This is a genomic window from Citrobacter sp. Cpo089 (assembly GCF_030332695.1).
Taxonomy (GTDB): Bacteria; Pseudomonadota; Gammaproteobacteria; order Enterobacterales; family Enterobacteriaceae; genus Citrobacter; species Citrobacter portucalensis.
Window position 1 is genome coordinate 1 of sequence record NZ_JAOWHJ010000047.1, and the last position, 57,671, is coordinate 57,671.

Genomic DNA, 57,671 nt, shown 5'->3' on the forward strand with positions numbered 1-57,671 from the left:
TGTAGATTCAATTGGTCAACGCAACAGTCATGTGAAAACATGTAGTTGCGGAGGATTGTTGAATGAGACGAACATTTACAGCAAAGGAAAAAACATCTGTTTTTGAACTGTGGAAGAACGGAAAAGGCTTCAGTGAGATAGCTAATATCCTGGGTTCGAAACCAGGGACCATCTTCACGATGTTAAGAGATACTGGCGGCATAAAACCCAATGAGCGCAAGCGAGCTGTTGCTCACCTGACGCTGTCTGAGCGCGAGGAAATACGAGCCGGTCTGTCAGCTAAAATGAGCATTCGAGCCATCGCTACAATGCTGAATCGTAGCCCTTCAACAATCTCACGTGAAGTTCAGCGTAATCGTGGTAGGCGCTATTACAAAGCCGTTGATGCGAATAACCGGGCCAACAGGATGGCTAAAAGACCAAAACCGTGCTTACTGGATCAGAATATGCCGTTGCGAGAGCTTGTTCTGGAAAAGCTTGAGATGAAGTGGTCCCCAGAGCAAATATCAGGATGGTTAAGGCGAACGAAGCCGCGTCAAAAAACACTACGAATATCACCTGAGACAATTTATAAGACGCTTTACTTTCGTAGTCGTGAAGCGCTACACCACCTGAACGTACAGCACCTGCGCCGATCGCACAGCCTCCGTCATGGCAGGCGCCATACTCGCAAAGGTGAAAGAGGCACTATCAACATAGTGAACGGAACGCCAATCCACGAACGTTCCCGGCATATCGATAACAGACGCTCTCTGGGACACTGGGAAGGCGATTTAGTCTCGGGTACAAAAAACTCCCATATAGCCACACTTGTAGACCGAAAATCACGTTATACGATCATCCTGAGACTCAGGGGCAAAGACGCTTTATCAGTGAATCAGGCTCTTACAGATAAATTCCTGAGCTTACCACCTGAACTCCGGCGATCACTGACATGGGACAGAGGAATGGAGCTGGCCAGACATCTGGAATTTACTGGCAGCACAGGAGTTAAAGTTTACTTCTGCGATCCTCAGAGCCCCTGGCAGCGGGGAACAAACGAAAACACTAATGGGCTAATCCGACAGTACTTTCCCAAAAAGACATGCCTTGCCCAATATACTCAATATGAGCTGGATCAGGTTGCAGCTCAGCTAAACAACAGACCGAGAAAGACACTGAAGTTCAAAACACCTAAAGAGATAATTGAAAGGGGTGTTGCGTTGACAGATTGAATCTACAACCGCGCTCTTGATGTCAGACTCCCTGAACAGTTCTCGATAATCGGGAAACTCAGAGCGCATTATCCTGTGGTCACACTCTGCCATGTGTTCGGGGTTCATCGCAGCAGCTACAGATACTGGAAAAACCGTCCTGAAAAACCAGACGGCAGACGGGCTGTATTACGCAGTCAGGTACTTGAGCTACATGGCATCAGCCACGGTTCGGCCGGAGCAAGAAGCATCGCCACAATGGCAACCCGGAGAGGCTACCAGATGGGACGCTGGCTTGCTGGCAGGCTCATGAAAGAGCTGGGGCTGGTCAGCTGTCAGCAGCCGACTCACCGGTATAAACGTGGTGGTCATGAACATGTTGCTATCCCTAACTACCTTGAACGGCAGTTCGCCGTGACCGAGCCAAATCAGGTGTGGTGCGGTGATGTGACCTATATCTGGACGGGTAAGCGCTGGGCGTACCTCGCCGTTGTTCTCGACCTGTTCGCAAGAAAACCAGTGGGCTGGGCCATGTCGTTCTCGCCGGACAGCAGGCTCACCATGAAAGCGCTGGAAATGGCATGGGAAACCCGTGGTAAGCCCGGCGGGGTGATGTTCCACAGCGATCAGGGCAGTCATTATACGAGCAGGCAGTTCCGGCAGTTATTGTGGCGATACCAGATCAGGCAGAGTATGAGCCGGCGCGGAAATTGCTGGGATAACAGCCCAATGGAACGCTTCTTCAGAAGTCTGAAGAACGAATGGATACCGGTGGTGGGTTACGTAAGCTTCAGCGAGGCAGCTCACGCCATAACGGATTATATCGTTGGATATTACAGCGCACTAAGACCGCACGAATATAACGGTGGGTTACCCCCAAACGAATCGGAAAATCGATACTGGAAAAACTCTAACTCGGTGGCCAGTTTTTGTTGACCACTTCACGTCGCGATGGGGGTTTCGGTGGCAGACTTTGTGGATGTCAGTTCGAAACCAACGGTGCATCTCATCGCTGAAGAGGAAATCCCCGAATTATGGCAAGGCGAAAAAGGCGGACGAGCCAGACTGCTTGCAGGATCAGGTGGCCCTGATATGACCGAGATGTGGATGTGGGAAATGCAACCGGGGGAAAAGTTTGCTTCCCCCGGCCACACAGATGGAACGCTTGAATTGTTTTACGTCCAGGAAGGCACACTCACACTGGGTGTACAAGATCACCTGTATCAAGTGAACACCAACTGTTCGGCAACCGCGAGAACAGACGTTGCGCATTGCTATGAAAACCGAGGAGCGAGCCCATTGGTGTTCATCATGACGGTACATGAGAAATCATCCTGAGAGTTACCCAACATACCGTTCGGTCCTGTCTCGTCACATATTCGTTTACAAGGAGTTAATCAGTGGATAACCCGCATCTCAGTTTTACTAAAGACCTGTTTACGGTCACAACCGATCCCGCCTTTTTTGAGCTGGAAGCCATTCATGATTACCTTTCGCAATCGTCCTGGGCTCCTGGTATTGATATAGAAACGGTCAGTGTATCTATCCAGAACAGCCTTTGTTTTGGCCTACTGGATGGCACAAGACAGATCGGTTTCGCCCGTCTGGTGACAGACTTTGCCACTTTTGGTTATTTGTGCGACGTCTACGTGCTGAACGACTATCAGAAAAGTGGCCTCGGTCGTTGGTTGATTGAATGCTGTCACGCCCATCCATTGATGTCACGCCTGCGACGGATAATGCTGGTCACTGACAGCGCCCCTTGGCTATACCAGAAAATGGGGTATCTCCCGTTGAACCGACCAGACTTTGTCTGGCAGATCAACCGACCAGACATGTATCGTAAAACCGAAGGTAAATGAAGACTGTTTGGAGAGTAATATAGACTGTCAATCCGTAGGGCTGAGCATCTGCTGCGGAATAATTTGGCATATTCGCGAGACAACGTTGAGACGTCTGCTTGAGGCCCGGAACTTAATGTCAACTTAGCCATAGCCCATCTTCCACTTCTTTGCGCTATCTCGTTTATGAACCTAGTCATTCCGGGTATCATTTTGCGATTAGCATTCCAAAACCAAATTTAAGATAGGCATGTTTGCACTATCGCTGCGATCGCCCCTGAGGATTTTCATGAACAACGCCGAACAACAGTTCCTGAACGAGCTGGATAACAAATTCTGGAAAGCCGCCGACAAGCTACGCGCCAACATGGATGCCGCCAACTACAAGCACGTGGTGCTGGGGCTTATCTTCCTGAAGTATGTGTCCGATGCCTTCGAGGCGCGTCAGCAGGAGCTAATCACCTTGTTCCGCGATGTCGGCAACCCGGACAACATCTATGCCATGTCGCGCGACGGTTACGACTCTGATGAAGAGTACGCACAGGCGATTGTGGATGAACTGGAGGTGGAAGATTACTACACCGAAAAGAACATCTTCTGGGTGCCGAAAGCCGCGCGCTGGGACACGCTGAAAAACAAAGCCATGTTGCCGACCGGCACCGTGCTGTGGGTGGATGAAACCACCGGCAAGGATGTGACGCTGCGCTCTGTGTCCTGGCTGGTGGATAACGCGCTCGATGAAATCGAAAAAACCAACCCGAAGCTGAAAGGTATTCTGAACCGTATCAGCCAGTATCAATTGGGCAACGAAGTGTTGACCGGGCTGATTAATACTTTCTCTGACGCCAACTTCAGCAACCCGGAATATAACGGCGAGAAGCTCAACTTAAAGAGCAAAGATATTCTCGGTCACGTGTACGAATATTTCCTCGGTCAGTTCGCGCTGGCGGAAGGTAAGCAGGGCGGCCAGTATTACACGCCAAAAAGTATCGTCACCCTGATTGTTGAAATGCTGCAACCGTATAACGGGCGCGTGTATGACCCGGCGATGGGTTCCGGCGGGTTCTTTGTTTCCAGCGACCGTTTTATCGAAGAGCACGCGGGCGAGAAGCAGTACAACGCCGCCGAGCAGAAGCGCAATATCTCTGTTTACGGCCAGGAGTCGAACCCGACCACCTGGAAGCTGGCGGCAATGAATATGGCGATCCGGGGTATCGACTTTAACTTCGGCAGCAAAAACGCCGACACCCTGCTGGACGACCAGCACCCGGATCTGCGAGCTGACTTCGTGATGGCGAACCCGCCGTTCAACATGAAGGAGTGGTGGAACGCCAAGCTGGAAAACGACGTGCGCTGGAAATACGGCACACCGCCGCAGGGCAACGCCAACTTTGCGTGGATGCAGCACATGATCCATCACCTTGCGCCAAAAGGTTCGATGGCGCTGCTGCTGGCGAACGGTTCGATGAGCTCCAACACCAACAACGAAGGCGAAATCCGCCGTAACCTGATCAAAGCCGATTTGGTCGAGTGCATGGTGGCGCTACCGGGCCAGCTCTTTACCAACACCCAAATCCCGGCCTGTATCTGGTTCCTGACCAAAGACAAATCCAGCGGCAACGGCAAAGCGCACCGCAAAGGCGAAGTGCTGTTTATCGACGCCCGCAAGATTGGCTTTATGAAAGACCGCGTGCTGCGTGACTTTACTCGTGAAGATATCGCCAGAATTGCCGACACCTTCCACAAATGGCAGGCAGATAAAGAGTACGAAGACGAAGCCGGATTCTGCTTCTCTGCAACGCTGGAAGATATTCAGAAAAACGACTTTGTGTTGACCCCTGGGCGCTATGTTGGTGCTACCGAGCAAGACGAAGATGATGAACCCTTTGCCGAGAAAATGGCACGATTGACGACGCAACTGAAAGATCAGTTGGAAGAGAGCGCGAACCTAGAAGCACAGATTAAGGCGAATCTGGGGGGGCTGGGTTATGAGTTTTGAGATTCCATTCTCTCATATTGCAGAGATTATTATGGGGCAATCCCCTAAAGGCGAAGAGGTTAATAATGAGGGGATAGGACTCCCCTTATTGAATGGACCTACAGAGTTTACTGACCGTTACCCTGCACCTGTGCAGCATACTGCATATGCAAAAAAAATATCGCTACCAGGAGATATTTTATTTTGTGTTCGTGGTTCAACAACCGGCAGGATGAACTATTCTGATCAAAAATATTGTATAGGTCGAGGTCTTGCTGCAATAAGAGGTCGAAACGGATATCCGACACCTTACGTTAAAGCTGTATTAGAGACTTATCTTCCTAAATTGCTGGCAGCTGCGACAGGATCAACTTTTCCTAATGTTAGCAAAGACCTTATTAATAATATTCCAGTAAGTGTTTTACCTGTTGAGAATGCTTGTAATATTAGTAAGCTCATCGAATTGCAGGAAGAGAAAGTATTCACGAATAATCAGATAAACCAAACCCTCGAACAAATGGCACAAGCCCTGTTCAAAAGCTGGTTTGTTAATTTTGAACCCGTAAAGGCCAAAATGGCAGTGCTGGAAGCGGGCGGTTCGCAGGAAGACGCAACGCTTGCCGCAATGACCGCCATTTCCGGGAAAAATGCGGATGCGCTAGCGGTTTTTGAGCGTGAACATCCTGAGCAGTATGCCGAATTAAAAGCCACGGCAGAGCTGTTTCCGTTGGCGATGCAGGACAGTGAGTTGGGGGAAATTCCGGAAGGGTGGACTCTATCTGAAATTGGAGCGCAAATCGATATTGCTGGTGGGGCAACGCCATCAACTAAAACACCTGATTTTTGGGATAATGGAGATATTCACTGGACTACACCTAAAGATTTATCCAACGTTAAAGACAAAATTTTACTGCATACAGAAAGAAAAATAACAAAAGCAGGATTGGGCAAAATTTCCTCTGGTTTACTACCTGTTAATACCGTGTTGATGTCATCACGTGCACCTGTGGGATACCTGGCAATTGCAAAAGTCCCTGTGGCGATTAATCAGGGATATATTGCCATGAAGTGTAATAAAGAGTTAAGCCCTGAATTCGTGTTACAGTGGTGTTCTGCAAACATGCCAGAAATTATATCTCGCGCAAGTGGTACCACCTTTGCTGAAATTAGTAAGAAAAATTTCAATCCAATTCCTCTTGTGAAGCCGCCACTTGAGCTTGTTAAAAATTATACCAAGCAAGTAAGTGCAATCTACTCGTTGATTGAAAATACTATGCGGGAAAATAATAGCCTAACCGAACTCCGCGACACCCTTCTCCCCAAACTTCTCTCGGGTGAAATTACCCTGCCGGAAGCAGAACAAATAATCAGCGAGGAAGCCTGATGCTAAGCGAAGACGATTTAGAACAGCAATGCCTGCAATGGTTTGCTGAACAGGGCTGGGACGTGCTGCACGGGCCGGATATCGCACCGGATGGCGATAACCCGCTGCGTGCCTCATTTCATGATGTGTTTCTGCGCCCGGTAATGCTGGAGCAGCTGCAAACCATCAATCCCCATCTCCCTGTTTCCGTGCTGGAGGAGGTGATACTGCGTATCGCCCATGCGCACAGCCCGGATCTGGTCGTCAGCAATAAAGTCTTTCATCACCTGCTGCTCAATGGCGTACCCGTTGAATATAAGCATGAAGACAAGGTAATTCACGATAACGCGCTGTTAATGGATTTCAACCATCCAGACAACAACCGCTTTATGGTGGTGAACCAGGTCGCCATTCAGGGAATAAAGCAGGTTCGTCGTCCGGATATCACTGGCTATATCAACGGTCTGCCGGTGGCGGTGATTGAGCTGAAAAGCCCCATTGATGCTAACGCCGATATCTGGGCGGCGTTTAACCAGTTACAGACCTATAAAAACGAATTGAGCGATCTGTTTATCTGTAACGAAGCGCTGGTGGTGAGCGATGGGCAGAATGCGCGCATTGGCTCTCTCACGGCGGATGAAGAGCGCTTCCTGCCGTGGAAAACGGTGGCGAACGAAAATGACAAACCGCAGTTTGACTGGCAGCTTAAAACCGTCGTGCAGGGCTTTTTTAACCGTGAATTATTGCTCGATTATATCCGCTATTTTGTCCTGTTTGAGAATGACGGCAAACGGCTGATTAAGAAGATTGCCGCCTATCACCAGTTCCATGCAGTGCGTGAAGCGGTGACGGCGACGATTGTGGCCTCGACCGGTAAACACCTGCCGTTGCACAGTAATATTCAGCCCGGTAGTAAAAAAGCGGGGGTCGTCTGGCATACCCAGGGTTCCGGCAAAAGTATCTCTATGTGCTGCTATGCCGGGAAACTGCTGCAACAGGCGGAGATGAACAACCCGACCATTGTGGTGGTGACGGATCGCAACGATCTCGACGGCCAGTTATACGCCACCTTCTGCCAGGCACAGGATTTGCTGAAGCAGACGCCACTACAGGCCAACGATCGAGATGAATTGCGCGAGTTGCTTAATGCCCGTGAATCCGGCGGCATCATCTTTACCACCGTGCAGAAGTTTGCGCCGCTGGACGGTGAGCAGAGCCATCCGGCACTCAATCAGCGCAGCAACATCGTGGTGATTTCGGATGAAGCGCACCGTAGCCAGTATGGCCTGAGCGCCACGCTGGACAGACAAACGGGTGTCTATAAATACGGCTACGCAAAACATATGCGCGACGCGCTGCCGAATGCGTCGTTTATGGGCTTTACCGGCACGCCGATTGCCTCGGAAGATAAAGATACCCGTGCCGTGTTCGGTGATTATGTCTCTGTCTACGACATTCAGGATGCGGTCGATGACGGCGCAACGGTGCCGATCTACTACGAATCCCGGCTGGCAAAACTCGACCTGAACCATGAAGAGCTGGAAACGCTATCCGATCAGGTCGATGAACTGGTAGAAGACGAAGAGACGGGTCAGCAGGAGAAAACCAAAGGCGACTGGAGCCGTCTGGAAAAGCTGGTCGGTTCAGAGCCGCGTATCAAACAGGTAGCGGCCGATCTGGTTCAACATTTTGAAACGCGCAATGCTGCTATGAACGGCAAAGCGATGATTGTCGCCATGAGCCGCGAGATCTGCGTGAAACTGTACGATGCCATCGTGGCGATCCGCCCGGAATGGCACAGTGAAGACGTTGAACAAGGGGCGATCAAAGTCATCATGACCGGATCGGCGTCAGATAAAGACCATCTGCAATCGCATATCTACAACAAACAGACCAAAAAACGCCTGGAAGCCCGCTTTAAAGATCTGAACGACCCGCTGAAACTGGTGATTGTGCGGGATATGTGGCTGACCGGGTTTGATGCCCCGTGCTGCCACACCATGTATATCGACAAACCGATGCGCGGCCATAACCTGATGCAGGCGATTGCCCGCGTTAACCGTGTGTTCCGGGATAAACCCGGCGGACTGGTGGTGGATTATATCGGCATTGCCAACGAGCTGAAGCAGGCACTGAAAACCTATACCGATTCAAAAGGCAAAGGACAAACGACGGTTGATGCCCGGGAAGCCTTTGCGATTCTGCTGGAAAAAATGGATGTCATTCATGGGATGTTTGCCCGTTCGGCGGGTAAGCCGGGATTTGATTACACGGGCTTCTCCCGCGATCCGCTGGCCTTCTTGCGTGATGCCGTGAACTACATTCTGGGACTGGATGACGGTAAAAAACGTTACCTCGATGTCTCGCTGGCGATGAGCAAAGCCTGGTCACTATGTAACACGCTGGATGAGGCCGAACCTTTGCAGGAAGAGTTCGCGTTTCTTTCGGCGATCCGGGTGGGGCTTATCAAACTCGATCCGAAGGCCAAATTTAGCCAGTCAGAAAAAAATTCGCTGCTGAGTAAAATTCTTGATAATGCGGTCGTCGCGACCGGCGTTGAAGATGTGTTTGCTTTGGCTGGATTGGATAAGCCGAACATAGGTTTGCTGTCGGATGAGTTCCTGGAGGAAGTGCGGGAAATGCCGCAGCGTAATCTGGCTGTAGAATTGCTGGAAAAACTGCTCAATGACGGGATTCATGCACGTTCCGGTAATAACGTAGTGCAGCAGAAGAAATATTCTGACCGCCTGAAAGCCGTACTGCTCAAATACAATAACCGGGCGATTGAAACCGCGCAGGTGATTGAAGAGCTGATCCAGATGGCGAAAGCGTTCCAGGAGGCGATGGCGCGTGATGATGCGTTAGGGCTGACCCCGGATGAAATCGCCTTCTATGATGCGCTGGCTGAAAATGAAAGTGCAGTGCGTGAACTGGGCGATGATACGCTGAGAAAGCTGGCCATCGAAGTGACATTGAAATTGCGGCAGTCCACCACCGTGGACTGGCAGGTGCGTGAAAGCGTGCGTGCCCGATTGCGTATTCTGGTGCGCCAGACGCTGCGTAAGTATAAGTATCCGCCGGACAAAACGCCGGGCGCCGTGGAACTGATTTTGAAGCAGGCAGAAGTGGTGTCGAACAGCTGGACAGTCTAAAACGTTCATCGATTATCTTGACGGAGGTGGTTCAATGTCGGTTACTGTAACAGTTGAAAAAGTAGGGGCGGCATTTGCATTGATCAAATGCCACCATAGGCCTGAAGCAGAATATGAATTTACTGGTGAGTTTCTCGGGCTTTCACACGAGCTGAAGTTTGCAGGGAAGAATTTACGAGAACTGAGAGAAACTGGCTGTTCTATTTATGGAATTTATCAGGATGAATACGGCATGACCTTACTTCCTGATCATCCCGGCATTAAACTGGCCGAAATACTAGCGGTATCAAATATAGGACTGAATAAATTTTCGGTTTACATGGGATGTCGCGAGCAAGAGATAGTTGAATTGTTGAACGGTTCAGTTTCACTGACGAAAGCTATGGCACTCCGGTTATCGCATGTAGTCGGTGGAAGTTGGTCGAAGTGGATGTTAATTCAAGAGCAGTTTGAATTACAGTTGGCACAACGAGAGATTAAAGAATTAATGATTTTGACTAATATCGGGGATGAGGTCGTTGGATTATAGTAAAACAACCATCTTTAACTGATGGGTTTGGCCTTTCCATCCATAAGAAAGGCCATCGTTGTAAAAAATAAATTACCCGCGACTGCAGCCGAAATTACGGTCCCCATCACCGACTATTTTAGTTCTTACTTTGGTCATGTAATCCACCCTGTTCATCAAATCGCTATAAGTCTGCTCAAAGTTGTCCCTTTTACGATTGAGAAGGTATTTGCCATTTGGCGGGTAATTAACTAACTTCCCCGAGCTATCTATAGGGATGCCAAGTGCACTGTACCAAGCTGTCGTTATCATTGTACGTAACGTGTTACGGTTTAAGTCGTAATCACCTAAATGATAATAAGCATCCTGATTGAAACACAGTATCAAATGGTAATGCCGCTTTCCATTTTTGGTATATTCTCTGACCCATGCGTAACGTAAAGTGGAATGTCGACTATCAGGCCAGTCTTTCCGTTGAGTTTTAATATGCTTATCGTGTTTAAGCTTTGCTTTTAACGCACTGGTAAAGCGAGATATAGCACCAGAGTCAACCCTGGGTTGAAAGAATGGGTTATCCATATTTTCTGTATCAATTGGGTCATGCAGATCAACACGTAGAATCATTGAGTTAAGATGTTCGTTTAGGGAGTCATCAATAACCTGTTTGATTCTATCCCGATATAGGGATACATGTGAACCAAACTCACTGTCGTATGTCATATAGTATCCTACCAAGTAATATTGAGGTATTGATTGGACTACAAATATATTACCTATCAAGATAACAAACCCTTACTGGTAATAGTCTCAGTTTGTATTTTTACTCTTGAATTAAATATCTGTTCAACCGTAGAATGTCAGAATATTGAGCCTGCTATGGCTATAAATACTGTCTTACCTTTCTTTTCTGTGAGTATTCTATTTTGAGAATATAGCGTATTAAGCACCTCATTTGCTTTGCTACGATTCCTGAATTTATTAGGGCCGTATTGGAGCACTGTATTTTTAGTAATCCAAGATGCCTTGAGTCGAATACAATAATTATTTATCCACCAATAAAGTTCATCCGCCTCCGAGATTGCCAGCGTGAATTCCTGGGGTTTAGAAAACAAGCGTACGTACTCGCCAACATACCAGGTACTTATCTCTACTGCGGCCTCAACTGTTAAAAGGGAGATATCACCCTCATCACCATTAAAATGGTGCAATAGTGCGGCTATTCTTGCCATATTTTCTGCCATTTTTGATGCGTAATCTTTAAAGTTTGACAGTCTTCCAAGAATCCCCATTTCATACTCGACATTATTAGAAAATGCGATCCAGCGTTTTTCTGCTTCTACAGTGAATCGGAGGCAAAGACGATCATTTTCATTATTTCTAGCAATACTTTCGTTAACGATCTTCATAAGTCTTTGATGAAATATTGGTAGATATTCGGTTGAAACAACCGGGCTAGTAATTTGTCTATTGCCTTGTGTTGAACCAGGCTGGCAGATTAGGCATCGTGCGAAGAAACCTATTCCCTTTGCCATATCACCTTTCCGTTTAATATAACCCTTAAAAATATTAGGCTGGACCATCAGTGACAGTGTCATTCTGGCATCTCTGATTAATTTTTCAGGCTCACTTTTCCTTTCTACAGGAAACATTGCCCCATCCCACATCTTATTGATGAAAGGCAGTTCGTTCAGCGTGTAACCATTAAAAATAGTGCCAGCCTCATCAGACATAATGCCTACAGATCGCCAGTAGCCACAGAGGTAATCTTTAATGGCCGCGGGTGTGGCATCGTTAAATATCTGCTTGAATCTCACCGGTGATTTAGGATGCGATGCCAGCAGCACTTTAAGTTTTTCATTTGTTGCCAAATGATCTTTGTTACGTCTAATTTCTGACTTGAGTTTTGACATCAGAGATTTTTTTTCAATATTAAAAATCGCTTCATCATTTCGCCAGACGGTAAGATCATGGGTGTACTTTTCAAATAAATTTTCCTCCAGTTGATATAATGGCTCCATCAGCAATTTATCAACCGTACTTTTCCGTTCACCGGATTCTGCCAGTGTCAGTAAGAAAAGTGATACTGGGCCTCGCAGATTGTTCAGCCGGCAAACATCAATCCGGTTTTGACAGGCAAGAGAAATAACTCCCAGAGCAGAAGCTGCGATCAAAGCTTGCGGGGCTTGCGTATGCTGTTCCACTTCATAAATGGCATTTCTGATAATCTGAGGAAATGCATCTACAGGGAAAGGACTACCGTTAAACATATAACACCTCTAATACAATTCACGTTAAAAAGTTCCGCGCAAGTTGCTATTCCGCTATTAATTGCAGAAATAGCAGGATGAACACGGATACTCAGAAAAAAAACAAAAATAAATGCACAAAATCTCTGGATGCTAACGTTCGTTAATCCAGCAAAGTAGATCGCTTAACAGCCAGCCACAGGACTTCAACCCAATAGACTTACGCAACGGAAACTGACCGACTTGCTCCAGTTTCCAGGCCGTTGAACGAGATACCGATGTGATGTACTGACGCTCCTTTTCACGTACTAGGCGGTCATGGGGTTCGCCATAGTTACGCAGGACCTGTAAACGTTCTTGTGGTGTTGGATAGTTGAATGTTGTTTTCATGTTGCCTCCTTCGTTTCAGTGAAAGCAGCATGTCTCAGTTTACGAGGATGTGAAAGGAACAGACACCTTATTAAGGCCTTAATAAGGTATCGAGGACAACAGGAAAAGAACACTCTCATCCTTTTAACACAGCATGTAGGATGATGAGTTCGGACAAAGTGGACTGAGCTATATCAATTCAATACATTAAGTTACTTTGGAATGTTTTTTAACCAACGGCGAATAGTCTCAGGTTTGAATTCATATTCTCCACCATATTTATTTTTATTCAGACTGGTTAAAACACCTGCCATTGTTGTGAAGTTAACACTACCATCATTTTCCAAACAATACTCATTTAGCAAAATATATAAAGCCAAATGCTCTACCTTAGAATAACGATTTTCACTTTCTTTCTTTTCAATTTTCGATGAACCAGTCAATGCAAACTCTAAATTTTCAATGTCATCAACATTCATACATAGCTCACGTTTATTAACTTCAATTGCTTCTTTAAATATCAAAAAGTCCCCTTCATCATGTCCTATGACTTTCAATAAAGCTGAAACATCGTCATCCGACAACAAAGGATTTGAATTAGATATTTTATAATCACCCTTTATGAACCGTGTAGTTGGTCCAGGCTTAATCCGCCAATATCCATATGCGTAACCATCGTAATAAAACTGATCATCGCCGATGGGAATATAGAAAATACCCGCCCCTTTTTTCATTCGAAACTGTCTTATCTTAGTTAGAGGGGATTTATCTTTTTGATATAAATCAACTTCGTTAATAATTTCAACCTTGCGGTCTTCAATAAAATATTTATGCTGTTCGATATTATCTAGTGAACTATTAGGCGAGCCAATCTCGGTGGGAATATCGTTTAACACCTCCTTTAAGTGAGACTCATCGTCTTTACGAATAGAACATGATAATTGACACGGATTTCCTTCAAGATGTATATAGAGAGGGATGTTATTATCACACCAAAGCTCTATTATATTTTCTAACTTAATACTATATTTTATACAGATAGTTTCAACAGTAAGAAATTGAGATTTGTTTTCCATTATATTTTTCCTCCTCAGAATAAAATTCTCACCGATTTTACGCTTTTGATTGTGCTTTAAAATACTAACCAATGAGATCTATTGTCCAATTCATCCAGTACAACTATAATCCAATTGAATACATCAAGGAACCGCTCCATGCGCAAACAATCAATATCACCGCAAGTTACAAAAGCCCAGATTTACCGTTCCGTTGCCAGCTCAACAGCTATCGAAACGGGCGTTTCTGTACAAAAGATTGAGCAGCAACTAAAAAAAAATCAGGCACAGGCGAAAGCCGTTGGCCTCGCCCGCTAGTCTGGCAAGATATCGCTTACCAGCTGCATCATAGGGTTATAGTTCCCTGAGCCCCCGCCTGTATTGCCTTGAAGTAAAATGCCTTGTGCTCATCCCACAGGCTGTAATCCAGTAAGCCCTTCCCTGCCAGAACCGACAGCACATCGCAAAGTAGCCGCGACAGACGCCCGTTACCTTCTCTGAATGGATGGATCAAAATAAACTCAACGTGGCATTCAGCCAGATAACTAACCAGCTCCGGGCGAGCCAGGGATTTCAGTTCACCAGTTCGGGAGAGAAACTACCTCTCGAAACCATCAAGAAGCAGAGGAATCCTGTCGGCAGCGGCAAACTGGAAGCCGTCTTTTGTCAGGTTGGCATTACGCAACCTCCCCGCCAGTCGTACACATTCCCCAGCCATTGACGATGCCATCTACTGATATGCTCAAAAACCAGCGCCTCAGGCGGCTGGCTCTCAATAAATAGCTGCTCATACAGCATCAGCAGCAAGCCAGACTCCAGCGTATCCATTTCCTGTTCATCAATGATTCCCAGCTTATTAGCCAGCACTAAATCTCCAGAGTCCGGCTGATACCGCTCTTCTGCTGAATTAAGCTCATATTTTGCCAAGCTCTTACCTCCGTCCAAACAAGTTCACAACGTTGTTTTCCTGTTGTCGCTGATAGTTGTTAACCCGGTCTTCCCAGATCTCAAGCGCCCTACGCTTTTCAGGCAAGTAATCATAACGATCATAGTGTTTCGAGCTGACGTCATTTAAAGCGTGATTCTGGATACGGTCGCGGATCTCTTTGCTGATCCCCGCCTCCCCCATCAGCGTTTTGCAGGTGCGACGTAAATCTCGTGCCGTGAAAACTTTAAACTCAGGATTAAAGGCCCGGAAGTACATGATGGAACGCGCCAAGCTATCAGTGCGTACCGGTCGCTCTCCATTGGTCGAGAGTGGGAAGATATAGGGGCTCCCACTTTCCTTAGCCAGTTCTTTCACCGAGGCTAATTCCTGTAGCGCAGAATCAGTCAGCGGGATCAGGTGTTCGCGCTTGTTTTTCGATACATCAGCTATGACCAGTAGCGTCTTTTGCTGCCAGTCAATCGCGCTCCATTGGCTGGCTATCATTTCAAACGGACGCTGCCCACCAGCATAAACACAGAAGCGAATCAGATGCTGCATCAGCGGCCCAACGTTGGTGGCCTCGGCGAACTGTTCCATGACAACACGCAACTCTTCCAGCGTTAGCCATGTATCACCCACTTTTTCCGCCGAAGACTGTTTCGGTATGGCCGAGACCGGGTTAACTTCAAGACCAAACGTGATACCCACGCTGGTATTCATCGGATCGTTATCAGCTTTCAGGCCGTAGTTAAATGCCGCCATCAGATACGAGCGAATCCGATTAGCATGCACCACCGCATCACGCTGGATAATGCCTGAGAGGATGGTTTTAATCTGGAGAGGTGTTACATCTTTCGCTTTGGTTTCTCGAGGGATAACCGTGTAGCACTCTTTTTCAAGACGCTTCAGAACATCAGCCCAGGTCCGCTTATTGTCGAGCTTCATCTTGTTAACGTAACCATGCACCAGTTCTTCAAACGATCCTTGAGAACGATGGATCTGCATGATGTGCTGTTCGGCCAGGCGCTGTTGCTCAAGCTCTTGCTGGGGCTCTTTTCCTTCAACAAGCCAGGCACCATACTTTTTCGCCAGCTCATTGGCCGTCACCAGTTTCATCTCAGGCCAGATGCCCAACTGGATGAACTTCTCTTTCTTCCCTTTCTCAACGTAGTAACGGAAATAAAAAACTTTGCTGCCTGAAGGCTGAACCTTAACGCCAAGCCTGCCAGTACCACGTTGAGCGCTGTTGCTCCACACGTAGTACGCCGTGCTTTTTGTCTTCAATCCACGTATAGCAGTCTCGGTAAGATTAGCGGCCATGAGTTTACCTTTCTAAGGATAAGCGTTACCTGACCCGATGCCCATTTCGGGTCAGGTAACGGGTCAGGTAAGGATAGTACAATGGGGAAATGAGAGAACCAATCAGAAACAAAAATAAATTCATAACTGATTGATTATAGAAAATTAAAAATACGAATAGAGACAATGACGAACAATTAAAAACATGCCAATTTTATGACTCATAATCGCTTGGTCGCTGGTTCAAGTCCAGCAGGGGCCACCAAATAAAACAAGGAGTTAGATGAGAAATCGTCTGACTCCTTTTTCTTTGGATGTAATTTGGGTCAGACAAGGAATTGCCTTCCCGCCCCCTTCATCTCGCGACCAGCGTCCCCGAATAGTAATTTAAGTCAGTAATACTGCTCTTAATATTCAAGATACAGCGTTATCACAGCTCCGTCGCAACAAGTCAATTACTTGTCGTGCTCGCAGGATATCTACAAGCCCGAAGATAACGTGATTGCTCGAGGCTGTTAAATTCTCCGCTATCGATAGTAAAGGGGGGATTAAACAACCTTTCCAATGAATAACTATCTTATTAGTTTCTTATTACAAAATAAGATTTGAAGTGATTCACTGAATTAAAAAAGCCAGTCCCGCTGCAAAGAGAATGGATAGTAGCACCGATGTCAGGCCGGGTAGCAGAAAAGGGTGATCGATAATATGTCGGCCCAGTTTGGTTGACCCGGTATCATCCAGCTCTACCGCCGCCAGCAGCGTCGGATAGTTTGGCAGAATGAAAAGTGAAGCCGTTGCCGGGAAACAGGCGACCAGAATACCGGGAGCAACACCCATCGTTAGTGCAGCAGGAAACAGAATTTTCGTTGAGGCCGCCTGGGAATACAGGAAGCACGAAGCCGTCATAATGATGAGAGCCAACACAAAGGGTGAATCCAGTAAGTGTGACGTTACTGTGCTTTGCAACCATTGCTGATTGCTGTCCATAAACGTCGAGCCCAGCCAGGCAACGCCGAGAATACAAATACAGGAGGTCATCCCAGTTTTAAAGACTGAGCCGGATGGGATTTTTTGCACGTTCACCCGGCAGCAAACCAAAATCAGCAGCGCAACCCCCATCATCATCCCCACTCGAGCTTGCCCACTGGTCATGATTGGATTAGCAATCAGTCCTAATTTAGGGCTGGTGACAATCGCATATGTAAGAACCGCAATCAATCCAACAATAAAGATTAGCACCGAACGACCACCATAGGGAGGGATCACCCGGCCAGTCTCTGCCTTGAAATGAACTGGATTGTCATATAACCGATCCTGCTGTCGGATTTTGTCCCAAAATAAGTAAAAAAGAGACGTGACGAGCAACGCAAGGAATGTGGAGGGTATTGATACCGCAATCAGTTCAATATAACCCCAACCATGATTATCTTTTTCCAGAATACCTGAGAAGAAAATCACTGCCGCAGAAATGGGCGAAGCAACAATCCCCAGTAGAGAAGCACTAACGGAGAGAGCAAGAGCCCGGGTGGGTTTTATATTGTTCTCTTTTGCAACGCCGACAATAACCGGCATGCAAGCAAAGGATACCTGTCCGGTACTGGCCATCATGGTTAATAGCCAGGTGGAAAAGGGCGCTGTTATGACTAACATTTGCGGATGACGGCGTAGCAGGCGCTCGGTAAGGTCAACAAGATACTCAATACCACCAGCCTCCTGCATGGCTGCAATCGCCACGATCACGACCATAATAAATACGATAACCAGCATAGGCATTTCACCTGGCGTAGCGCCAAGAGCGCTGAGAACAATCACGCCAGCACCGCCGGCAAAACCCACGCCGATACCACCGACCCGCATGCCAATGAAAAGAAACAGCAGCACAACAAGAAATTGAACCAATACCATAAGTGCCTCCATAGCTTCCTGTCCGGCATTAACCCTTTAGAGGATCAAATGGTCTGTAAGTCCTGGCCGCCGGGCAACAGCTCTCTCAATATGCCTCTGGATGTAAATAGCTTGAATGAAAACTTATTGCGTTACCGTGGCATCACTGCACACTACGTTAATCAGGCATCCAATCTGATCAATCTCTACTTCAACACTATCTCCGGCATGCATAAAAAGTGGTGGTGTGCGTTTTTTTCCGATCCCGCCGGGTGTACCGGTCAGGATCACATCTCCAGGAGAGAGCACGCTGAACATACTGATATACGCAATTAACTCTGCGATTGTATAAACCATACTGCTCGTATTATCCTGCTGTACCGTCTGACCATTGAGCCGGGTAGTAATATTCAGATTTTGCGGGTCTCGGATTTCATCCGCAGTCACCAGCCAGGGGCCGAAGCCACCGGTTGCTGGCCAGTTTTTCCCAGCGGTAAACCAAGTGTGCTGCCAGTCACGCACCGAGCCATCCATGTAGCAGCTATAGCCAGCAACATAATGCAGCGCCTCCTGCAAAGGTATATTGCGTCCTTCGCGACCAATTACCAACGCCATTTCACCTTCAAAATCAAACTCATTGCTGCATTCTGGCTTGAGTAACGGAGTCAGATGCCCGGTCTGTGAATCAGCAAAACGAATGAATAACACAGGATTAGAAGGCTTTTCGGCAGACGAATTTTTTTTATCGCGATAATTTGTGCCTGCGCAGATTATTTTTTTCGGTTCAGTAATGACCGGCAGGAAAGTGATCTCGTCAAATGAGTAATCCGCTTTTTTATCTGACAGTGGCAAATTATCAAGAAGATGAAGGTGCGGTATAAAATCACGCAGAGTTTTATATTGTGGAAATAAAACCTGTAGGTCAATAACGCCGCCGGGGATCGCCAGACCATATTTCTTTTTATCATGAAGGCTAAAGCTAAGTAGTTTCATAAATCACCTTGGGTATAGATAGGTGAAAGCCTCAGTGCTATTGAAAATAGATATTGATATAACCCGAGGCGAAGTAACAAAATATCCGCAATACAGTAAAACTAAGTTCTATATTGCGGATTAACAGGAGGGTCAGAGCAAATTAGCTGACACGACCCAGCTCAGCTGCACGCATTGCATCATGAATTTCTTTCTCTGCGCCATTTTCTAGCGGCAGTAGAGGAGAACGAACGGTGGCATGTTCAAGGATCCCGCGTGCAACCAGAGCATGTTTAAGCGCAACTGTACCTTCCATATGAGAACCACGGTGGTAAACACTCTTGGTTACAGGTAGCAGGCGATCGTGTAGCTGACGCGCTTTAACGTAATCGCCCGCCTTACCGGCCTTAATCATTTCAATTAACGGTTCAGGTGCGATATTACCGTAGCCAACCAGGAAGCCATCAACATCAAAGGCAGTATGCAACAGATACTCATCATGACAGCTTAAAATTTGCAGATCCGGACGTTCACGACGAATTACCGGAATCTCAGTATCCCAACGGCGCATATTGCGCACACCATTCTTCATGGCGAATACGCCCGGTTGTGCGGAGATATCCAACAGTGTTTTCAGATTGTAGGTGGCTTTAGTAACATCCGGGTACTGGAAAAGAATCAGCGGCAAACCACTCTCTTCATAAACAACGCGGTAGCGGTCCTGAGGAGCACCGTCCTGATAACCAAAACGCAGCCAACCGTGAGAAGGGTAGAGCAAACCCGCAGATGCGCCGGCGGCAACAGCGCGTTTAGCTTCTAATGCCGCTACTTCGGTCCCTTCACCGGTAATACCGGCAATAATTGGCAGCTTGTTATCAACAGACTTAACAAATGCGCGGATCACATTCGCCTGCTCTTCCTGAGTAAGAAAGGTACCCTCCCCTGCGTGTCCTAAAACCACCAAACCTTTCACGCCGTCGATGCTGCCCAGCCAACTGCCAAGACGCTGAATGGCATCATAGTCTACACGTCCATCACGAGTGAATGGTGTAACCGGAGCTGGAGTCAAACCTCTTAAATCGATGTTGATCATAAATATCCCCTTGATAAATAAGCAAATAAATTGCAATTCAGTGATCGTTGAAACGAGAGTGAAATCGTTTCTGCAATCGTTTTCACTTCATTGACAATGAACCTCAAAAATTAAATCGTCAACGCCATTGTGGTCAAAAATACAACACAGATCACAAACAAACGCATTTTGCACCCGAGATGAGATCCGTTATGGCTGTGCAACCCTGGTTGGCTCCCTGTGAGAAAGCCAGTGAGGATCTCAGTCGAATTATTTACGTGGAGATGAGGTAGACTTACGAGGGATAAGAGAAGGTGTGGTAATCCTGATGTTATTGTTTACCTCTGGATTCAATAACATATCAACCGCGTTACTGGCGATATGCTCAAGCGGAGTTCTGACCGAGGTCAGTGCCACAGGTAATCGGCTCACCAGCGGAATATCATTATATCCCACGAGAGAAAGATCTTCTCCAATCATCAGACCCTGCTGGTGCGCTGCCGCCAGTACGCCAATTGCGAGTTCGTCATTAACGGCAAACAGCGCGCTTGGGCGATGACGTGTGCTGAGAATTTTTATTCCCTGCTCCTCTCCGGATGCGATATTAAAATCAGAATGGCAGCACCATTCCTCTCTTATGCTCAACCCGGCTTCCCGCATTGCCCGTTCAAAGCCTTTACTACGGTTGCGGGCGTTGGAGGCAAAATCGGGGCCACCAATTAAACCAATGTCACGGTGGCCTAAATCGATCAGATGGCGGGTTGCCAGATATCCACCAAGCTCATCGTCCCCTACTGAAGAGGGGCTAAAACCATCTGTACGTAACGCCAGGACATGCGGAATATTCCGTTCGCGCAGTGTTTGCGGTAAAGGATCGTCCAGTCGGCAAGTCGACATGATCAACCCATCCACCCTGCGATCCAGCAGAGACTCAACGGCCTTTTTCTCCTGTTCTTGACTGTCACCGCAGGTCGCAACAATCGCGAAATATCCTCTTCTGGCTGCAGCTCTGGCTATCTCTTCAAAAAGCATCGCCGTGACGGCATCGGTTAGCCTTGGAACCAGGACGCCAAGCGTCCCGGTATCGCCACGCCGCAGGCTGGAAGCTACATAGTCTCGACGGTAGCCCAGCTCTCTCGCGACCTGGCGAATTTTATCTGCTGAAGCGCTGCGCGAGGTGGGCAATCTTTCATCAAGTACCCGCGAAACGGTCGAAACGCTAACGCCCGCAACGCGAGCGACATCCCGCATTGTTGCCAGCTTCTTTTCCTGCAAATCATTCAGTTCACTTTCCTGGTCCATCTGCTGCTCCAACTCATCAATGCGGGTAATAATTCGTGTTGTCCGTTTAACAGATACCATCTTGCGCACCAAGGGTGAGAAGATCTTACGTCAAACTTCGCCAGGACAAAAGAATGGTACTTCACTTTGTCTGGTTACGCCCAACTGGCCGTTCATTCATTTTGCTTTGTCTTCACAACTTACTTTTTTCTGGTGAGTTTTTTCAGATTGTGAACTGCTCGACAATTATACAACTAGCGTAATTGACTTAGCATCTAATCCAGCAAAGGATTAGCTGAGAGTGAAATCGATTGCAATAACGTTACCACAAACGAATTCAGACAGCATCATACGCAACACGTCATGTGAACAAGGGGCGTTCCCTATTGTTATTCAGAAACTTGCGTGTATGCCCCAGACAACCTTTAACAGGGTAATACTATGTCCACTCAGGTTATTGCTTCAAATTACGCTGTTGCCAGCGACACAGTGACATCAGAAGCACTGCTGGCAAGGCTGGAACGTCTTCCCATCACCCGACGGCTCAAGGCGATCCGCGTTATCGTCGGCCTATCTACTTTTTTCGATGCCTATACCATTATTGCAATCGCATTTGCCCTCCCCCAGCTCACTCAGGAGTGGGGACTGACACCAACATTTGTCGGTCTTATTATTGCGGCTAGCTATGTAGGCCAACTGTGCGGCGCACTATTTTTTGGTTCTCTGGCGGAAAAAATAGGCCGTATCGGCGTGTTACGCATCACCATCGTCATGTTCGTCTTGATGGATGCGGCTTGCCTGTTTGCATGGAACGGCTGGTCAATCCTTATTATTCGCTTTTTGCAGGGGGTGGGGATCGGTGCAGAGGTTCCCGTAGCCAGCGCCTATATCAATGAATTTGTAGGAGCGAAAAAGCGTGGGCGTTTCTTTTTGTTGTATGAGGTGATTTTCCCAATCGGAATGATGTTTGCGGGGTTAGTGGGGTATTTTCTTGTCCCCATCTATGGATGGAAGGTAATGTTTTTGATTGGATTAGTTCCTTCTGCGCTAACCGTCCCACTACGCTGGCTGATGCCTGAATCCCCGCGCTGGCTGGCCTCAAGAGGTAGGTTAAAGGAAGCGAACAGCATCGTATCCACGCTGGAATCTGAGGTTATTAAGCGTGGGATGTCATTACCCGAGCCTGAAATTAGCCCCCCTGCGCTTCAAAAAGCGGCGCCTGAAGGGGTAAAAGCTCTCTTCGGCGGTATCTATAAAGCCCGAACCTTTATGCTGTGGGGACTGTGGCTGACGGTTTACAGCGTCAACAACGGAATGATCACCTGGTTCCCGACCCTCTATAAAACCTGGTTTAACCTCTCTCTCGATACCAGCCTGGCCTACGGATGGATCACCTCTTCCTGCGGCGTAGTTGCTTCGGTGATTTGCGCCTTAATGATTGACCGTGTCGGACGTAAGCGTTGGTATACATGGGCATTTCTATTGGCCATTGTTCCATTGGTTACTCTTTCTGTAATGGGCGCGAAATCTGCTGTTGAAATTCTTATTTTGGGAAGTCTGACCTACGCCATTCTTCAGACCATCGCCTTTTCGCTTTATCTCTATGCCGCTGAACTTTACCCCACCCGTTTGCGTGCCATTGGCACCGCCTGGTCCAGTGCATGGCTACGCGCTGGTTCATCCATTGGCCCACTGATGGTTGGTTTTATTGTAAGTGGATTCGGTATCCGCTTTGTGTTTGTCACTTTCGCAGTTATTGCACTGATTGGCGGTTTGATTACCTGGCTTTTTGCCATTGAAACAAAAGGAAAATCATTAGAAGAGCTGTCGCCATAGACGGTCAGTGGCTCCGGAATAACAGGGGCCCCATCCAACAGAAGGTCGGCGTAGTCGGCTGATTCAATTACGCATTATCGGGAATAGCCCATAGCCCTGCATAATCTGTGGGCGGAGAAAAACATGAACAAATGCATAAATAGCGGCATGATGCTGCTGATTTCACTATACCCTTTACTGGCAATGGCTAACGATACACTCTTTTCTCCAACAACGAAAAATATGACCGGAGAGTGGGGAGGAGTGCGTACGGAATTACGTAATCGTGGCTATAATTTTACACTGGAATATGGATCGATGACTGCTACCAATATTTCCGGCGGTTATGATCGCGATAAGACACTGCGTTACAGTGACCAGTATATTATCGGCGTCGATATGGATCTGGAAAAGGTCTTTGGTATTCGCGACGGTGAATTTAAAGCATCGGTGAATAATCGTAATGGTAGAGATCTGACCCAGGATCGGCTGCAGGATCCGCGCGCGTCGGTAATAGGCTCTGGGGTACAAAGTAATTATGGTCGGGGCCAAACCTTACATGCGACACAGTTTTGGTTCAAAAAATCCTGGTGGGATAAAAAGCTTGATATCAAAGTGGGCCTGATGCCGCAAGGCGAGGATTTCGATAACAGTGGCTGTTACTTTCAGAACCTGTCGCTTTGTGGTTCTTTAGCCGGACATGGCAGTGGTGTCTGGTATAACACGCCTATCGGTCAGTGGGGAACGCGCCTCAAATATAGTCCTGAGCCCGCCCTTTACGTTCAAGCTGGTGCGTTTCAATATAACCCTAATTACGCCACCCGACACGGAAGCTTCGAGCTGGATGGAACCGGGCATCTGGGGTACATGTATCTTCTGGAATTGGGATACCTCCCCACTTTCGGCGCGGCAAAACTCCCTGGCGTCTGGAAAATCGGGGGATGGTATAACACGGCAGACGCGAATGATGTACTGGATGACGACAATGGCGATCCCTATGTTCTCACTCACCAGGCTGCGCGGCGTCACGGAGGGCGTTACGGAGGTTATCTGTATGTCGGTCAACAAGTTACTCAAACAAACAGCAGTCGGGAAAATGGCCTGAGCCTGTTCGGGCATTTGGCTATGAATGATAAAAATACGGCGACAATGGACTATCAGGTTCAGATAGGTGCCATTTATAAAGGCCCTTTCCTCAGTAGTCCGCAGGACTTTATCAGTTTCGGCGTAAGCAAAATGCATGCTAATGAAAGAGTAGCCCGTCGGGCGGAACTTTTGAACCAAATGCGGGGGATCGTTGATTATGATAATCCTCTGTATGTACCGGTTCGCAAATCCGAATATGCCGCAGAGCTGCATTATAGTTTTCGCTTTACTCCGTGGCTAACTGTGCGTCCTAACATCCAGTTACTCGCCCATCCGGGAGGAATTGAGGAGATTAAAGATGCCTGGGTTGTCGGGAATCAGGTGACGATCAAATTCTGATAAAACGGGCAGATACCGTCTGGCCGAGCCAGAATAAGTGAAATGGCAAATCCTCTAGGGACCGGCTAATGTTGTAACCCGCCCGATCTCTGGTTCAGATCCAGATGGGGCGACTAAATCACAAGGGCTTGCGAGAAATCGCAGGTCCTTTTTTATTAATCTTTCGTTTAGATATGTCTGCTCAATAAGCAGCATGTAGCAATCCTTCTGGACGCCGCCATCCTTAGATGGAAACGTCCGTTAGAGTTTAATTCGATAGTCAGCTCACACTAGCTCTTTGAGCTGCTCCTGCATATAGGTTGAAAAATACTCTGGGTTCTTGATAAGGATGCGGTTACCGGAGGCGACTTTCTCTGCCCATCCGGCCACTTTTTTCGTGAACTCGGGATTCCATCCCTCTTGCTCCCCCCGTGCCATCACAACTTCCGGACTCGCTGGCACACCTAAGTCATGCAAATACTTTAAGATTCCCTTAGCGGTACTTTCATCCATTGAATGGGGTACTGACGCCGAAGTGTTCATACCACCAATAAAATCCAATGCTTTCTCAATTGCTGTTGGCATGCTCTTATCCTTAAAATTAACCACGTGAGAGACACATTTATACTATGTACCCAACTCCGCCGGGATATCAAAGAGAACATCGCCTTTATTTGACTTACCCCGCAGCTAAACGCTTGCGCGGCTGTTTTCTGCGCTATTTTTTTGCTTCTCCGGCTAAAACCAGTCCTGTTGCCACCGCATTACGCGGCCCTTCGGTACCTCGAATATTGCCCTGCCCGGCGACAACGCCGTAATGCGCCAGCGCATCGGTGATCATCTGCGGGATTTCGAAATCCAGCGAAGAACCGCCTACCAGCACCACGAACGTCATATCGCGAATAGAGCCTCCGGGTGACACCTGGCGTAACGCGCGCAGGCAGTTGGTCACAAAAACCTTCTCTTTAGCCTGTCGGCGCACCAGACGGATTTTTTCCAGCGAAGTCTGGTTATCTACCGGGATCAGCTCGCCCTCTTTCAAGTACACCACTTTGGCGAATACTGACGGACTGAGCGGTTCGCGGAAAAACTCCACCGCACCGTTCTCATGGCGAATGCTGAACAGGCTCTCCACTTTTGCCAGCGGGTATTTTTTAATTTCCTCCGCCAGAAATGCATCGCTTAAGCCCAGCTCAGTTTGAATCAACAGGCTGACCATATTCCCCGCGCCGGCCAGATGTACCGCTTTCACTACGCCGTCGCTATTGATGACGGCGGCATCGGTAGATCCTGCGCCTAAGTCGAGGATCGCCAGCGGTGCGGCGCATCCGGGTGTTGTTAACGCCCCCGCTACAGCCATGTTGGCCTCCACGCCGCCAACCTCAACCAGAGTGTTTAACCGGACGCTCAGCTCACTGGCGATGGCCTGCATCTGTAAACGATCGGCTTTCACCATCGCCGCAATGCCCACGGCGTTCTCCATTGAACACTCTCCGGCGATGCCGCCCTGCACCTTGCGCGGAATAAATGTATCGACCGCCAACAGATCCTGAATATGCACCGTGTTCATGTCATGACCGGTCAGCGAGGCCATCACCTTACGCACCCGCTCCAGCATGCCGCCTGCATGCGTGCCTGCTTCACCACGAATATCACACACGGGCGCGCAGGCGCTCATCGCCTGCATAATAGCCTGCGCGCCTTGCGCTACGTCGGCTTCACCGCCACGCTTTTCACCACGGATAAAGATCTTACCCGCCGGGATCACTCTTGATCGCACATCGCCCTGCGGGGTTTTCAGCACCACGGCGGAACGGTTGCCAATCAGCGCTCTGGCGATGGGGACGATAGTTTGCGTTTCCTCAGGGGTCAGGGCAAAGAAGGTCGCGATACCGTAAGGATTCGACAGTACCCGCACCACCTGTCCCGGGGCCGCCACTTCCACCGCCGCCAGCACGCCTTCCGGTACCTTCTCCAGCAGAGTGACTTCATCAACCACCGGCATTGGCCGACGCAGGCGATTATTCACCAGCACGCCATCATCCTTTTTCAGGATGGCCGCCACCACGTTGACACCGCGATCCAGCGCTTCATTGATAAACCAAACCGCCTCAAGGAAATCCATCTCCTCACCCACCAACGGTATCCAGCCCTGGGCAAATCGATCCTCGCTCAACGCTGCCAACTTCTCCACAGCGATGGTGGTTCCCATACCCACGCCAGCGCCGCCGGGCGTTTGCGGGTTATGGCCAATCATCGTTGATTCGGTAATGATGGTTTCAGTGATGGTTTCCATCGCCACATCGCCAATCACTGGTGCAGCCTCGTTGATGCAGATTTTTGCCACGTCCTGCAGCGACCACGGCGTTTTATCCAGCGCCTGCTGCAGGGACGCGACTACCCCGGCGATATTATCCCGCGTGCCTTTCATCCCGGTCGTGGCGACAATCCCGCTGCCGATAAACCGGCCATCCTGCGCCAACGCCACTTCGGTAGTGGCGTTGCCGATATCGATCCCTGCAATTAACGGCATGCTGCCTCCGTCACTGACTGCCTTTACGCAGCTTATTTCTCTGTTGGTATACCTCTGCCGATTCGCGGACAAACCCGGCGTTCACCCTGGCGTGCCAGGTGTGTTCCAGTTCATCGGCAATGGCCTGCAACTCGGCAAACGAAGAACGAAACGGCCGTAGCGCGTTGTAGATCTCCAGAATGCGGGCATCCGGGATCGCAATCAGTTCTGCCGCACGACGAAAATTGCGCGCCACGGCATGACGCTGCATCTGCTCGGCAATCTGCGCCTGGTACTCCAGTGTTTGCTGAGAAATACGCACATCCTGTGGTCCTACGCGGCCCGCCAGCACATTCTCAAGGGTAATGTCGGTTAGCGGCTTACCGGTAGGCGTCTGGATTTTCTCCGGGCAGCGGGTGGCTAATGGGTAATCCTGCGCGGTCATGATGTTGTCGTTCATGGTCATTCCCTTACCAGTGCAATATGCAACGTGACAGGCGCAGCATCCTGCACCACGTGTTTGGTTTCTTTGATATGAAACAGCGCGGCCTTGGCCATAAATTTAGGGCGCACCATCTGGTCATTGACCACTGGCACCGGAGAAGGCGACTCTTTACGTGCATATCGCGCGGCGTTTTTACCAATCTGACGATAGGTTTCCAGCGTCAGCAGCGGAGCCTGAGAAAACAGTTCCAGGTTACTTAGCGGCAGCAGATCGCGCTGATGAATCACCGTGGTTCCTTTCGACTGGATACCAATCCCAATGCCTGAGCCGCTGAGATTTGCCGCATCCCATGCCATAAAAGAAACATCCGAGGTGCGCAGGATCCTCACTACCCGCGCATGTAACCCCTCTTCTTCAATGCCTGCAACCAGCTCTTTCAAAATCGCGTTGTGCGGCATATCAATCAAGGTTTTATGCTGATACTTAGCAAAGGCCGGGCCGACGCCAATCACCACCTCATCCACGCGTTCATCCGCGTTAGCCGCCTCGCCTTCGCTCACCTGTAAGGTGAAAACCGGCTTACGTTCAGTTGTGCATTCCACTGTGTACCGCCTTATTCGATCGAGCCGGGCTGAACCACGCCCGCAATATTTTTAATTTCCGCCCAGCGTTCGGCACTGATGCGATAGCCGGTACCTGGTCCCTGATAATCATTGATGTCGTTGACGGCGCTGACGACGTCGAACTGGCGATCCAGAATGGCCGACGTTTGCAGGTAATCACCGGTAACACGCTGTCTCAGCATGTTGAGGATATTGCTGGCGATATCTTCGAAGCCGCTGCAACTCAACGCGCCGACGATATCCAGCCCGGTGATATTGCGCTTCATCATCTCTTCCACGGCAGCCAAATCCTCAACCACATTACGCGCAGGCATATCTTTGCTGCCGTGAGCATAAGTAGCGGCTTCGACTTCTTCATCGCTAATCAGCGGCAGGCCCAGTTCGCGGAATACCGCCTGAATGGCGCGTGCGGCCTTATTGCGAATGGCGATGGTTTCCTCTTCCGTGACCGGCCGCAGACCGCCGTCAACCATCAGATCGCGTTGTAGAATGTTGTAATCATCGAAATCTTCAGCGTCGAAGTTCGATCCGGCAAACATGTTGTCGTAGTTGGGTACCGCGCTGTAACCGGAGAAAATAAAGTCGGTACCCGGCAGCATCTGCATCAGGGTACGGGCAGTACGGCGAATATCGGAGTGGGAAAAGGTTTGGTCATTGGCGGAGGCCACTTCAAGGTCGAGCATTGAGGCAATCAGGTTTTCCGCCAGCACCGCGCGGATCCCTGACGGCACAGCGCCGGTCATGCCGATACAGCTGACCGCGCCGTTTTGCAGCCCCTGTACGCCCGCGCCTTTAGTGATAAAAATGCAGCGTGACTCCAGATAAAGCATCGATTTACTTTCGGAATAGCCCATCAGCGCCTCCGAGCCGGTGCCGGAGGTGTAGCGCATCTTCAGGCCACGCGACGCATAAGCCGAGGCGAGAAATGCTTTGGACCACGGCGTGTCATCACCGTCGGTAAACACCGATTCTGTGCCATATACCGACACCGTTTCGGCGTAGCTGGTAAGCCCACGCATGCCCAGCTCCAGCTCCGTGGCCTCTTCAACGGAACATTGCGTCAGCACACCGGGGCGACCACACTGGGAACCCACCAGCAGTGCCAGGGCGTTAAACGGCGCGTAGCGGGCAATCCCGACCGTCGTTTCCTGCTCGGAAAAGCCGCGGATCCCCGCTTCAGCAGCGTCGGCGGCAATCTGTACCGGGTTATCTTTCAGGTTAGTCACGTGGCACTGGTTGGAGGGAGTGCGTCTGGCGCGCATTTTTTGTAGCGCCATCATCATCTCCACCACGTTCATTTGCGCCATCACTTCCACCGCTTTCGCCGGGGTGATGGCGGTGGTAATGGCAATAATTTCTTCCCGACTGACATGGATATCCACCAGCATTCTGGCGATCTCCAGCGCATCGAGCTGCATGGCGCGCTCCGCCTCGGCCACGTTAATCGCATAGTCGGCAATGAAACGGTCGATCATGTCGAACTCGGCGCGGCTCTTACCGTCCAGCTCAATAATACGACCATTTTCCACCTTCACCGACGACGCCGGATCGTAAGGGCTTTCCATGGCGATCAGCCCCTCTTCAGGCCATTCGCCAATCAGCCCATCCTGATTTACAGGCCGCTTCGCAAGCACTTCGAATCGTTTTGATCTTCTCATGATTTATTGACTCAAAAGGTAAAAAATAGGGACGCCGGGCCATATTGCCGGGGACACAACACCCGACATTCGCCTTTCATCAGCAATGGCCGAACTCTAAATGAGCCAAGCAATAAAAAAATAAAATTAATTTCGTTCCAATTTGGCACCTAATAAAAACACATCGTTCCATATTGAAACGCAATTCAGGAATATCCATCGTTAATTGTGACGAGGTTAAATGATCATTATCAATAAACGCAAAACCGGGAAGGTAAATTTGATATTCCTGAAATTTCCGTCCTATTGACTTAATAACGTACGGCGAGAAAATAAGGTAAAGCCAATGATAAAAATAGCTGTTGCGCGATATGTTTCGTGACCTCAGCCCTACAACATTTTCAGGAGAGATTGTGAATAAGAGCCAACAAATTGCCACCATTACGCTGGCGGCTGCAAAAAAAATGGCGCAGGCCGTTGAGGCTAAAGCGCTTGAGATCAACGTTCCGGTGGTCTTTTCCGTGGTGGATCACGGCGGGAATACGCTGCTAATGCAACGCATGGACGATGCGTTTGTCACCAGCTGTGATATCTCTCTTAATAAAGCGTATACCGCCTGCTGCCTGCGCCAGGGCACCCATGAAATTACCGACGCGGTACAACCGGGTGCTTCGCTATATGGTTTGCAGCTTACCAACCAACAGCGCATTGTTATTTTCGGCGGCGGCTTACCTGTCATATTAAACGGTAAATTAATTGGTGCCGTTGGCGTTAGCGGCGGCACCGTCGAACAAGACAGATTATTAGCAGAAACCGCACTGAATTGTTTCTCTGAATTATAATTTAAATCTAAGAAGGTATATTATGAGCTATCGTATGTTTGATTACCTGGTGCCAAATGTGAACTTCTTTGGCCCCAATGCTATTTCCGTTGTCGGCGAACGCTGCAAACTGTTAGGCGGTAAAAAAGCGCTGCTGGTTACTGATAAAGGTCTGCGGGCCATTAAAGACGGTGCTGTAGATAAAACCCTCGCCCATCTACGTGAAGCGGGCATTGACGTGGTGGTTTTTGACGGCGTTGAACCCAACCCAAAAGACACCAACGTGCGTGACGGCCTGGAAGTTTTTCGCAAAGAGCATTGCGATATCATCGTTACCGTTGGCGGCGGTAGCCCGCATGACTGCGGTAAAGGCATCGGTATCGCGGCGACTCACGAAGGTGATCTCTACAGCTATGCCGGGATTGAAACCCTGACCAACCCGCTGCCGCCTATCGTTGCGGTGAATACCACTGCCGGTACCGCCAGCGAAGTCACCCGCCACTGCGTGCTGACCAATACCAAAACTAAAGTGAAGTTTGTGATTGTCAGCTGGCGCAACCTGCCATCGGTCTCCATTAACGATCCGCTGCTGATGCTCGGCAAACCCGCCCCGCTGACCGCCGCAACCGGGATGGATGCCCTGACCCACGCCGTGGAAGCTTATATTTCCAAAGATGCCAACCCAGTCACTGACGCCGCCGCTATTCAGGCTATTCGCCTGATCGCACGCAACTTGCGTCAGGCCGTAGCGCTGGGCAGCAACCTGAAAGCTCGCGAGAACATGGCCTACGCTTCTCTGCTGGCGGGTATGGCTTTCAACAACGCCAACCTCGGCTACGTTCACGCAATGGCGCATCAGCTTGGCGGTCTGTACGACATGCCACACGGCGTGGCGAATGCCGTACTGCTCCCGCACGTGGCGCGCTATAACCTGATCGCTAACCCGGAGAAATTTGCCGATATCGCAGAATTTATGGGCGAAAATACTGACGGACTTTCCACCATGGATGCCGCCGAACTGGCCATTCACGCCATTGCCCGTCTCTCCGCTGACATCGGCATTCCGCAGCATTTGCGCGATCTGGGCGTCAAAGAAGCCGATTTCCCGTACATGGCGGAAATGGCGCTGAAGGACGGCAACGCCTTCTCTAACCCGCGCAAAGGGAACGAGAAAGAAATTGCCGAGATCTTCCGTCAGGCATTCTGATAACGCAGGGGGCGCAATGTCACTTTCATCACCGGGCGTACATCTGTTTTATCACTCACGCTGGCAGGATACTCGCGTGCTTGATGAGCTGTGCTGGGGACTGGAAGAGCAAGGCGTCCCTTGCCGGGCAATCTGTTGCGACGAGCATGACTGCGCGCTGGCATTGAGCAAACTTGCGGCCAAAAGCTCAACGCTACGTGTCGGTCTGGGTGTTAACGCCACGGGTGATATTGCGTTAACCCACGCCCAGTTGCCCGAAGATCGGGCGCTGATCCGTGGGCATATCCGCGCCGGAGCAGCCCAGCTCCGCGTCCTCGGTGCTAATGCCGGTCAACTGGTTAAAGTACTTCCCTTCAGCGAGATAAATTAAATGTACCGCATCTATACCCGAACCGGCGATAAAGGCACGACCGCGCTATTTGGCGGCAGCCGTATCGACAAAGACGACATCCGCGTTGAGGCCTATGGCACGGTGGATGAACTGATTTCCCAGCTTGGCGTCTGCTATGCCAGCACGCACCAGGCTGAACTACGCCAGGATCTGCACGACATGCAAAAGATGCTGTTTGTACTGGGTGCGGAACTCGCCAGCGATGAGAAAGGACTCGCTCGCTTACAACAGCGTATTGGCGATGAGGATATTCAGGCGCTGGAGCAGCTTATTGACCGCAATATGGCGCAAAGCGGCCCGCTCAAAGAGTTTGTTATTCCGGGGAAAAATCTGCCATCGGCACAGCTACACGTCGCGCGAACCCTGGCGCGCCGACTGGAGCGGGTCCTTATCGCGATGAGCAGAACGCTGACGTTACGCGATGAACCCAGACGCTATATCAACCGACTGTCAGACGCGCTGTTCTCGATGGCGAGAATTGAAGAAACTAGTCCAGATGCTTGCGCTTAAACTGGCTGGCATCAATGTCGTACTGCTTCATCTTGCGCCACAAGGTAGTGCGACCAATGTTCAGCAGTTGCGACATCTCCTGTACGCGTCCGCTGGTGACGCGAGCAGCATGGATAATCGCCTCTTTTTCGATAGCGGTAAAGGTCAGACTGGCTGGCAGCAGTGAAGACGCCGTCTCCAGACCAGGACGTTCGGCAAACAGATAATCCGGTAGATTGCTCAGCCGAATATGGCCGTTATCACTGCTGATGGCGATGTTTTCGATAATGCTGTTCAGCTCAAAGTCATTGCCCGGCCACGAATAGGCCACCAGCTGCGCCAGCGCATCGTCGTCGATCTTCAGACTGGATGAAAAACGTTTTTTCAGGCTATTCAGCCGCGTATAAATCAGCGAGGGAATACTGTTACGCCGCGCCCGCAGCGGGGGGATCACTATCTCAAAAGAGTGCAGAGCGTAATACAGCTGACGGCTAAAGCGGTTTTGCTCCACCAGATTGGCGAGATCAACCGTGGTGGTGGCGATCACTTTGACATCCACCGGAATCAACCGACGGGCATCCAGGCGGGTGAGTACCCCCTGCTTGATCACCTGTAACAGCGCGGATTGCAGCTCCGGCGCCAGATATTCAATTTTTTCCAGAAACAGCGTGCCGCCGTTCGCCAGTTCAAGACGGCTCAACCGACCATTTTCATCGTCGGTGGGCGCGCTGCCCATAAAATCCTGCCCCAGCACACTGTTGGCATACAGCTGGCAGTTCACGGCGATATACGGCCCGCTGGCGCGCTCGCTTTCGTTGTGAATAGCCTGACTCAGCAGCTCTTTACCAACGCCCTCTTCCCCGCACAGTAGGATCGGAAAACTCCCCCTCGCGGCCTGGCGACCAAAGTGGATCAAGCGGCGGGTTTCTGGATCGTCAGTCGACATCTGCTCAAAGGTGTGGCTCACCTTGCCGAGCTGGCTGGTCATCAGCTGGCGCATTTGCTCCACCGGATGCAGCAGCAGGATAAAGCTGTTGCCCTGCTCCTCAACAATCGGTTTCAGGGTGATGACGGCATCAACAAACTGATGCTGGCTTTCAAAGGTAACTTCGACGTGATTCAGGCCGCGGGCATGTTTGATCGCCCGGCGCAGCAGCATGGGGAGATTGAGCAAGTCGTGAATATTTTTCCCCTGACTGGCCTGCGCGTCGAGATGCAAAAGCAGCGCCACACGCGCATTGAGGAACTGCAATACGCCCTGTTCGTTCCAGGCCATCACACCATCATCCATACTTTCCAGCAGCCCGTACATCTGGTTCAGATGGCGGTTGGATTCAGCCAGCAGGCTGTCGGTCAGCAAAGAGTTGCCGACTTCTCTGGCAATCGCCAGCGTCAGGGATAAATCAGAAACGCACTCATGCTCTACCAGACAACACAGCGAGATGGAGCCGAACAGTCGACCATGGTTATCGAAGACCGGCGTCGAGCAGAACGACCACGGATGCAGCGCCTGTTTAAAATGCTGATCGCCAGAGGTTTTTGTCGGCTGTCCCGGCATCGTCGCCAGTGACAGGGCACAACTGCCAATGATGCTTTCCGCACAGTAGCTGCCGTCGCGAAACCCAAGCTCCGCCAGCTGTTCCACCGTCTGCGGATCACCGCAACGGCTGAGAATACAGGCTGATTCATCCAGAATCAGCAGCGCGCACGGTCGGCCGTCCATAAACTCCCAGGCATCTTCCAGCGCAGCCTGAGCAATCGTCAGCAGCGCCGTCTTGCGACGACAAATCGACTCAAAGGTCAGCCCCTGTGCCTGATGCGGCGCCTGCCAGGTTTCCCGCTGCATAAACTTGCTGCAACGATGCCATGACTGGGCAATGACTGAAGAGACTTCCTTCCCGATGCTATGCGTGTGCGCCGTCATATCCCTTTCCGCTGTTTAACCATAGACAACCCCTCCGGCAGAGACTGTCAGAGGGGAGAAGATGCCGGATAAAAACCTACCGACGACTGATTAACGCGCCAGCCACTGCTGTCCCAGCAGGTCTGCCGTCAGAATAGCGGCATGTACGCTTTCAGGCGTTACCGGGAACGGCATATTGTGGATGGTTTCACCTTCTGCACAGGTCGCTTTCGCCACCGCCATGATCTTGCCGTCAACGTCTTCTTTCACACCCATTTCCGCTAACGTTACCGGCAGGCCTACTTTCTGACAGAAATTCAGCACGGTTTCGATCTCTTCCATCGGGCTGTTTTGCAGCACCAGTTGCGCCAGCGTACCAAAGGCGACTTTTTCACCGTGGTACAAATGGTGGCACTCTTCCAGAATCGTAAAGCCGTTGTGGATCGCATGCGCCCCTGCCAGACCGCTGCTTTCAAAACCGATGCCGCTGAGGTAAGTGTTAGCTTCGACAATACGCTCCAGCGCATCGGTCACCACGCCGGCCTGCGCGGCAAAACGTGCCTTCTCGCCTTCCGCCAGCAGGGTATCATAGCACAAGCGCGCCAGGCTCAGCGCCGCCACGGTGGACTGTCCGCCCGCCATGCTGGTCGCTCTGGCGTCATAACAGGCTTTCGCTTCAAACCAGGTCGAGAGCGCATCGCCCATCCCGGCCACCAGCAGACGTACCGGCGCTTTGGCAATGATTGCAGTGTCCATCACCACCATATCCGGGTTTTTCGGGTAGATAAGATACTCTTCAAACTCACCGGCTTCGGTATAGATAACAGACAGCGCGCTGGTTGGCGCATCGGTAGACGCGATAGTCGGGATCACCACCACCGGCAACTTCTGGTAGTAGCCAATCGCTTTGGCGGTATCCAGCGTTTTCCCACCGCCAATCCCAACCACACCGCGGCAACCGTGCTGTTTCAGAATGGCAATCAGGCGATTAATTTCAACATGGCTACATTCACCGTTAAAGCGTTCCGCATGGCAGCTAATGTCGTGGCTGTGCAGGCCGTTGAGTACTTTCTCTCCCGCCAACTTCATCACGAAGTCATCCGCAATCACGAAAAAGCTGTCCGCCAGATTTTTAGCGTATTGACCAAACAAGGTGGAAGCGTCAGGACCCTGGAGATATTTGGCTGGAGATTGAATAACTTTTAGCATTCCTTTCATCCTCAAATAAGTACATGTTTTTACATGGTGAGCCCTGGCGTTAACCTGTTTGGCCTGATGCTGACGGCGAAAACGGGAGGTACCGGAGCGATGCAATAACTGTATGGCGAGGCGTGCACAAAAAAATCTTTCGTCTTTTTGTTCTGATATGAAACAGATAAAAACGACACATGTTTCATATTGGAACGCTTAACCATAAAAAATATAAGGTTTGCGATCCCGATCCTTTCATTTGCCATCAAATCTCCGGCACAGACGAATCTCACTTTCTCTTATACCCACTCACTTGCCAAAATACCGGTAAAAAAAAGCTGACAGTACCGTGTGACCTGCATTCATCGCGAGAGGAAAAAGTCGAGCGAGCTCGCATTGTGGTCGTTCCCCGTTCTTTTCGGTTTCATTTCGGAACAAAAAACAATAACAACGTTCCGTAATGAAACTCATTTTAACGTTGTTTTTTTCCACGCTGACTTCGCCAGAATCTCTCTATCGCCTCCGCACCATGACCATACTTCCGGGGGTTTGTCTTACACTCAACCTCAAGGAGCCGTTATGTCTCAATTCTTTTTTAATCAACGCACCCATCTCGTAAGCGACGTCATCGACGGTACGATTATCGCCAGCCCGTGGAATAACCTGGCGCGTCTGGAAAGCGATCCAGCCATTCGCATCGTGGTCCGTCGTGACCTCAACAAAAATAACGTGGCGGTCATTTCCGGCGGCGGTTCAGGGCACGAACCCGCGCACGTTGGGTTTATCGGTAAAGGTATGCTAACCGCCGCAGTCTGTGGCGACGTGTTCGCTTCCCCGAGCGTAGATGCGGTACTGACCGCCATTCAGGCGGTAACCGGTGAGGCGGGCTGTTTGTTGATCGTGAAAAATTACACCGGTGACCGTCTTAATTTCGGTCTTGCCGCCGAGAAAGCCCGTCGCCTTGGTTACAACGTCGAAATGCTGATTGTCGGCGATGACATCTCCCTGCCGGATAACAAACACCCGCGCGGCATTGCGGGAACCATCCTGGTGCATAAAATCGCGGGCTATTTTGCCGAACGCGGCTACAACCTCGCCACCGTCCTGCGTGAAGCGCAATACGCGGCCAATAACACCTTCAGTCTGGGCGTTGCGCTTTCCAGCTGTCATCTGCCGCAAGAAACCGACGCCGCCCCGCGTCATCATCTGGGCCACGCGGAGCTGGGTATGGGCATTCACGGCGAACCAGGCGCCTCGGTTATCGACACCCAGAACAGTGCGCAGGTGGTGAGCCTGATGGTGGATAAACTGCTGGCTGCCCTGCCTGAAACCGGCCGTCTGGCGGTGATGATTAACAATCTTGGCGGCGTTTCTGTTGCCGAAATGGCCATCATTACCCGCGAACTGGCCAGCAGCCCGCTGCATCCGCGTATCGACTGGCTGATTGGCCCGGCCTCGCTGGTTACCGCGCTGGATATGAAAGGCTTTTCACTGACGGCCATCGTGCTGGAAGAGAGCATCGAAAAAGCGCTGCTCACCGAGGTGGAAACCAGTAACTGGCCGACGCCGGTCCCACCGCGTGAAATCAGCTGTGTACCGTCATCTCAGCGTAGCGCACGCGTGGAATTCCAGCCTTCGGCGAACACTCTGGTGGCCGGGATTGTGGAACTTGTCACCACAACCCTTTCCGATCTGGAGACCCATCTTAATGCGCTGGATGCCAAAGTCGGCGATGGCGATACCGGTTCAACCTTTGCCGCAGGCGCGCGGGAAATTGCCAGCCTGCTGCATCGTCAGCAGTTGCCGCTGGATAACCTTGCCACGCTGTTCGCGCTGATTGGCGAACGTCTGACCGTGGTGATGGGCGGTTCCAGCGGTGTGCTGATGTCTATTTTCTTTACTGCCGCAGGGCAGAAACTGGAACAGGGAGCTAACGTTGCCGAAGCCCTGAATACGGGACTGGCGCAGATGAAGTTTTACGGCGGCGCAGACGAAGGCGATCGCACCATGATTGATGCGCTGCAACCGGCCCTGACTTCGCTGCTCGCACAACCGAAAAATTTGCAGGCCGCATTCGACGCCGCGCAAGCGGGAGCCGAACGAACCTGTTTGTCGAGTAAAGCCAATGCGGGTCGCGCATCGTATCTCAGCAGCGAAAGCCTGCTCGGAAATATGGACCCCGGCGCGCACGCCGTCGCGATGGTATTTAAAGCGCTGGCAGAAAGTGAATTGGGCTAAGCCATAAGTGCCTGATGCGCTTCGCTTATCAGGCCTACGAGTGCAAACCTTTGTAGGCCGGATAAGGCAACGCCGCCATCCGGCAGAACGTTAACGATAAACGCGGATCCCGCCCTCTACGCCGCGGCTAAACAGCACCTGCCAAAGCTCAATATCTCTGGCGCGGAAAGCCCCTGCGCAGGCACATAAATAATAATTAAACATTCTTCTGAAGGTGGCGGAATAACGTGATGACAGCTCCGGCCAGGCCTGATTAAAGCGCTCATGCCAGGCCATCAGCGTTTTATCATAATCGCTGCCGAAGTTATGCCAGTCCTCCATCACAAACCGTGATTCGCTGGCCTCGGCAATATGGGAAATTGCCGGTAAGCAGCCGTTCGGGAAAATGTATTTATTGATCCACGGATCGACGCTCATCCCTTTTTTATTGCTACCAATAGTATGCAGCAGGAACAGTCCGTCCGGTTTTAAACAACGGTCGGCGATGCTGAAATAGGTGTCGTAGTTTTTCGGCCCGACGTGTTCAAACATCCCCACGGACACAATGCGATCGTAGTGTTTATCAAGATCGCGATAATCCTGCAGCAGAATGTTAACGTCCAGCCCTTCACAGCGCTGCTGCGCCATTTTCTGCTGCTCTTTGGAAATGGTAACGCCTTCTACCGCCACGTCATAATGACGCGCCGCATATTCCGCCAGCCCGCCCCAGCCACAACCGATATCGAGTAAACGCATACCCGGTTTAAGCTGCAGCTTCTCGCAGATCATTTTTAATTTGGCATTTTGCGCATCGTCTAATGTGGTCGCGTCTTTCCAGTAACCGCAGGAATATTGCATATGCGGATCAAGCATCAGTGCAAAGAGATCGTTACCAATATCATAATGTTCTTTACCGACGATCCATGCACGACTACGTGACTGCAAATTAAACAGGCGCGCGCTGGCAATGCGTAAAATATCTTTCAGATTACCTGGCATCTGCTGGTCGAGTTTTGCTCTCAGGATTTTACAGAACAGAATATCGAGCCGTTCGCAGTCCCACCAGCCTTCCATATAGCTTTCGCCAAGCCCTAACGAGCCTTGTTGCAATACCCGTTTAAAGAAACCGGTATGATGAAGTTGAATGTCCCAGGCGCGCGAGCCATTAATTCTGATATCCGCTTGCGAAAGCAGCTCTTTTCCCATTCGGGTCCAGTTATCATTTGTTTCATTGACGATGACAGCATCTGAACAAAGCGAGTTCATGGTATTTACCAAAAGTGGGCTAAAAATTATTACGCAAGATTATTATGGAAAAAAGAGTGTATGTATTATGATCCGCGGACAAGATCTATCGAGCAGCGGACACACCATCGGGAGCATTGACGATTCATTTATGGAAACTCTCGCGCAAAAACAGTGGAACTCCTTCCCAGATAACTCCATGACCGAACTGCCGCAGGACGTATTCTTTCGCTCATATGTCCTGGAAGCCAACCACCATGTACCGCAGCATTCACACTCTTTTATGCAGTTTCATTTCGCCCGCAAAGGCAGCATGCGCATTGATGTTGCCGGTAAGTGCTGGATAATCCCGGCGCATTATGGCATTTGGATCCCAAATAATACGGAGCATGCGGTTTGGGCATTAGATGATGTGTATTTAGAAAATCTGGATATTAAACCGGGCTTTCTTGAAGAGAGCATCAATGAATGCAAAGTAGTGGCTATCAGTGATTTCGCCAGAGAGTTTATTCATTACGCCACGAATTCAATTTCAGGCCATTATGATAGTCAGTCAAAAGAGGGCAAGCTGGTTAGTGTGCTGGTCGATATTATTCTGCAACTCCCGGAAGTCGCTTTTGTATTACCCTGGCCGCAGGATCGCGAATTAACCAAAGTCTGCCGAACAATACAAGAATCCCCCGCACTGGAGCATTCTGTTGAATACTGGGCGCAGCATCTGGGTATGTCTGCCCGTACCTTTTCACGCCATTTCAAAAAAGAAACCGGATTGCCTTTCAGCGTCTGGAAGCAAAAAATGCGAATACTTGAATCGGTATTAATGCTGAAGAAAAATAAAAGCGTAACCGCCGTGGCACTCGACGTTGGGTATTCAAGCACCGCGGCATTTAGCTACGCATTCCGCCAGGCGTTTGGCGTTCCGCCCTCTAATTACTGATTAACGGCGTTGATGCCAGTAAGCCGCTGCGCGAACCCGTTGCTGATCGAACGCCTCGGTTTCAAAACGAGCACTCAGGTTTTTGACCACCTTGCCTTCGCCGGTGATCCAGATGAAATAATCGTCTGCGGGCACGCTTAGCCGCGATAAGTGTTCATTCACCGCCTGCTCGTCATGGCCGATAAACCACTGAAGAGTAAATCCGTCGAGATGGGCAAAATAGTCCTGGTACGCCGCATCCTGCACGCTAACCAGCGCCGTAACGTGCGGACGTACCGCCAAACGGCAGAGCGACTCCAGGCGTCGGCGCAACGCGGGCATTCCCGACTCATCACACACGTAAACCTGATACGCATAGTCCTCTGGTACCACCAAAGAACCGCGCGGCCCGCCGATCGTAAGCTTGTCACCCTCGCGGGCATTCATCGCCCATGTACTTGCCACGCCGCCGTCATGAATATAGAAATCCAGCGCCAGCTCATGGCGCGCTTCGTCATACAACGGCGTGTAGTCACGGGATAACGGACGTACGCCGTCAGCCCAGACAATGCCTTCATCGGTGACGACAGGTGGTACAAAGTGGCTGCCCGGTTCAGGGAAAAAGACCTTGGTATGATCGTCAAAGCCGCGTGAGCTAAAACCGTCCAGAGCGTCACCGCCCAGTACAATGCGCTGAAAGCCCGCGCTAATACGCTCTACCCGCAGGACAGTAAGTTCTCGAAAACGCAGTTCATTGCGAACGCGCTGCGGGTAGCGTGAGGTGTTTGTTGTCATTTTTTCGCCTTCGTGAAAATAATAAGATATATCTAAACTCATTTTCAAATGATAATGATTGCTAATCAAAAAGATTGCAAGCACTTTTTGATATAGTTGAGTTATGATTATCCCGCTATCACAACCACATAAAAACACTTAATAATCATCATATTAAACAAAAATTATTTTATAGACTTGCAAGCTGATAATTTTTAGATATAAATTAGATATATCTAAATAACATCAGGAGACGATGATGCAAAACCATCATGAAGGTTGCTGCAAGCACACAGAGCACCAACACGAAGGCTGCTGCAAGGGTGAAGGACATCACCACGAAGGCCGCCACAACGAACACCATGCAGGTTGCTGCAAAGGTGAAGAACATCGCCATGAAGGCTGTAACAAAGATCATCACCACGAGCACGGCTGCGGGCATCGTCGTGGCGGCGGCGGTGGTCGTCGTCAGCGGTTCTTCGGCCACGGCGAATTACGCCTGGTGATTCTGGATATCTTGACCCGCGACGCCAGCCACGGCTATGAGCTGATTAAAGCGATTGAAACCCTGACCCAGGGTAATTACACCCCAAGCCCGGGCGTTATCTATCCAACACTGGATTTCTTGCAGGATCAGGCACTGATCACCGTCAGCGACGAGGAAGGTGGGCGTAAACAGATTGCGATCACGACCCAGGGCCAGCAGTGGCTGGATGAAAACCGTGAACATCTGGAACATATCCACGAACGGATTAAAGCCCGCTGCGTGGGTTTTGAATTACGCAAAAATCCACAGATGAAACGCGCGCTGGAAAACTTCAAAGCCGTGCTGGATCTACGCGTCAATCATGGTGATACCAGCGATGCGCAGATCAAAAAAATCATCGGTATTATCGATCGCGCTGCGCTGGATATTACTCAGCTGGATTAATCTGCACAGCAGGCGGAACCCGTATGCCCGACGTTCCGCCTGTATTTTTAGTATTAATGCAGCACCGTAACCGCATCTTCCAGACGGCCCGCGCGATGTTTCACCATCGCGGAAATCTGCGCACTCTCTTCAACCAGTTCGGCGTTTTTCTGCGTAATGTTGCTCAGCTCATTCACCGCGCGGGTCAGGCTGGAAAGACCATCCGATTGTTCCAGCGTGGAGTGGCTGATTTGGGCGATCAGCTGAGTGACGTTTTGCACCTGCGCCACAATATCGTCCATCGTGCGCCCTGCGGCGTGAACCTGGTCAGATCCGGACTGCACCTTGTCAGCGCTGGCATCAATCAGCTTGCGGATATCATTGGCCGCACTGGCGCTGCGGCTAGCAAGATGACGCACTTCTCCCGCCACCACGGCGAACCCTTTCCCCTGCTCGCCCGCCCGCGCGGCTTCAACAGCGGCGTTCAAAGCCAGAATGTTAGTCTGGAAGGCAATATCGTTAATCAGCGTCGTAATAGTGCCGATCCGCTGGGTGCTGTTGGCGATATCGTCCATGGTTTTGATGACGGTATCCATTGCCTCACCGCCGTGCGTTGCCGCGCTGCTGGCGGCAATAGAGAGCTTATCGGCCGCGGCGGCGGTTTCTGAGTTTTGTTTCACCGATGCCGCCATCTGATTCATGGTGGTCACCGTTTCCTGCACGTTCTCGACAGTCTGCTGCGTATGCTTGTTTAAATCGTCGCTGCCTTTCGCCAGCGTTTCGCTGTCGCTGCGCACGCAACTCACCTGGCTGGAGACGTCGTGAATGAGCCAGCGACACATTAATCCAAGTTGGCCCACTGCTCGTAGCATCAGGCCCAGTTCATCACTACGGTTAAGATGCGACACGCTGTTCCGCTCACCGGTCGCCACTTTCAGAGCCTGACGGGTGACATTCTCAATAGGACGCACAATTTGCCATTCGAAAATAGCCGTTCCCAGCACCATCACCAACGCGCTCATCAGCAGTAACGGCCATTCGGCGCCCATCTGCTGCAATGTGGCCGCTAGCAGGACAAACATGAATGCCATCACGCTGCGTACCCGCCAGCGAATCGGCATCGCCGGCAGTTTACCCAGCCAGCCTTTGCGTACCACCAGCCCTTTATGAATACGCCTGTTGCAACGCCCTTCGTTCAGCGCTTTATATAAAGGCTCTACTGCCGCAATTTCCTCGTCAGTTGCCCGGGTACGAATCGACATATACCCGGTCACGCGTCCTTCCCGCACCATCGGCACCGCATTGGCCCTCACCCAGTAGTGATCGCCATTCTTACGCCGGTTTTTCACAATCCCGCTCCATGGCTCGCCCTGCTTCAGGGTGTACCACATATCCGCAAACGCCGCTTTTGGCATGTCCGGATGACGAACCTGATTGTGCGGCTTATCGAGCAATTCATTCAGCTGATAGCCACTGACCTGGACAAATGTATCGTTCGCATGGGTAATATAGCTTTGTAAATCGGTGGTAGACATGAGGGTGATATCATCATCCAGCGGTGTATTTTGCTGACTAACGTAGGGATGAGAAGACATGATTGCGTCCTGTGCAGGTTATCTGGTTGTTAACTCTTTCGGCTTATGTTATTTCGGCGATAATTTTTTTATCTTTAGTTGTTAAATTTGATTTAGATCGCAATTTGCGATTAAACCTCAAAATCTGTACGCATTCTAATCCATTGATTTAAAATACTTTCATCTAGTAACTATTCAACGTCACTTCTACCAGCGCACCGTCACAGTGCAAATCTTGCCCATTTTTAGCGCAAATTTACGTTTATTCGATCTGTTTTCAGGCTCCTTACTTGGGCAAAATGCCAGCAAATGTTAAATCACGGCATTAAATGTTGCGCAAATGAGATGTTTCCTGGTGTTTATCCCGATTTTTGCTAAGCGCGCCGGAATGGCGCAATCCCTGCAATACTTAAATCAGTATCATGTGATACGCGAGCTCCGGGAGCATATTTTGAACAGGTTACCTTCCAGCGCATCGGCCCTGGCCTGCAGCGCACACGCACTGAATCTCATCGAAAAGCGCACGCTTGATCATGAGGAAATGAAATCATTGAACAAAGAGGTGATTGAGTACTTCAAGGAGCATGTCAATCCGGGGTTCTTAGAGTATCGAAAATCTGTAACTGCAGGCGGGGATTACGGAGCCGTAGAGTGGCAAGCGGGAAGCCTGAATACGCTTGTCGACACCCAGGGGCAAGAGTTCGTCGATTGCCTGGGTGGTTTTGGAATTTTCAACGTGGGGCACCGTAATCCAGTCGTGGTTTCCGCCGTACAGAATCAACTCGCGAAACAACCTCTGCACAGCCAGGAGTTACTTGACCCTCTTCGGGCCATGTTGGCAAAAACTCTCGCCGCACTGGCGCCCGGTAAACTGAAATACAGTTTTTTCTGTAACAGCGGGACCGAGTCGGTTGAAGCCGCCCTGAAGCTGGCGAAAGCGTATCAATCGCCGCGCGGTAAATTTACGTTTATTGCCACCAGCGGCGCATTCCACGGTAAATCACTGGGCGCGCTGTCCGCCACAGCTAAATCCACCTTCCGTAAACCCTTTATGCCGCTGCTGCCGGGCTTCCGTCATGTGCCGTTTGGCGATATTAACGCGATGCGCACCATGCTCAGCGAGTGTAAAAAGACCGGTGACGATGTCGCTGCCGTGATCCTCGAACCCATCCAGGGTGAAGGTGGGGTGATCTTGCCTCCACAAGGCTATTTGACTGCCGTTCGTAAACTTTGCGATGAGTTTGGCGCGCTGATGATCCTTGACGAAGTGCAAACCGGCATGGGGCGTACCGGCAAAATGTTCGCCTGCGAACACGAAAACGTGCAGCCCGACATTATGTGTCTGGCCAAAGCGTTGGGCGGCGGTGTGATGCCCATTGGCGCGACCATTGCCACCGAAGAGGTGTTCTCCGTCCTGTTCGACAATCCTTTCCTGCATACCACCACCTTTGGCGGCAACCCGCTCGCTTGTGCAGCTGCGCTGGCCACCATTAACGTCCTGCTGGAGCAAAATTTACCGGCTCAGGCGGAGCAGAAAGGCGATATGTTGCTGGATGGTTTCCGCCAGCTTGCGCGGGAATACCCGGACCTGGTGCATGATGTACGCGGTAAGGGCATGCTGATGGCGATTGAGTTTGTCGATAATGAAATCGGCTACAACTTTGCCAGTGAGATGTTCCGCCAGCGGGTGCTGGTTGCCGGCACGCTTAACAATGCAAAGACGATCCGCATCGAACCGCCGTTGACGTTAACGATCGAGCAATGCGATCTGGTATTGCGATCGACGCGCAAAGCCCTGGCAGCATTACGGGTGAGCGTGGAGCAAATGTAACAACCTTACCCGGCCTATAAAAGACAATCTTTTGTAGGCCGGATAAGGCGTAGCCGCCATCCGGCAATTAGCCTGACTTAAACAATCCGCACACCAGCAGGCATAAGGCGTTCTGGCGTCAACAGTACGCTTTCACTGCCATCGTCGGTTTCCGCGCACAGCAGCATGCACTCTGATGTCTCACCGCGCATTTTGGCCTTTTGCAGATTACACAGCACCACCACCGTTTTGCCCATCAGCTCCTCTTCTCTGTAGTAAGGCACCAGGCTGGTTACGGTTTGCAGCGTACGCTCTCCCACATCTACCTGTACGATATACAGCTTATCGGCATTGTCATGGCGCTTTACCTGTGCGATTTTTCCAACACGTATTTCCATTCGGGCAAAATCAGCAAATGCGACGGTATCCATTATTTTCTCCTTTGGTAAAATTTTACTAAATATTAGCAAAATATTTTCCGAGCATTGTTCTCAAAAGCGGGAAAATGACGTACTCATCACACTCTGAAAGCCCAGTTTTACCCCGAGCATGTCAATTAATCATGCTTTTTTTACTGAAAACAGATGAATAGATAAGCACTTCATTTACAATGCGCAGGTAACTCAGGGAAAAGGCAAACATGGCAACACTTAAAGACATCGCAATCGAAGCTGGCGTGTCCCTGGCGACAGTGTCCCGGGTTTTAAACGATGACCCCACGCTGAATGTAAAAGAAGAGACTAAGCATCGCATTCTGGAGATCGCGGAAAAGCTGGAGTACAAAACCAGCAGCGCCCGAAAGAACCAGACCAGCGCGCTCGGCCCCCAGCATATTCTGGCGCTCTACAGCTATCAGCAAGATTTGGAAATCAACGATCCTTACTACCTCGCGATCCGCCATGGGATTGAAACCCAGTGTGAGAAACTCGGGATCGAACTGACCAACTGCTATGAGCACAGTGGTCTGCCGGAGAGCAAACACATTACCGGCATTCTTATTGTCGGCAAGCCTTCTCCCGCTCTGCGCGAGGCGGCAACAGCACTTACCGACAATATCTGCTTTATCGATTTCCATGAATCCGGCAGCGAATATGACGCCGTCGATATCGATCTGGCCCGCATCAGCAAAGAGAGCATCGACTTCTTCATTGCCCAGGGCGTCACCCGCATTGGCTTCATCGGTGGCGAAGACCAGCCAGGCAAGGCCGATATCCGCGAAGCCGCGTTTGTCGAATACGGTCGTCTGCAGCAGGTCGTTTCTGAACAGGACATCTATCGCGGCGGTTTCTCCAGTTCATCAGGCTATGAACTGGCTAAAGAAATGCTGGCGAAACCCGACTATCCCAGCGCCCTGTTTGTGGCTTCAGACTCGATTGCCATTGGCGTTCTGCGCGCCATCCACGAGCGCGGTCTGAATATTCCGCAGGATATTTCGCTGATTAGCGTTAATGATATCCCAACGGCGCGTTTCACCTTTCCTCCGCTTTCCACCGTTCGCATCCATTCGGAAATGATGGGCAGTCAGGGCGTCAACCTGCTGTTCGAAAAAGCCCGTGACGGGCGTGCGCTCCCCCTGCTGGTTTTTGTTCCCAGCAAGCTGAAACTGCGCGGCACCACCCGCTGAAATCCCCCGTTAACCCGCCCGGTTTCTTCTGATGCCGGGCGCGCATTGTCATGCATTCTTTTCCGCGTCCGAATTATTTTCGTGATCCAGTTAAAGTAAATCACTTCACTTGCTATATTTTAGTAAAAGTTTTACTAAAATCACCATCAATTACACTTACCCACCATTACAATGAATGGTTCCGATTTTTCTCCACCGGGAGGCCTTATGAATCGCTGGGAAAACATTCAGCTCACCCACGAAAATCGACTGGCGCCACGCGCATATTTTTTCTCTTACGACTCCGTTGCGCAGGCTCGCTCGTTTGCCCGCGAAACCAGCAGCCTCTTTCAGCTGCTAAGCGGTCAGTGGAATTTTCAGTTCTTTGAGCATCCACTGCAGGTGCCGGAAGCCTTTACGTCGCAGTTTATGAGTGACTGGGGCAGCATCACCGTCCCCGGCATGTGGCAGATGGAAGGACACGGCAAGCTGCAGTATACCGACGAAGGTTTTCCTTTCCCGATTGATGTCCCCTACGTTCCGACCAATAACCCCACCGGGGCCTATCAGCGTATTTTCACCCTCAGCGAAGGCTGGCAGGGCAAACAGACACTGATTAAGTTTGATGGCGTAGAAACCTACTTCGAAGTTTACGTGAATGGTCAATACGTTGGCTTCAGCAAAGGCAGCCGCCTGACGGCCGAATTTGATATCAGCGCGGTGGTGAAGACCGGTGATAACCTGCTGTGCGTTCGCGTAATGCAATGGGCTGATTCCACCTACGTTGAAGACCAGGATATGTGGTGGTCGGCGGGAATTTTCCGCGACGTCTATCTGGTCGGCAAACAGGCGACCCACATTCAGGATTTTACCGTTCGCACCGAGTTCGATGATGACTATCGCGACGCCACCCTCTCCTGCGACATTGCGCTGGAAAACCTGGCCTCCACGCCAGCGATAGCGTCGCTCGAATACACCTTGTTTGACGGTGAGAAGGCGCTGCATAGCGGTGTGATTAACACTCTGAAGGTGGATAAACAAACGCAGACCGCTTTTCATTTCAAGGTTAGCGCGCCGCAGCAGTGGTCGGCGGAATCGCCGTATCTCTACCACCTGGTGATGACGCTGAAAGATGCCAGCGGCAACATCCTTGAGGTCGTGCCACAGCGCGTTGGATTCCGCGATATTAAAGTTCGCGACGGTCTGTTTTACATCAATAACCGCTACGTGATGCTGCATGGCGTTAACCGCCACGATAACGATCATCTTAAGGGCCGTGCTGTCGGTATGGATCGCGTTGAAAAAGATCTGCTGTTAATGAAGCAGCACAACATCAACTCCGTACGCACCGCCCATTACCCGAACGATCCGCGCTTCTATGAATTGTGCGATATCTACGGCCTGTTCGTGATGGCCGAAACAGACGTTGAATCTCACGGCTTCGCCAATATCGGCGATATCAGTCGGATCACCGACGATCCGCTATGGGAAAATGTCTACGTTGAGCGCATCGTGCGCCACGTCCATGCGCAGAAAAACCACCCTTCGATCATCATCTGGTCGCTCGGTAACGAATCCGGATACGGCTGTAACATCCGCGCCATGTATCACGCTGCGAAAGCGCTGGATGACACGCGTCTGATCCATTACGAAGAAGATCGTGACGCCGAAGTGGTGGATATCATCTCCACCATGTACACCCGCGTGCCGCTGATGAATGAGTTTGGTGAATATCCGCATCCTAAGCCGCGCATCATCTGCGAGTATGCGCACGCCATGGGCAACGGTCCCGGCGGGCTAACGGAATATCAGAACGTCTTCTATCAGCATGATTGCATCCAGGGGCACTATGTATGGGAGTGGTGCGATCACGGGATTCAGGCTAAAGATGACGACGGCAACGTCTGGTACAAATATGGCGGCGACTACGGCGACTATCCGAACAACTACAACTTCTGCCTTGATGGCCTGATTTATTCCGATCAAACCCCAGGACCGGGACTGAAAGAGTACAAGCAGGTAATTGCGCCGGTGAAAGTGCGCGCACAGGATCTGGCCCGCGGCGAGCTACGGGTAGAAAACAAACTCTGGTTCACCACGCTTGACGACTACACCTTGCATATTGAGGTTCGCGCCGAAGGAGATACGCTCTCTGTTCAGCAGATAAAACTGCGCGACGTTCCTCCCAACAGCGACGCGCTGCTGCAATGCGCACTGCCGGAGCTGGATGCGCGCGAAGCGTTCCTTAACGTCACCGTGACGAAAGATTCCCGAACGTCATACAGCGAAGCCGGGCATCACATCGCGACTTATCAGTTCCCGCTGAAGGCCAGAACGGCGGCTGCCGTACCGTTTAGCCTGCAAAACGCCACCCCTCTGACGCTGGAAGACAGCCGCCAGAGCTGCACCGTTCGCGGTTATAACTTCCATCTGACCTTCTCAAAGCTGACCGGTAAACCGATCGTCTGGAACGTCAATGGAGAAGAGCTGATTACCCGCGAGCCGAAGATTAATTTCTTCAAACCGACCATTGATAACCACAAGCAAGAGTTCGAAGGCCTCTGGCAGCCGAATCATTTACAGATTATGCAGGAGCATCTGCGCGAGTTTACCCTTGAGCAAACCGATGATGCGCTGCTGATAACCAGCCAGACCATTATCGCCCCGCCGGTATTCGATTTCGGTATGCGCTGCACCTATCGCTGGCGCATTGCCGCGGATGGTCAGCTGAATGTGGAACTTTCTGGCCAGCCTTACGGCGAGTACCGGGACATTATTCCGTGCATCGGTTTCACGATGGGCATCAACGGTGATTTGGGCCAGGTGGCGTATTACGGACGTGGCCCCGGTGAAAACTATGCCGATAGCCAGCAGGCCAACATCATCGACATCTGGCGCAGCAGCGTGGATGAGATGTTCGAAAATTATCCGTTCCCGCAAAACAACGGCAATCGTCAGGACGTGCGCTGGGCAACGCTAACCAACCGCCACGGCAACGGCCTGCTGGTGGTCCCGCAGCGCCCTGTCAACCTGAGCGCCTGGCGCTATACGCAGGAAAATATCTTTGCCGCACAGCACTGCAACGCGCTGCAACGTAGCGATGACATCACCCTGAATCTGGATCACCAGTTGTTGGGCTTAGGTTCCAACTCGTGGGGAAGTGAAGTACTCGATTCCTGGCGCGTCTGGTTTACGTCATTCAGCTACGGCTTCACGTTGTTGCCGGTTTCCGGCAGCGAATCTGGCGCTCAAACCACCGCCAACCGCGCCTTTGGCACCGGGTTCTTTTCCACGAATATGCACAGCGAGAATACAAAATGAGGATCATCGACAACTTAGAGCAGTTCCAGCAACGCTATGCTTCAGGTCGGAAATGGCAACGCTGCGTCGAGGCTATTGAAAACATTGACAATATTCAGCCAGGCGTCGCCCACTCTATCGGTGATTCCCTGAGCTACCGCGTGGAGACAGACTCCGCGACCGATGCGCTGTTTACCGGTCATCGTCGTTATTTTGAGATCCATTACTACCTGCAAGGGCAGCAAAAAATAGAGTATGCCGCCAAAGAGGATCTCCAGGTGGTTGAATATTATCGCGATGAAACCGATCGCGAATATCTGAAAGGTTGTGGAAAAACCGTCGAAGTGCACGAAGGACAAATGGTTATTTGTGACAACCATGAAGCCTATCGTTTTATTTGTAATAACGCAGTGAAAAAAGTCGTACTCAAAGTCACCATCGAAGATGGTTATTTTCATAATAAATAAAAACACAGGCGGCGCCGACGTTGCGCCGCCAGTACCCTATAATAATCAGGAATCGGAGATGTGCTATGTCTGATACCAAACGTAATACCATCGGCAAGTTCGGCTTACTTTCACTCACCTTTGCCGCGGTTTATAGTTTTAATAACGTAATCAACAATAATATTGAGCTTGGTCTGGCATCCGCACCGATGTTTTTCCTCGCGACGATTTTCTACTTTATTCCGTTTTGCTTAATCATCGCCGAATTTGTTTCGCTGAATAAAAACTCCGAAGCCGGTGTCTACGCATGGGTAAAAAGTTCGCTGGGTGGACGTTGGGCATTTATTACTGCCTACACCTACTGGTTCGTTAACCTGTTCTTTTTTACCTCGCTTTTGCCCCGCGTTATTGCCTACGCCTCATATGCTTTTTTAGGCTACGAATACATTCTGACGCCGTTCGCAACCACCGTGTTAAGTATGGTGCTGTTTGCCTTCTCCACCTGGGTTTCGACCAATGGTGCAAAAATGTTAGGGCCGATTACCTCGGTCACCTCCACGTTGATGCTGCTGCTGACGCTGTCCTATATTTTACTGGCAGGTACGGCGCTGGTTGGTGGCGTACAGCCTGCTGACCCTATCACCGTAGACGCAATGATCCCGAATTTTAACTGGGCCTTCCTCGGTATCACCACCTGGATTTTTATGGCGGCAGGCGGCGCGGAGTCGGTGGCGGTGTACGTCAACGACGTCAAGGGCGGCTCCAAATCGTTCGTGAAGGTCATTATCATTGCCGGAATTTTTATCGGCGTGCTCTATTCCATCTCCTCGGTGTTGATTAACGTATTCGTCAGCAGCAAAGAGCTGAAGTTTACCGGTGGTTCGGTGCAGGTATTCCACGGCCTGGCGGCATATTTCGGCCTGCCGGAGCTGGTCGTTAACCGCTTTGTCGGCCTGGTCTCCTTTACCGCGATGTTCGGCTCCCTGCTGATGTGGACCGCAACGCCGGTGAAGATCTTCTTCTCTGAAATTCCGGCGGGTATTTTCGGTAAAAAAACCGTCGAACTGAATGAAAACGGCGTCCCGGCCCGTGCAGCATGGATCCAGTTCCTGATCGTTATCCCGCTGATGATTATCCCGACGCTCGGCTCCAATACCGTGCAGGATTTAATGAACACCATCATCAACATGACCGCCGCCGCCTCGATGCTGCCGCCGCTGTTTATTATGCTGGCTTACCTGAATCTGCGTGCAAAACTGGACCACTTACCGCGCGACTTCCGTATGGGTTCGCAAAAAACCGGCATTGTTGTGGTGTCGATGCTGATCGTTCTTTTCACCATCGGATTTATTGCCTCTACCTTCCCAACCGGCGGCAATATCATGACCATTATTTTCTATAACGTCGGTGGGATTGTTATTTTCCTCGGTTTTGCCTGGTGGAAATACAGTAAATATATCAAAGGGCTAACCAAAGAAGAAAAAGCTATTGAGGCGGCCCCTGCTTCAGATATCAATTAATGACTAAAACATAATAACAATAAACAATATTCGCCAAGGCTATAACAATAAAAATTAAATTTTATTTGCTTAGGATCGAAGCATGAAAAACATTAGCCATTGTTGCAGGGCAATTATTGCCCTGCCCTTTTTCTGCGTCTCCTCTCTGGGTGCAGAAGAAGTTCGCCCTGCAGAACACGACGACACGAAAACGCCAGAAATATCTTCCCCCTCATTTCGCTTTTATGGCGAATTGGGCATGGGGGGATATATGGATTTAGAAGGACAAGACAAACATAAATACAGTGATGGTACCTATATAGAAGGTGGCCTGGAGATAAAACACGGCTCTTGGTTTGGTCTGATCTACGGCGAGGGCTGGACCGTGTAGGCCGACCATCAGGGCAATGCCTGGGTTCCTGACCATAGCTGGGGCGGATTCGAGGGCGGGCTCAACCGCTTTTACGGCGGTTATCGTACCAATGACGGAACGGAGCTGATGCTCAGCCTGCGCCAGGACTCTTCGCTGGATGACCTGCAATGGTGGGGGGATTTCACTCCAGACCTGGGCTACGTCATTCCCAACACTCGCGACATCATGACTGCCATTAAGGTGCAAAACCTGACCGGTCCTTTGCGCTACAGCGTGACAGCAACGCCCGCCGGACACCACGACGAGAGCAAAGCCTGGCTGCACTTTGGTAAATACGATCGCTACGACGATAAATATACCTATACGGCCATGATGAACGGCTATATCCAGTACGACCTGACTGAAGGCGTAACCTGGATGAACGGCCTGGAGATAACAGATGGTACCGGACAGCTGTTCCTGACCGGCATCCTTTCGCCCAACTTCGCCGCCCGCGCCTGGCACCACACGGGCCGCGCCGACGGGCTGGATGTGTCCGGCACCGAAACCGGCTATATGGTCAGCGCAATGTATGAAGCGCTAAAAGGCGTTTACCTCTCCACTGCTTATAGCTACGCCAAACACCGACCGGATAGCTATGAGGACGAAACCACTTCCTTTATGCAGTTCGGTATCTGGTATGAATACGGCGGCGGCCGTTTCGCTACTGCCTTCGACAGTCGGTTCTATATGCAGAATGCATCCGGCGACCCGAGCGACCAAATCTTCCTGATGCAATATTTCTATTGGTAACAAGGACCGGAATACCATGAACATGAAACCTATTCTTACGCCGCTGGCCTGTATCCTGCTGATGAACTTCTCCGCACATGCCGCCAGTGCTAACGACTTTAAAAACATCATTAATCGCACCGGTGCGCCGGGCTACATGCATGACTACGATCACGACGACCACCAACGCTTTAATCCATTTTTCGATCTTGGCGCCTGGCACGGTCATTTGCTCCCGGACGGCCCTGCAACGATGGGCGGCTTTCCAGGCGTGGCGTTGCTGACCGAAGAATACATCAATTTTATGGCCAATAATTTTGACCGTCTGACGGTGTACCAGCACGGTAAAAAGGTCGATTTCGCGCTTGAGGCCTACGGCATTCCCGGCGCGCTGGTGCAAAAGCTGTCATCTAAGCATGTGCAAATAGAGATGACGCTGCGTTTTGCCAGCCCGCGCACCTCGCTGCTGGAAACCAAAATCACCAGCAACACGCCGCTGGATCTGGTGTGGGACGGCGAGCTGCTGGAGAAACTGGAAGCCAAAGAGGGAAAAGCGCTGTCGGATAAAACCATTGATAGCGAATTCCCTAGCTATCAGCGCAAAATCACCGCCACGCACGACGGTCTGAAAGTCACCTTCGGCAAAGTGCGCTCAACCTGGGATCTGCTCACCTCCGGTGAGTCGGAGTATCAGGTGCATAAATCTGTCGCTATGAAAACCACGGTTAACGGTCATCACTTTACGGGGAAGGCCCATATCAGCGGTTCGACAACCATTTACACCACCTATTCTCATCTGCTTACCGCCGAGGATGTGGCGAAAGAGCAGCCGCAGATCCGCGATATTCTGGCGCGCCCGGCCTGGTATCTTGCTGCATCACAAAAGCGCTGGGCGGATTATCTGCAAAAAGGCTTAACCAATCCGGATGCCACAACGGAACAAACCCGGGTCGCGGTAAAAGCTATTGAAACGCTAAACGGCAACTGGCGCTCGCCAGGCGGTGCGGTAAAACACAATACCGTGACGCCATCGGTCACCGGCCGCTGGTTCTCCGGCAACCAAACCTGGCCGTGGGACACCTGGAAGCAGGCCTTCGCTATGGCGCACTTTAACCCGGAGATTGCCAAAGAGAATATTCGCGCCGTCTTTTCATGGCAGGTTAAACCCGGTGATCCGGTTCGCCCGCAGGATGCCGGATTCATCCCCGACCTGATTGCCTGGAATCTCAGCCCAGAACGCGGCGGCGACGGCGGTAACTGGAACGAGCGCAACACCAAACCCAGCCTGGCGGCCTGGTCGGTGATGGAGGTCTACTACGTCACCAAAGACAAGGCTTGGCTCGAAGAGATGTATCCAAAGCTGGTTGCGTATCACGACTGGTGGCTGCGTAACCGCGATCATAACGGCAACGGCGTGCCGGAATACGGCGCTACCCGCGATAAAGCCCACAATACCGACCGCGGCGAAATGTTGTTTACGGTGAAAAAAGGCGACAAGGAAGAAACGCTCTCCGGGCTTAACAACTACGCCACCGTGATCGATAAGGGCCAGTATGACAGCCTGGAGATCCCAGCGCAGGTTGCCGCCTCGTGGGAGTCCGGTCGTGACGATGCGGCTGTATTCGGTTTTATCGATAAAGATCAACTGGATAAATACGTCGCGGGCGGTGGAAAACGCAGCGACTGGGTGGTGAAATTTGCCGAAAATCGCAGTAAAGATGGTAATTTGCTGGGTTACTCGCTGTTGCAGGAGTCAGTCGATCAGGCCAGCTACATGTACAGCGACAACCATTATCTGGCGCAGATGGCGACCCTGCTCGGCAAACACGAAGAGGCGCAGCGCTATCGCCAACTGGCGCAAAACCTCGCAGATTACATCAACACCTGCATGTTCGACCCGGAAACAAAATTCTTTTACGACGTTCGTATTGAGGAGCAACCGCTGGCAAACGGCTGCGCGGGTAAACCGATCGTCGAACGGGGCAAAGGGCCGGAAGGCTGGTCGCCGCTGTTTAACGGTGCAGTAACGCAGCCCCATGCGGACGCGGTGGTTAAGGTGATGCTCGACCCCAAAGAGTTCAACACCTTTGTCCCGCTTGGCACGGCGGCGCTGACCAACCCGGCTTTCGGCGCGGATATCTACTGGCGCGGGCGCGTCTGGGTGGATCAGTTCTGGTTCGGGCTAAAAGGGATGGAGCGTTACGGCTATCGCGATGACGCGTTAAAACTAGCGGATACCTTCTTCAGCCACGCCAAAGGCCTCACCGCCGACGGTCCGATTCAGGAAAACTATAACCCGCTGACCGGCGCACAGCAGGGCGCACCGAATTTCTCCTGGAGCGCGGCGCATCTCTATATGCTGTATAACGATTTTCTTAAAAAACAGTAATCTGTGACATAACGCCGGATGGCGCTTCGCTTATCCGGCCTACAAAGACACATTTTCACCGGCCGGATTAGGTGCTTGCACTGCCATCCGGCATATTCGTCCTCTGGCTCCACTCCTTTTTTGAATCCCATCACAATCACGGCATTCCTCTTTTCCCTTTTACGCGGCGACGGCTAAATTATTAACTCATCCGACTACATAACAATAATTTTACATACTGGACACCTTTATGAGCTATCCGTCGCTATTCGCTCCGCTCGATTTAGGCTTCACCACGCTTAAAAACCGCGTGCTGATGGGTTCAATGCATACCGGACTGGAGGAATATCCCGATGGTGCAGAACGGCTGGCCGCGTTCTACGCCGAGCGCGCCCGTCACGGCGTAGCGTTAATTGTGAGCGGAGGTATTGCGCCTGCGCTTTCCGGCGTGGGAATGGAAGGCGGTGCGATGCTGAACGACACCAGCCAGCTTGCTCACCATCGCGTCATTACCGATGCTGTGCATGATGAAGGCGGCAAAATCGCCCTGCAAATCCTGCACACCGGGCGTTACAGCTACCAGCCGCATCTGGTGGCGCCTTCTGCCATTCAAGCACCCATTAACCGCTTTACGCCACATGAATTAACGCACGATGAAGTGCTGCAGTTGATTGAAGATTTTGCCCACTGCGCACAGCTGGCGCGGGAAGCGGGCTACGATGGCGTGGAAGTGATGGGGTCGGAAGGGTATCTGATCAACGAATTCCTGACGCTGCGTACCAACCAGCGCGATGACCAATGGGGCGGTGAGTATGCCAACCGCATGCGTTTTGCCGTTGAGGTGGTGCGAGCGGTACGCCAGCGTGCCGGGAATGACTTTATTATTATCTTCCGCCTGTCGATGCTCGATCTGGTGGAAAACGGTGGAACCTTCGACGAAACCGTCCAGCTGGCGCAGGCTATAGAAGCCGCGGGAGCCACCATTATTAACACCGGTATTGGCTGGCATGAGGCGCGTATTCCCACTATCGCTACCCCAGTACCGCGCGGTGCGTTTAGTTGGGTGACGCGTAAGCTGAAAGGGCATGTGACAATCCCACTGGTCACCACCAACCGCATTAACGATCCCCAGGTCGCCGATGACATTCTGGCCCGTGGCGATGCCGATATGGTGTCGATGGCCCGTCCGTTCCTCGCTGATGCCGAACTGCTGTCAAAAGCGCAAACCGGACGAGCAGATGAGATCAACACCTGTATCGGCTGTAACCAGGCCTGTCTGGATCAGATCTTCGTCGGCAAAGTCACCTCTTGCCTGGTCAATCCGCGCGCCTGCCATGAAACCAAAATGCCGATTGTTGCGGCAGCTGTTCCAAAGAACCTGGCGGTTGTCGGTGCGGGTCCTGCGGGCCTCGCCTTCGCCATTAATGCCGCAGCGCGCGGGCATCACGTGACGCTGTTTGACGCACATGGCGAGATTGGCGGGCAGTTTAATATCGCCAAACAGATCCCCGGCAAAGAAGAATTCTATGAAACCCTGCGCTACTACCGTCGGATGATCGACGTGACTGGCGTGACCCTGAAGCTGAATCACTTTGTCAGCGCACACGATCTGCACACCTTCGACGAAGTGATCCTCGCCAGTGGGATCGAGCCTCGTATGCCACCGATCGAGGGGATCGATCATCCAAAAGTACTGAGCTATCTCGACGTTCTGCGCGATAAAACGCCAGTGGGTAAACGCGTGGCGATCGTGGGCAGCGGCGGGATCGGTTTTGATACCGCAATGTATCTGAGTCAGCCCGGCGAACCCACCAGCCAAAACATAGCGGAGTTCTGCGTGGAATGGGGGATCGACACCAGCCTGCAACAGCCAGGCGGCTTACGCCCGGAAGGCCCACACTTATCCCGCAGCCCGCGCCAGATAGTGATGCTGCAGCGAAAAGCCAGCAAACCGGGACAAGGTTTAGGTAAAACGACGGGCTGGATCCATCGCGCCACCCTGCTCTCACGCGGTGTGAAAATGATCCCGGCAGTCAGCTATCAGAAGATTGATGATGATGGGTTACACGTTGTGTTGAACGGTGAACCGGTGATCTTTAACGTGGATAACGTGGTGATTTGTGCCGGACAAGAGCCGCGCCGTGAACTGGTCGATCCGCTGCACGCGGCAGGTAAAACGGTGCATCTGATCGGCGGCTGCGATGTGGCGATGGAACTGGATGCCCG

The 57,671-nt window shown here is 50.9% G+C and carries 43 protein-coding genes and 4 pseudogenes (1 of these 47 running past the window's edge); 26 read left to right on the plus strand and 21 right to left on the minus strand.

Annotated features, from left to right (window positions below):
* Positions 1 to 62 precede the first annotated feature (62 nt).
* The 8 genes and pseudogenes from OGX92_RS08375 (at position 63) to OGX92_RS08410 (ending at position 10,056) form a co-directional block, all read left to right on the plus strand.
* Complete coding sequence (locus OGX92_RS08375; protein WP_001254955.1) at positions 63 to 1,214, plus strand: IS30-like element IS30H family transposase; 1,152 nt, start codon at positions 63 to 65, stop codon at positions 1,212 to 1,214.
* A gap of 9 nt (positions 1,215 to 1,223) precedes the next feature.
* A pseudogene (locus OGX92_RS08380) lies at positions 1,224 to 2,129 on the plus strand (IS3-like element IS911 family transposase); the annotation flags it as partial.
* Positions 2,130 to 2,132: 3 nt separating this feature from the next.
* Positions 2,133 to 2,531, plus strand: a pseudogene (locus OGX92_RS08385) (cupin domain-containing protein); the annotation flags it as partial.
* A gap of 62 nt (positions 2,532 to 2,593) precedes the next feature.
* Positions 2,594 to 3,055, plus strand: a complete 462-nt coding sequence (locus tag OGX92_RS08390; protein WP_019077728.1) for a GNAT family N-acetyltransferase — start codon at positions 2,594 to 2,596, stop codon at positions 3,053 to 3,055.
* A 268-nt stretch (positions 3,056 to 3,323) separates the two neighbouring features.
* Positions 3,324 to 5,033 carry a class I SAM-dependent DNA methyltransferase gene (locus tag OGX92_RS08395; RefSeq protein ID WP_001515697.1) on the plus strand — a complete coding sequence of 570 codons (1,710 nt, stop codon included), beginning with the start codon at positions 3,324 to 3,326 and terminating at the stop codon, positions 5,031 to 5,033.
* Positions 5,023 to 6,396 (plus strand): restriction endonuclease subunit S, encoded by a 1,374-nt coding sequence (locus OGX92_RS08400; RefSeq protein ID WP_019077729.1) that lies wholly within the window; start codon positions 5,023 to 5,025, stop codon positions 6,394 to 6,396. Before OGX92_RS08395 ends, OGX92_RS08400 begins: the two co-directional genes overlap by 11 nt.
* On the plus strand, positions 6,396 to 9,527 hold the full coding sequence (locus tag OGX92_RS08405) for a type I restriction endonuclease subunit R (protein ID WP_286586433.1): 3,132 nt from the start codon (positions 6,396 to 6,398) through the stop codon (positions 9,525 to 9,527). Before OGX92_RS08400 ends, OGX92_RS08405 begins: the two co-directional genes overlap by 1 nt.
* Before the next feature lie 34 nt (positions 9,528 to 9,561).
* Entirely contained in the window at positions 9,562 to 10,056 is a 495-nt protein-coding gene (locus OGX92_RS08410) for a helix-turn-helix transcriptional regulator (RefSeq protein ID WP_006809979.1), read from the plus strand.
* 72 nt (positions 10,057 to 10,128) lie between these two features.
* Here the strand turns inward: OGX92_RS08410 and OGX92_RS08415 are convergent, their stop codons facing one another.
* The 4 genes from OGX92_RS08415 to OGX92_RS08430 form a co-directional block, all read right to left on the minus strand.
* Positions 10,129 to 10,755: an inovirus Gp2 family protein gene (locus OGX92_RS08415; RefSeq protein ID WP_019077731.1), complete on the minus strand. Its 627-nt coding sequence runs from the start codon at positions 10,753 to 10,755 to the stop codon at positions 10,129 to 10,131.
* Between the two features lie 137 nt (positions 10,756 to 10,892).
* Positions 10,893 to 12,302 carry a YfjI family protein gene (locus OGX92_RS08420; protein WP_019077732.1) on the minus strand — a complete coding sequence of 470 codons (1,410 nt, stop codon included), beginning with the start codon at positions 12,300 to 12,302 and terminating at the stop codon, positions 10,893 to 10,895.
* A gap of 132 nt (positions 12,303 to 12,434) precedes the next feature.
* On the minus strand, positions 12,435 to 12,671 hold the full coding sequence (locus tag OGX92_RS08425; protein ID WP_006812027.1) for a helix-turn-helix transcriptional regulator: 237 nt from the start codon (positions 12,669 to 12,671) through the stop codon (positions 12,435 to 12,437).
* A 191-nt stretch (positions 12,672 to 12,862) separates the two neighbouring features.
* Positions 12,863 to 13,726, minus strand: coding sequence for a hypothetical protein (locus OGX92_RS08430; RefSeq protein WP_019077733.1), 864 nt, complete (start codon positions 13,724 to 13,726; stop codon positions 12,863 to 12,865).
* Positions 13,727 to 13,864: 138 nt separating this feature from the next.
* Here OGX92_RS08430 and OGX92_RS08435 point away from each other — a divergent pair, with 138 nt between their 5' ends.
* Positions 13,865 to 14,023, plus strand: coding sequence for a hypothetical protein (locus OGX92_RS08435; protein WP_006812029.1), 159 nt, complete (start codon positions 13,865 to 13,867; stop codon positions 14,021 to 14,023).
* On the opposite strand, the pseudogene OGX92_RS23455 reads toward OGX92_RS08435, so the two are convergent.
* From OGX92_RS23455 to OGX92_RS08465, 6 genes and pseudogenes are all read right to left on the minus strand, one after another.
* Positions 14,020 to 14,632, minus strand: a pseudogene (locus tag OGX92_RS23455) (Fic/DOC family protein). The gene OGX92_RS08435 and the pseudogene OGX92_RS23455 sit on opposite strands and share 4 nt — an antisense overlap.
* 4 nt (positions 14,633 to 14,636) lie before the next feature.
* Positions 14,637 to 15,953, minus strand: coding sequence for a tyrosine-type recombinase/integrase (locus OGX92_RS08445; protein WP_006812031.1), 1,317 nt, complete (start codon positions 15,951 to 15,953; stop codon positions 14,637 to 14,639).
* Between the two features lie 594 nt (positions 15,954 to 16,547).
* Complete coding sequence (locus tag OGX92_RS08450; RefSeq protein WP_206160154.1) at positions 16,548 to 17,837, minus strand: anaerobic C4-dicarboxylate transporter family protein; 1,290 nt, start codon at positions 17,835 to 17,837, stop codon at positions 16,548 to 16,550.
* Between the two features lie 123 nt (positions 17,838 to 17,960).
* Entirely contained in the window at positions 17,961 to 18,809 is an 849-nt protein-coding gene (locus OGX92_RS08455; RefSeq protein WP_206160153.1) for a fumarylacetoacetate hydrolase family protein, read from the minus strand.
* Between the two features lie 142 nt (positions 18,810 to 18,951).
* A complete protein-coding gene (locus OGX92_RS08460; protein WP_199981231.1) occupies positions 18,952 to 19,881 on the minus strand; it encodes a dihydrodipicolinate synthase family protein in 930 nt (309 codons plus the stop codon).
* 249 nt (positions 19,882 to 20,130) lie between these two features.
* A complete protein-coding gene (locus tag OGX92_RS08465) occupies positions 20,131 to 21,162 on the minus strand; it encodes a LacI family DNA-binding transcriptional regulator (protein ID WP_110496792.1) in 1,032 nt (343 codons plus the stop codon).
* Positions 21,163 to 21,582: 420 nt separating this feature from the next.
* Here OGX92_RS08465 and OGX92_RS08470 point away from each other — a divergent pair, with 420 nt between their 5' ends.
* Positions 21,583 to 22,977, plus strand: a complete 1,395-nt coding sequence (locus OGX92_RS08470) for an MFS transporter (protein WP_206160152.1) — start codon at positions 21,583 to 21,585, stop codon at positions 22,975 to 22,977.
* A 123-nt stretch (positions 22,978 to 23,100) separates the two neighbouring features.
* Positions 23,101 to 24,441: a carbohydrate porin gene (locus tag OGX92_RS08475; RefSeq protein WP_286586434.1), complete on the plus strand. Its 1,341-nt coding sequence runs from the start codon at positions 23,101 to 23,103 to the stop codon at positions 24,439 to 24,441.
* Between the two features lie 264 nt (positions 24,442 to 24,705).
* Here OGX92_RS08475 and OGX92_RS08480 read toward each other — a convergent pair whose 3' ends face one another.
* The 5 genes from OGX92_RS08480 to OGX92_RS08500 form a co-directional block, all read right to left on the minus strand.
* The gene (locus OGX92_RS08480; protein ID WP_001573898.1) at positions 24,706 to 25,029 is read right to left on the minus strand and encodes a DUF1889 family protein; all 324 of its coding nucleotides are present in this window, start codon (positions 25,027 to 25,029) and stop codon (positions 24,706 to 24,708) included.
* Positions 25,030 to 25,138: 109 nt separating this feature from the next.
* A complete protein-coding gene (locus OGX92_RS08485; protein WP_149281697.1) occupies positions 25,139 to 26,953 on the minus strand; it encodes a diol dehydratase reactivase subunit alpha in 1,815 nt (604 codons plus the stop codon).
* Between the two features lie 10 nt (positions 26,954 to 26,963).
* Positions 26,964 to 27,392 (minus strand): diol dehydratase small subunit, encoded by a 429-nt coding sequence (locus OGX92_RS08490; RefSeq protein ID WP_003828498.1) that lies wholly within the window; start codon positions 27,390 to 27,392, stop codon positions 26,964 to 26,966.
* Positions 27,393 to 27,394: 2 nt separating this feature from the next.
* On the minus strand, positions 27,395 to 27,979 hold the full coding sequence (locus tag OGX92_RS08495) for a propanediol/glycerol family dehydratase medium subunit (RefSeq protein WP_003828500.1): 585 nt from the start codon (positions 27,977 to 27,979) through the stop codon (positions 27,395 to 27,397).
* Between the two features lie 11 nt (positions 27,980 to 27,990).
* Positions 27,991 to 29,658, minus strand: coding sequence for a propanediol/glycerol family dehydratase large subunit (locus OGX92_RS08500; RefSeq protein WP_003828502.1), 1,668 nt, complete (start codon positions 29,656 to 29,658; stop codon positions 27,991 to 27,993).
* Positions 29,659 to 30,050: 392 nt separating this feature from the next.
* Between OGX92_RS08500 and OGX92_RS08505 the strand changes: the two genes are divergently transcribed.
* Genes OGX92_RS08505 through OGX92_RS08520 form a run of 4 tightly spaced genes read left to right on the plus strand, consistent with a single transcriptional unit; the run spans position 30,051 to position 32,566 of the window.
* Positions 30,051 to 30,479, plus strand: a complete 429-nt coding sequence (locus tag OGX92_RS08505; protein ID WP_003828504.1) for a GlcG/HbpS family heme-binding protein — start codon at positions 30,051 to 30,053, stop codon at positions 30,477 to 30,479.
* Between the two features lie 22 nt (positions 30,480 to 30,501).
* Positions 30,502 to 31,665 (plus strand): 1,3-propanediol dehydrogenase, encoded by a 1,164-nt coding sequence (dhaT, locus tag OGX92_RS08510; protein WP_003024734.1) that lies wholly within the window; start codon positions 30,502 to 30,504, stop codon positions 31,663 to 31,665.
* A gap of 16 nt (positions 31,666 to 31,681) precedes the next feature.
* Complete coding sequence (locus OGX92_RS08515; RefSeq protein ID WP_286586435.1) at positions 31,682 to 32,035, plus strand: glycerol dehydratase reactivase beta/small subunit family protein; 354 nt, start codon at positions 31,682 to 31,684, stop codon at positions 32,033 to 32,035.
* Positions 32,036 to 32,566 (plus strand): cob(I)yrinic acid a,c-diamide adenosyltransferase, encoded by a 531-nt coding sequence (locus tag OGX92_RS08520; RefSeq protein WP_003828509.1) that lies wholly within the window; start codon positions 32,036 to 32,038, stop codon positions 32,564 to 32,566. It begins immediately after the preceding gene.
* On the opposite strand, the gene dhaR is transcribed toward OGX92_RS08520, so the two are convergent.
* Together dhaR and OGX92_RS08530 are read right to left on the minus strand one after the other, a co-directional pair.
* Complete coding sequence (gene dhaR / locus OGX92_RS08525) at positions 32,544 to 34,469, minus strand: dihydroxyacetone kinase operon transcriptional regulator DhaR (protein WP_286586436.1); 1,926 nt, start codon at positions 34,467 to 34,469, stop codon at positions 32,544 to 32,546. The two genes, OGX92_RS08520 and dhaR, sit on opposite strands and share 23 nt — an antisense overlap.
* Positions 34,470 to 34,559: 90 nt before the next feature.
* Entirely contained in the window at positions 34,560 to 35,657 is a 1,098-nt protein-coding gene (locus OGX92_RS08530; RefSeq protein ID WP_003024745.1) for a glycerol dehydrogenase, read from the minus strand.
* Between the two features lie 561 nt (positions 35,658 to 36,218).
* Between OGX92_RS08530 and OGX92_RS08535 the strand changes: the two genes are divergently transcribed.
* On the plus strand, positions 36,219 to 37,877 hold the full coding sequence (locus OGX92_RS08535; protein ID WP_267440822.1) for a glycerone kinase: 1,659 nt from the start codon (positions 36,219 to 36,221) through the stop codon (positions 37,875 to 37,877).
* A gap of 90 nt (positions 37,878 to 37,967) precedes the next feature.
* On the opposite strand, the gene cfa is transcribed toward OGX92_RS08535, so the two are convergent.
* On the minus strand, positions 37,968 to 39,122 hold the full coding sequence (gene cfa / locus OGX92_RS08540; RefSeq protein ID WP_286586437.1) for a cyclopropane fatty acyl phospholipid synthase: 1,155 nt from the start codon (positions 39,120 to 39,122) through the stop codon (positions 37,968 to 37,970).
* 67 nt (positions 39,123 to 39,189) lie between these two features.
* On the opposite strand from cfa, the gene OGX92_RS08545 reads away from it, so the two are divergent.
* Positions 39,190 to 40,038, plus strand: coding sequence for a helix-turn-helix domain-containing protein (locus OGX92_RS08545; protein WP_003828520.1), 849 nt, complete (start codon positions 39,190 to 39,192; stop codon positions 40,036 to 40,038).
* Here the strand turns inward: OGX92_RS08545 and OGX92_RS08550 are convergent, their stop codons facing one another.
* Positions 40,039 to 40,812: a siderophore-interacting protein gene (locus tag OGX92_RS08550; RefSeq protein WP_003828523.1), complete on the minus strand. Its 774-nt coding sequence runs from the start codon at positions 40,810 to 40,812 to the stop codon at positions 40,039 to 40,041.
* Positions 40,813 to 41,047: 235 nt separating this feature from the next.
* On the opposite strand from OGX92_RS08550, the gene OGX92_RS08555 reads away from it, so the two are divergent.
* Positions 41,048 to 41,722 carry a PadR family transcriptional regulator gene (locus OGX92_RS08555; protein WP_164562466.1) on the plus strand — a complete coding sequence of 225 codons (675 nt, stop codon included), beginning with the start codon at positions 41,048 to 41,050 and terminating at the stop codon, positions 41,720 to 41,722.
* A 53-nt stretch (positions 41,723 to 41,775) separates the two neighbouring features.
* Here OGX92_RS08555 and OGX92_RS08560 read toward each other — a convergent pair whose 3' ends face one another.
* Complete coding sequence (locus OGX92_RS08560; protein WP_063941807.1) at positions 41,776 to 43,296, minus strand: methyl-accepting chemotaxis protein; 1,521 nt, start codon at positions 43,294 to 43,296, stop codon at positions 41,776 to 41,778.
* 430 nt (positions 43,297 to 43,726) lie between these two features.
* Here OGX92_RS08560 and ygjG point away from each other — a divergent pair, with 430 nt between their 5' ends.
* Positions 43,727 to 45,106, plus strand: coding sequence for a putrescine aminotransferase (gene ygjG, locus OGX92_RS08565; protein ID WP_057067552.1), 1,380 nt, complete (start codon positions 43,727 to 43,729; stop codon positions 45,104 to 45,106).
* Between the two features lie 77 nt (positions 45,107 to 45,183).
* On the opposite strand, the gene OGX92_RS08570 is transcribed toward ygjG, so the two are convergent.
* Positions 45,184 to 45,516: a tRNA-binding protein gene (locus OGX92_RS08570; protein ID WP_003828529.1), complete on the minus strand. Its 333-nt coding sequence runs from the start codon at positions 45,514 to 45,516 to the stop codon at positions 45,184 to 45,186.
* Positions 45,517 to 45,725: 209 nt separating this feature from the next.
* Between OGX92_RS08570 and ebgR the strand changes: the two genes are divergently transcribed.
* The 7 genes and pseudogenes from ebgR to OGX92_RS08605 form a co-directional block, all read left to right on the plus strand.
* The gene (ebgR, locus tag OGX92_RS08575) at positions 45,726 to 46,709 is read left to right on the plus strand and encodes a transcriptional regulator EbgR (RefSeq protein WP_032945068.1); all 984 of its coding nucleotides are present in this window, start codon (positions 45,726 to 45,728) and stop codon (positions 46,707 to 46,709) included.
* Between the two features lie 207 nt (positions 46,710 to 46,916).
* Complete coding sequence (gene ebgA / locus OGX92_RS08580; RefSeq protein WP_286586438.1) at positions 46,917 to 50,009, plus strand: beta-galactosidase subunit alpha; 3,093 nt, start codon at positions 46,917 to 46,919, stop codon at positions 50,007 to 50,009.
* On the plus strand, positions 50,006 to 50,455 hold the full coding sequence (locus tag OGX92_RS08585; RefSeq protein ID WP_003828536.1) for a beta-galactosidase subunit beta: 450 nt from the start codon (positions 50,006 to 50,008) through the stop codon (positions 50,453 to 50,455). The genes ebgA and OGX92_RS08585 overlap by 4 nt, the downstream gene beginning before the upstream one ends.
* 65 nt (positions 50,456 to 50,520) lie before the next feature.
* Complete coding sequence (locus tag OGX92_RS08590; RefSeq protein ID WP_003828538.1) at positions 50,521 to 51,954, plus strand: amino acid permease; 1,434 nt, start codon at positions 50,521 to 50,523, stop codon at positions 51,952 to 51,954.
* A gap of 82 nt (positions 51,955 to 52,036) precedes the next feature.
* A pseudogene (gene ygjJ / locus OGX92_RS08595) lies at positions 52,037 to 53,098 on the plus strand (protein YgjJ).
* Positions 53,099 to 53,114: 16 nt separating this feature from the next.
* Positions 53,115 to 55,466: an alpha-glucosidase gene (gene ygjK / locus OGX92_RS08600; RefSeq protein ID WP_286586439.1), complete on the plus strand. Its 2,352-nt coding sequence runs from the start codon at positions 53,115 to 53,117 to the stop codon at positions 55,464 to 55,466.
* A 229-nt stretch (positions 55,467 to 55,695) separates the two neighbouring features.
* Positions 55,696 to 57,671: the 5' portion of an oxidoreductase gene (locus tag OGX92_RS08605; protein ID WP_286586440.1), read on the plus strand. The gene runs 43 nt beyond the window's last position; the window shows 1,976 of its 2,019 coding nt (coding positions 1-1,976); it begins with the start codon at positions 55,696 to 55,698; its stop codon lies beyond the right edge, outside the window.

What these genes read in the sequence shown, in the direction of transcription:
- OGX92_RS08465 (WP_110496792.1), bottom strand. Translation starts at nt 21,162, where the DNA reads ATGGACCAGGAAAGTGAACTGAATGATTTGCAGGAAAAGAAGCTGGCA.
- OGX92_RS08550 (WP_003828523.1), bottom strand. Translation starts at nt 40,812, where the DNA reads ATGACAACAAACACCTCACGCTACCCGCAGCGCGTTCGCAATGAACTG.
- OGX92_RS08535 (WP_267440822.1), top strand. Translation starts at nt 36,219, where the DNA reads ATGTCTCAATTCTTTTTTAATCAACGCACCCATCTCGTAAGCGACGTC.
- OGX92_RS08485 (WP_149281697.1), bottom strand. Translation starts at nt 26,953, where the DNA reads ATGCCGTTAATTGCAGGGATCGATATCGGCAACGCCACTACCGAAGTG.
- ebgR (WP_032945068.1), top strand. Translation starts at nt 45,726, where the DNA reads ATGGCAACACTTAAAGACATCGCAATCGAAGCTGGCGTGTCCCTGGCG.
- OGX92_RS08425 (WP_006812027.1), bottom strand. Translation starts at nt 12,671, where the DNA reads ATGAAAACAACATTCAACTATCCAACACCACAAGAACGTTTACAGGTC.
- OGX92_RS08545 (WP_003828520.1), top strand. Translation starts at nt 39,190, where the DNA reads ATGATCCGCGGACAAGATCTATCGAGCAGCGGACACACCATCGGGAGC.
- OGX92_RS08420 (WP_019077732.1), bottom strand. Translation starts at nt 12,302, where the DNA reads ATGTTTAACGGTAGTCCTTTCCCTGTAGATGCATTTCCTCAGATTATC.
- OGX92_RS08415 (WP_019077731.1), bottom strand. Translation starts at nt 10,755, where the DNA reads ATGACATACGACAGTGAGTTTGGTTCACATGTATCCCTATATCGGGAT.
- OGX92_RS08410 (WP_006809979.1), top strand. Translation starts at nt 9,562, where the DNA reads ATGTCGGTTACTGTAACAGTTGAAAAAGTAGGGGCGGCATTTGCATTG.
- OGX92_RS08585 (WP_003828536.1), top strand. Translation starts at nt 50,006, where the DNA reads ATGAGGATCATCGACAACTTAGAGCAGTTCCAGCAACGCTATGCTTCA.
- OGX92_RS08475 (WP_286586434.1), top strand. Translation starts at nt 23,101, where the DNA reads ATGAACAAATGCATAAATAGCGGCATGATGCTGCTGATTTCACTATAC.
- ebgA (WP_286586438.1), top strand. Translation starts at nt 46,917, where the DNA reads ATGAATCGCTGGGAAAACATTCAGCTCACCCACGAAAATCGACTGGCG.
- OGX92_RS08460 (WP_199981231.1), bottom strand. Translation starts at nt 19,881, where the DNA reads ATGATCAACATCGATTTAAGAGGTTTGACTCCAGCTCCGGTTACACCA.
- OGX92_RS08570 (WP_003828529.1), bottom strand. Translation starts at nt 45,516, where the DNA reads ATGGATACCGTCGCATTTGCTGATTTTGCCCGAATGGAAATACGTGTT.
- OGX92_RS08555 (WP_164562466.1), top strand. Translation starts at nt 41,048, where the DNA reads ATGATGCAAAACCATCATGAAGGTTGCTGCAAGCACACAGAGCACCAA.
- OGX92_RS08490 (WP_003828498.1), bottom strand. Translation starts at nt 27,392, where the DNA reads ATGAACGACAACATCATGACCGCGCAGGATTACCCATTAGCCACCCGC.
- OGX92_RS08520 (WP_003828509.1), top strand. Translation starts at nt 32,036, where the DNA reads ATGTACCGCATCTATACCCGAACCGGCGATAAAGGCACGACCGCGCTA.
- OGX92_RS08375 (WP_001254955.1), top strand. Translation starts at nt 63, where the DNA reads ATGAGACGAACATTTACAGCAAAGGAAAAAACATCTGTTTTTGAACTG.
- dhaT (WP_003024734.1), top strand. Translation starts at nt 30,502, where the DNA reads ATGAGCTATCGTATGTTTGATTACCTGGTGCCAAATGTGAACTTCTTT.
- OGX92_RS08395 (WP_001515697.1), top strand. Translation starts at nt 3,324, where the DNA reads ATGAACAACGCCGAACAACAGTTCCTGAACGAGCTGGATAACAAATTC.
- cfa (WP_286586437.1), bottom strand. Translation starts at nt 39,122, where the DNA reads ATGAACTCGCTTTGTTCAGATGCTGTCATCGTCAATGAAACAAATGAT.
- OGX92_RS08445 (WP_006812031.1), bottom strand. Translation starts at nt 15,953, where the DNA reads ATGGCCGCTAATCTTACCGAGACTGCTATACGTGGATTGAAGACAAAA.
- dhaR (WP_286586436.1), bottom strand. Translation starts at nt 34,469, where the DNA reads ATGACGGCGCACACGCATAGCATCGGGAAGGAAGTCTCTTCAGTCATT.
- ygjK (WP_286586439.1), top strand. Translation starts at nt 53,115, where the DNA reads ATGAACATGAAACCTATTCTTACGCCGCTGGCCTGTATCCTGCTGATG.
- OGX92_RS08500 (WP_003828502.1), bottom strand. Translation starts at nt 29,658, where the DNA reads ATGAGAAGATCAAAACGATTCGAAGTGCTTGCGAAGCGGCCTGTAAAT.
- OGX92_RS08590 (WP_003828538.1), top strand. Translation starts at nt 50,521, where the DNA reads ATGTCTGATACCAAACGTAATACCATCGGCAAGTTCGGCTTACTTTCA.
- OGX92_RS08450 (WP_206160154.1), bottom strand. Translation starts at nt 17,837, where the DNA reads ATGGTATTGGTTCAATTTCTTGTTGTGCTGCTGTTTCTTTTCATTGGC.
- OGX92_RS08405 (WP_286586433.1), top strand. Translation starts at nt 6,396, where the DNA reads ATGCTAAGCGAAGACGATTTAGAACAGCAATGCCTGCAATGGTTTGCT.
- OGX92_RS08515 (WP_286586435.1), top strand. Translation starts at nt 31,682, where the DNA reads ATGTCACTTTCATCACCGGGCGTACATCTGTTTTATCACTCACGCTGG.
- OGX92_RS08435 (WP_006812029.1), top strand. Translation starts at nt 13,865, where the DNA reads ATGCGCAAACAATCAATATCACCGCAAGTTACAAAAGCCCAGATTTAC.
- OGX92_RS08455 (WP_206160153.1), bottom strand. Translation starts at nt 18,809, where the DNA reads ATGAAACTACTTAGCTTTAGCCTTCATGATAAAAAGAAATATGGTCTG.
- OGX92_RS08560 (WP_063941807.1), bottom strand. Translation starts at nt 43,296, where the DNA reads ATGTCTTCTCATCCCTACGTTAGTCAGCAAAATACACCGCTGGATGAT.
- OGX92_RS08470 (WP_206160152.1), top strand. Translation starts at nt 21,583, where the DNA reads ATGTCCACTCAGGTTATTGCTTCAAATTACGCTGTTGCCAGCGACACA.
- OGX92_RS08530 (WP_003024745.1), bottom strand. Translation starts at nt 35,657, where the DNA reads ATGCTAAAAGTTATTCAATCTCCAGCCAAATATCTCCAGGGTCCTGAC.
- OGX92_RS08400 (WP_019077729.1), top strand. Translation starts at nt 5,023, where the DNA reads ATGAGTTTTGAGATTCCATTCTCTCATATTGCAGAGATTATTATGGGG.
- OGX92_RS08430 (WP_019077733.1), bottom strand. Translation starts at nt 13,726, where the DNA reads ATGGAAAACAAATCTCAATTTCTTACTGTTGAAACTATCTGTATAAAA.